General features: G+C 60.0%; 65 protein-coding genes and 2 pseudogenes (2 of these 67 running past the window's edge). 47 read left to right on the forward strand and 20 right to left on the reverse strand.

The features are described from left to right. The 21 genes and pseudogenes from V6M90_RS09630 to V6M90_RS09730 all read left to right on the forward strand — a co-directional run. Positions 1-102 carry the 3' end of a major capsid protein gene (locus tag V6M90_RS09630; protein WP_332846378.1) on the forward strand. 894 nt of this gene lie to the left of the window's left edge, so 102 of the gene's 996 nt are visible here — the last part of the coding sequence; its start codon lies beyond the left edge, outside the window; it ends in the stop codon at positions 100-102. 2 nt (positions 103-104) lie between these two features. Continuing rightward, complete coding sequence (locus V6M90_RS09635) at positions 105-425, forward strand: head-tail joining protein (RefSeq protein WP_069552403.1); 321 nt, start codon at positions 105-107, stop codon at positions 423-425. Beyond that, on the forward strand, positions 422-1,081 hold the full coding sequence (locus tag V6M90_RS09640; RefSeq protein WP_332846379.1) for a hypothetical protein: 660 nt from the start codon (positions 422-424) through the stop codon (positions 1,079-1,081). The genes V6M90_RS09635 and V6M90_RS09640 overlap by 4 nt, the downstream gene beginning before the upstream one ends. Continuing rightward, complete coding sequence (locus V6M90_RS09645) at positions 1,081-1,596, forward strand: hypothetical protein (protein ID WP_332846380.1); 516 nt, start codon at positions 1,081-1,083, stop codon at positions 1,594-1,596. The genes V6M90_RS09640 and V6M90_RS09645 overlap by 1 nt, the downstream gene beginning before the upstream one ends. A 29-nt stretch (positions 1,597-1,625) precedes the next feature. Continuing rightward, positions 1,626-2,159 (forward strand): phage baseplate assembly protein V, encoded by a 534-nt coding sequence (locus V6M90_RS09650; protein WP_332846446.1) that lies wholly within the window; start codon positions 1,626-1,628, stop codon positions 2,157-2,159. A 56-nt stretch (positions 2,160-2,215) separates the two neighbouring features. Beyond that, a complete protein-coding gene (locus V6M90_RS09655; RefSeq protein WP_332846381.1) occupies positions 2,216-2,494 on the forward strand; it encodes a hypothetical protein in 279 nt (92 codons plus the stop codon). Positions 2,495-2,499: 5 nt separating this feature from the next. Further along, the gene (locus V6M90_RS09660; RefSeq protein WP_332846382.1) at positions 2,500-2,826 is read left to right on the forward strand and encodes a GPW/gp25 family protein; all 327 of its coding nucleotides are present in this window, start codon (positions 2,500-2,502) and stop codon (positions 2,824-2,826) included. Continuing rightward, on the forward strand, positions 2,823-3,704 hold the full coding sequence (locus V6M90_RS09665; RefSeq protein ID WP_332846383.1) for a baseplate assembly protein: 882 nt from the start codon (positions 2,823-2,825) through the stop codon (positions 3,702-3,704). The genes V6M90_RS09660 and V6M90_RS09665 overlap by 4 nt, the downstream gene beginning before the upstream one ends. Before the next feature lies 1 nt (position 3,705). Further along, on the forward strand, positions 3,706-4,314 hold the full coding sequence (locus V6M90_RS09670) for a phage tail protein I (RefSeq protein WP_332846384.1): 609 nt from the start codon (positions 3,706-3,708) through the stop codon (positions 4,312-4,314). After that, positions 4,307-5,848 (forward strand): phage tail protein, encoded by a 1,542-nt coding sequence (locus V6M90_RS09675; protein ID WP_332846385.1) that lies wholly within the window; start codon positions 4,307-4,309, stop codon positions 5,846-5,848. The genes V6M90_RS09670 and V6M90_RS09675 overlap by 8 nt, the downstream gene beginning before the upstream one ends. A gap of 22 nt (positions 5,849-5,870) precedes the next feature. Continuing rightward, entirely contained in the window at positions 5,871-6,296 is a 426-nt protein-coding gene (locus tag V6M90_RS09680) for a tail fiber assembly protein (protein ID WP_332846386.1), read from the forward strand. A 102-nt stretch (positions 6,297-6,398) separates the two neighbouring features. After that, positions 6,399-7,565, forward strand: a complete 1,167-nt coding sequence (locus V6M90_RS09685) for a phage tail sheath family protein (RefSeq protein ID WP_332846387.1) — start codon at positions 6,399-6,401, stop codon at positions 7,563-7,565. A gap of 12 nt (positions 7,566-7,577) precedes the next feature. Further along, on the forward strand, positions 7,578-8,081 hold the full coding sequence (locus V6M90_RS09690) for a phage major tail tube protein (RefSeq protein WP_332846388.1): 504 nt from the start codon (positions 7,578-7,580) through the stop codon (positions 8,079-8,081). A 14-nt stretch (positions 8,082-8,095) separates the two neighbouring features. Then, positions 8,096-8,404 (forward strand): annotated as a pseudogene (locus tag V6M90_RS09695) (phage tail assembly protein); the annotation flags it as partial. Positions 8,405-8,407: 3 nt separating this feature from the next. After that, the gene (locus V6M90_RS09700; RefSeq protein ID WP_332846447.1) at positions 8,408-8,695 is read left to right on the forward strand and encodes a phage tail assembly protein; all 288 of its coding nucleotides are present in this window, start codon (positions 8,408-8,410) and stop codon (positions 8,693-8,695) included. A 150-nt stretch (positions 8,696-8,845) separates the two neighbouring features. After that, the gene (locus tag V6M90_RS09705) at positions 8,846-11,728 is read left to right on the forward strand and encodes a phage tail tape measure protein (RefSeq protein ID WP_332846389.1); all 2,883 of its coding nucleotides are present in this window, start codon (positions 8,846-8,848) and stop codon (positions 11,726-11,728) included. A gap of 10 nt (positions 11,729-11,738) precedes the next feature. Further along, positions 11,739-12,584: a phage tail protein gene (locus V6M90_RS09710; protein WP_332846390.1), complete on the forward strand. Its 846-nt coding sequence runs from the start codon at positions 11,739-11,741 to the stop codon at positions 12,582-12,584. After that, positions 12,559-12,765 (forward strand): tail protein X, encoded by a 207-nt coding sequence (locus tag V6M90_RS09715; RefSeq protein ID WP_042944260.1) that lies wholly within the window; start codon positions 12,559-12,561, stop codon positions 12,763-12,765. The genes V6M90_RS09710 and V6M90_RS09715 overlap by 26 nt, the downstream gene beginning before the upstream one ends. 93 nt (positions 12,766-12,858) lie before the next feature. Next, on the forward strand, positions 12,859-13,905 hold the full coding sequence (locus V6M90_RS09720; RefSeq protein WP_332846391.1) for a phage late control D family protein: 1,047 nt from the start codon (positions 12,859-12,861) through the stop codon (positions 13,903-13,905). Between the two features lie 48 nt (positions 13,906-13,953). Next, a complete protein-coding gene (locus tag V6M90_RS09725) occupies positions 13,954-14,517 on the forward strand; it encodes a glycoside hydrolase family 19 protein (protein ID WP_332846392.1) in 564 nt (187 codons plus the stop codon). Beyond that, positions 14,499-15,041, forward strand: coding sequence for a lysis system i-spanin subunit Rz (locus V6M90_RS09730; RefSeq protein WP_332846393.1), 543 nt, complete (start codon positions 14,499-14,501; stop codon positions 15,039-15,041). Before V6M90_RS09725 ends, V6M90_RS09730 begins: the two co-directional genes overlap by 19 nt. A 65-nt stretch (positions 15,042-15,106) precedes the next feature. On the opposite strand, the gene V6M90_RS09735 is transcribed toward V6M90_RS09730, so the two are convergent. Beyond that, positions 15,107-16,201: an acyltransferase family protein gene (locus tag V6M90_RS09735; protein ID WP_332846394.1), complete on the reverse strand. Its 1,095-nt coding sequence runs from the start codon at positions 16,199-16,201 to the stop codon at positions 15,107-15,109. 361 nt (positions 16,202-16,562) lie between these two features. Between V6M90_RS09735 and V6M90_RS09740 the strand changes: the two genes are divergently transcribed. Next, positions 16,563-17,357, forward strand: a complete 795-nt coding sequence (locus V6M90_RS09740; RefSeq protein WP_332846395.1) for a DNA adenine methylase — start codon at positions 16,563-16,565, stop codon at positions 17,355-17,357. A gap of 43 nt (positions 17,358-17,400) precedes the next feature. On the opposite strand, the gene V6M90_RS09745 is transcribed toward V6M90_RS09740, so the two are convergent. Continuing rightward, the gene (locus V6M90_RS09745) at positions 17,401-17,787 is read right to left on the reverse strand and encodes a hypothetical protein (RefSeq protein WP_332846396.1); all 387 of its coding nucleotides are present in this window, start codon (positions 17,785-17,787) and stop codon (positions 17,401-17,403) included. A gap of 427 nt (positions 17,788-18,214) precedes the next feature. Here V6M90_RS09745 and V6M90_RS09750 point away from each other — a divergent pair, with 427 nt between their 5' ends. Both V6M90_RS09750 and V6M90_RS09755 read left to right on the forward strand, forming a co-directional pair. Beyond that, a complete protein-coding gene (locus tag V6M90_RS09750) occupies positions 18,215-19,186 on the forward strand; it encodes a hypothetical protein (RefSeq protein ID WP_332846397.1) in 972 nt (323 codons plus the stop codon). Between the two features lie 2 nt (positions 19,187-19,188). Then, positions 19,189-19,476, forward strand: coding sequence for an STAS-like domain-containing protein (locus tag V6M90_RS09755; RefSeq protein ID WP_332846398.1), 288 nt, complete (start codon positions 19,189-19,191; stop codon positions 19,474-19,476). Between the two features lie 242 nt (positions 19,477-19,718). On the opposite strand, the gene V6M90_RS09760 is transcribed toward V6M90_RS09755, so the two are convergent. Then, positions 19,719-19,931: a hypothetical protein gene (locus V6M90_RS09760; RefSeq protein WP_332846399.1), complete on the reverse strand. Its 213-nt coding sequence runs from the start codon at positions 19,929-19,931 to the stop codon at positions 19,719-19,721. Positions 19,932-20,427: 496 nt separating this feature from the next. Between V6M90_RS09760 and mntA the strand changes: the two genes are divergently transcribed. Together mntA and hepT are read left to right on the forward strand one after the other, a co-directional pair. Next, complete coding sequence (gene mntA, locus V6M90_RS09765; RefSeq protein WP_042944328.1) at positions 20,428-20,823, forward strand: type VII toxin-antitoxin system MntA family adenylyltransferase antitoxin; 396 nt, start codon at positions 20,428-20,430, stop codon at positions 20,821-20,823. Then, entirely contained in the window at positions 20,813-21,241 is a 429-nt protein-coding gene (hepT, locus tag V6M90_RS09770) for a type VII toxin-antitoxin system HepT family RNase toxin (RefSeq protein WP_332846400.1), read from the forward strand. Before mntA ends, hepT begins: the two co-directional genes overlap by 11 nt. A 114-nt stretch (positions 21,242-21,355) precedes the next feature. Here the strand turns inward: hepT and V6M90_RS09775 are convergent, their stop codons facing one another. Next, positions 21,356-22,582 (reverse strand): MFS transporter, encoded by a 1,227-nt coding sequence (locus V6M90_RS09775; RefSeq protein ID WP_078823616.1) that lies wholly within the window; start codon positions 22,580-22,582, stop codon positions 21,356-21,358. A 563-nt stretch (positions 22,583-23,145) separates the two neighbouring features. Here V6M90_RS09775 and V6M90_RS30115 point away from each other — a divergent pair. The 3 genes and pseudogenes from V6M90_RS30115 to V6M90_RS09785 form a co-directional block, all read left to right on the forward strand. Next, positions 23,146-23,913, forward strand: a pseudogene (locus tag V6M90_RS30115) (MCP four helix bundle domain-containing protein); the annotation flags it as partial. A gap of 48 nt (positions 23,914-23,961) precedes the next feature. Beyond that, the gene (locus tag V6M90_RS30120; RefSeq protein WP_408637294.1) at positions 23,962-24,771 is read left to right on the forward strand and encodes a methyl-accepting chemotaxis protein; all 810 of its coding nucleotides are present in this window, start codon (positions 23,962-23,964) and stop codon (positions 24,769-24,771) included. Positions 24,772-24,853: 82 nt separating this feature from the next. Continuing rightward, positions 24,854-25,756 carry a LysR family transcriptional regulator gene (locus V6M90_RS09785; RefSeq protein WP_003172497.1) on the forward strand — a complete coding sequence of 301 codons (903 nt, stop codon included), beginning with the start codon at positions 24,854-24,856 and terminating at the stop codon, positions 25,754-25,756. Here V6M90_RS09785 and V6M90_RS09790 read toward each other — a convergent pair. Next, on the reverse strand, positions 25,748-26,506 hold the full coding sequence (locus tag V6M90_RS09790; protein ID WP_003172498.1) for a substrate-binding domain-containing protein: 759 nt from the start codon (positions 26,504-26,506) through the stop codon (positions 25,748-25,750). The genes V6M90_RS09785 and V6M90_RS09790 overlap by 9 nt on opposite strands. Then, the gene (tcuC, locus tag V6M90_RS09795; protein WP_141064506.1) at positions 26,503-27,810 is read right to left on the reverse strand and encodes an MFS transporter; all 1,308 of its coding nucleotides are present in this window, start codon (positions 27,808-27,810) and stop codon (positions 26,503-26,505) included. Before tcuC ends, V6M90_RS09790 begins: the two co-directional genes overlap by 4 nt. 199 nt (positions 27,811-28,009) lie before the next feature. On the opposite strand from tcuC, the gene V6M90_RS09800 reads away from it, so the two are divergent. From V6M90_RS09800 to V6M90_RS09810, 3 genes are all read left to right on the forward strand, one after another. After that, entirely contained in the window at positions 28,010-28,156 is a 147-nt protein-coding gene (locus V6M90_RS09800) for a hypothetical protein (protein ID WP_332846401.1), read from the forward strand. Between the two features lie 97 nt (positions 28,157-28,253). After that, positions 28,254-29,177, forward strand: coding sequence for a LysR substrate-binding domain-containing protein (locus V6M90_RS09805; protein ID WP_078823620.1), 924 nt, complete (start codon positions 28,254-28,256; stop codon positions 29,175-29,177). Positions 29,178-29,232: 55 nt separating this feature from the next. Continuing rightward, a complete protein-coding gene (locus V6M90_RS09810) occupies positions 29,233-29,598 on the forward strand; it encodes a 5-carboxymethyl-2-hydroxymuconate Delta-isomerase (RefSeq protein WP_003172502.1) in 366 nt (121 codons plus the stop codon). Positions 29,599-29,610: 12 nt separating this feature from the next. On the opposite strand, the gene V6M90_RS09815 is transcribed toward V6M90_RS09810, so the two are convergent. The 4 genes from V6M90_RS09815 to V6M90_RS09830 all read right to left on the reverse strand — a co-directional run bounded on the left by V6M90_RS09815 (position 29,611) and on the right by V6M90_RS09830 (position 33,589). Further along, positions 29,611-30,591, reverse strand: a complete 981-nt coding sequence (locus tag V6M90_RS09815) for a LysR family transcriptional regulator (protein ID WP_003172504.1) — start codon at positions 30,589-30,591, stop codon at positions 29,611-29,613. A 134-nt stretch (positions 30,592-30,725) separates the two neighbouring features. Next, complete coding sequence (locus V6M90_RS09820) at positions 30,726-31,913, reverse strand: cyanate transporter (protein WP_332846402.1); 1,188 nt, start codon at positions 31,911-31,913, stop codon at positions 30,726-30,728. A gap of 160 nt (positions 31,914-32,073) precedes the next feature. Beyond that, entirely contained in the window at positions 32,074-32,688 is a 615-nt protein-coding gene (locus V6M90_RS09825) for an NAD(P)-dependent oxidoreductase (protein ID WP_141064508.1), read from the reverse strand. A gap of 34 nt (positions 32,689-32,722) precedes the next feature. Further along, positions 32,723-33,589: an MBL fold metallo-hydrolase gene (locus V6M90_RS09830; protein WP_332846403.1), complete on the reverse strand. Its 867-nt coding sequence runs from the start codon at positions 33,587-33,589 to the stop codon at positions 32,723-32,725. A 107-nt stretch (positions 33,590-33,696) separates the two neighbouring features. On the opposite strand from V6M90_RS09830, the gene V6M90_RS09835 reads away from it, so the two are divergent. Both V6M90_RS09835 and V6M90_RS09840 read left to right on the forward strand, forming a co-directional pair. Further along, positions 33,697-34,602 (forward strand): LysR family transcriptional regulator, encoded by a 906-nt coding sequence (locus tag V6M90_RS09835; RefSeq protein WP_305428668.1) that lies wholly within the window; start codon positions 33,697-33,699, stop codon positions 34,600-34,602. A 100-nt stretch (positions 34,603-34,702) separates the two neighbouring features. Continuing rightward, positions 34,703-34,879, forward strand: coding sequence for a hypothetical protein (locus V6M90_RS09840; RefSeq protein WP_003172511.1), 177 nt, complete (start codon positions 34,703-34,705; stop codon positions 34,877-34,879). Here the strand turns inward: V6M90_RS09840 and V6M90_RS09845 are convergent. Beyond that, positions 34,872-35,750: a helix-turn-helix domain-containing protein gene (locus tag V6M90_RS09845; RefSeq protein WP_141064509.1), complete on the reverse strand. Its 879-nt coding sequence runs from the start codon at positions 35,748-35,750 to the stop codon at positions 34,872-34,874. The genes V6M90_RS09840 and V6M90_RS09845 overlap by 8 nt on opposite strands. 188 nt (positions 35,751-35,938) lie before the next feature. Here V6M90_RS09845 and pobA point away from each other — a divergent pair, with 188 nt between their 5' ends. Beyond that, complete coding sequence (gene pobA / locus V6M90_RS09850; RefSeq protein ID WP_176156610.1) at positions 35,939-37,123, forward strand: 4-hydroxybenzoate 3-monooxygenase; 1,185 nt, start codon at positions 35,939-35,941, stop codon at positions 37,121-37,123. Between the two features lie 66 nt (positions 37,124-37,189). Further along, positions 37,190-38,707 (forward strand): MDR family MFS transporter, encoded by a 1,518-nt coding sequence (locus V6M90_RS09855; protein ID WP_050784902.1) that lies wholly within the window; start codon positions 37,190-37,192, stop codon positions 38,705-38,707. Positions 38,708-38,773: 66 nt separating this feature from the next. On the opposite strand, the gene V6M90_RS09860 is transcribed toward V6M90_RS09855, so the two are convergent. Both V6M90_RS09860 and V6M90_RS09865 read right to left on the reverse strand, forming a co-directional pair. Further along, entirely contained in the window at positions 38,774-39,613 is an 840-nt protein-coding gene (locus tag V6M90_RS09860) for a cache domain-containing protein (RefSeq protein ID WP_305428670.1), read from the reverse strand. Between the two features lie 51 nt (positions 39,614-39,664). Then, positions 39,665-40,438 (reverse strand): transporter substrate-binding domain-containing protein, encoded by a 774-nt coding sequence (locus V6M90_RS09865; protein WP_332846404.1) that lies wholly within the window; start codon positions 40,436-40,438, stop codon positions 39,665-39,667. A 181-nt stretch (positions 40,439-40,619) separates the two neighbouring features. Here V6M90_RS09865 and V6M90_RS09870 point away from each other — a divergent pair, with 181 nt between their 5' ends. From V6M90_RS09870 to V6M90_RS09885, 4 genes are all read left to right on the forward strand, one after another. Further along, a complete protein-coding gene (locus V6M90_RS09870; RefSeq protein ID WP_003172519.1) occupies positions 40,620-41,219 on the forward strand; it encodes a class I SAM-dependent methyltransferase in 600 nt (199 codons plus the stop codon). A 122-nt stretch (positions 41,220-41,341) separates the two neighbouring features. Beyond that, a complete protein-coding gene (gene rnd, locus V6M90_RS09875; RefSeq protein WP_003172520.1) occupies positions 41,342-42,475 on the forward strand; it encodes a ribonuclease D in 1,134 nt (377 codons plus the stop codon). After that, complete coding sequence (locus tag V6M90_RS09880) at positions 42,472-42,765, forward strand: YcgL domain-containing protein (protein ID WP_003172521.1); 294 nt, start codon at positions 42,472-42,474, stop codon at positions 42,763-42,765. Before rnd ends, V6M90_RS09880 begins: the two co-directional genes overlap by 4 nt. 106 nt (positions 42,766-42,871) lie before the next feature. Continuing rightward, positions 42,872-43,804 (forward strand): D-2-hydroxyacid dehydrogenase, encoded by a 933-nt coding sequence (locus tag V6M90_RS09885; protein WP_332846405.1) that lies wholly within the window; start codon positions 42,872-42,874, stop codon positions 43,802-43,804. A gap of 63 nt (positions 43,805-43,867) precedes the next feature. Here the strand turns inward: V6M90_RS09885 and V6M90_RS09890 are convergent, their stop codons facing one another. Next, positions 43,868-44,461, reverse strand: a complete 594-nt coding sequence (locus tag V6M90_RS09890) for a nitroreductase family protein (RefSeq protein ID WP_003172523.1) — start codon at positions 44,459-44,461, stop codon at positions 43,868-43,870. A 153-nt stretch (positions 44,462-44,614) separates the two neighbouring features. Between V6M90_RS09890 and V6M90_RS09895 the strand changes: the two genes are divergently transcribed. Together V6M90_RS09895 and V6M90_RS09900 are read left to right on the forward strand one after the other, a co-directional pair. Continuing rightward, a complete protein-coding gene (locus V6M90_RS09895; protein WP_003172524.1) occupies positions 44,615-45,064 on the forward strand; it encodes a YcgN family cysteine cluster protein in 450 nt (149 codons plus the stop codon). A 13-nt stretch (positions 45,065-45,077) separates the two neighbouring features. Beyond that, on the forward strand, positions 45,078-46,298 hold the full coding sequence (locus tag V6M90_RS09900; RefSeq protein WP_141064515.1) for a hypothetical protein: 1,221 nt from the start codon (positions 45,078-45,080) through the stop codon (positions 46,296-46,298). 100 nt (positions 46,299-46,398) lie between these two features. On the opposite strand, the gene V6M90_RS09905 is transcribed toward V6M90_RS09900, so the two are convergent. From V6M90_RS09905 to V6M90_RS09915, 3 genes are all read right to left on the reverse strand, one after another. Beyond that, positions 46,399-46,749 (reverse strand): YgaP family membrane protein, encoded by a 351-nt coding sequence (locus V6M90_RS09905; RefSeq protein ID WP_003172526.1) that lies wholly within the window; start codon positions 46,747-46,749, stop codon positions 46,399-46,401. 67 nt (positions 46,750-46,816) lie between these two features. Then, positions 46,817-47,284 carry an RNA methyltransferase gene (locus V6M90_RS09910; RefSeq protein WP_003172527.1) on the reverse strand — a complete coding sequence of 156 codons (468 nt, stop codon included), beginning with the start codon at positions 47,282-47,284 and terminating at the stop codon, positions 46,817-46,819. Positions 47,285-47,380: 96 nt separating this feature from the next. Next, positions 47,381-47,755, reverse strand: a complete 375-nt coding sequence (locus V6M90_RS09915; RefSeq protein WP_003172528.1) for a YajD family HNH nuclease — start codon at positions 47,753-47,755, stop codon at positions 47,381-47,383. 97 nt (positions 47,756-47,852) lie between these two features. Here V6M90_RS09915 and V6M90_RS09920 point away from each other — a divergent pair, with 97 nt between their 5' ends. Further along, positions 47,853-48,773: a ParB/Srx family N-terminal domain-containing protein gene (locus tag V6M90_RS09920; protein WP_003172529.1), complete on the forward strand. Its 921-nt coding sequence runs from the start codon at positions 47,853-47,855 to the stop codon at positions 48,771-48,773. Positions 48,774-48,856: 83 nt separating this feature from the next. Here the strand turns inward: V6M90_RS09920 and V6M90_RS09925 are convergent, their stop codons facing one another. Beyond that, positions 48,857-49,543: a spermidine synthase gene (locus V6M90_RS09925; RefSeq protein ID WP_003172530.1), complete on the reverse strand. Its 687-nt coding sequence runs from the start codon at positions 49,541-49,543 to the stop codon at positions 48,857-48,859. 78 nt (positions 49,544-49,621) lie between these two features. On the opposite strand from V6M90_RS09925, the gene V6M90_RS09930 reads away from it, so the two are divergent. Further along, positions 49,622-49,900 (forward strand): hypothetical protein, encoded by a 279-nt coding sequence (locus tag V6M90_RS09930; RefSeq protein WP_042944336.1) that lies wholly within the window; start codon positions 49,622-49,624, stop codon positions 49,898-49,900. Here the strand turns inward: V6M90_RS09930 and V6M90_RS09935 are convergent. Next, entirely contained in the window at positions 49,897-50,382 is a 486-nt protein-coding gene (locus tag V6M90_RS09935) for a cyclic nucleotide-binding domain-containing protein (protein WP_003172533.1), read from the reverse strand. The genes V6M90_RS09930 and V6M90_RS09935 overlap by 4 nt on opposite strands. 68 nt (positions 50,383-50,450) lie before the next feature. Further along, on the reverse strand, positions 50,451-52,493 hold the full coding sequence (locus V6M90_RS09940; RefSeq protein ID WP_332846406.1) for a S9 family peptidase: 2,043 nt from the start codon (positions 52,491-52,493) through the stop codon (positions 50,451-50,453). Positions 52,494-52,517: 24 nt separating this feature from the next. Here V6M90_RS09940 and V6M90_RS09945 point away from each other — a divergent pair, with 24 nt between their 5' ends. The 3 genes in view from V6M90_RS09945 to V6M90_RS09955 are tightly spaced (at most 21 nt apart) and all read left to right on the forward strand, a layout consistent with a single transcriptional unit that may run on beyond the window. Continuing rightward, the gene (locus tag V6M90_RS09945) at positions 52,518-53,051 is read left to right on the forward strand and encodes a hypothetical protein (protein WP_042944342.1); all 534 of its coding nucleotides are present in this window, start codon (positions 52,518-52,520) and stop codon (positions 53,049-53,051) included. Positions 53,052-53,072: 21 nt separating this feature from the next. Continuing rightward, positions 53,073-53,849 carry a class II glutamine amidotransferase gene (locus tag V6M90_RS09950; RefSeq protein ID WP_003172536.1) on the forward strand — a complete coding sequence of 259 codons (777 nt, stop codon included), beginning with the start codon at positions 53,073-53,075 and terminating at the stop codon, positions 53,847-53,849. An 11-nt stretch (positions 53,850-53,860) separates the two neighbouring features. Next, positions 53,861-54,104, forward strand: the beginning of a protein-coding gene (locus V6M90_RS09955; protein WP_003172537.1) for a DUF2937 family protein. It continues 299 nt past the right edge of the window; 244 of the gene's 543 nt are visible here — the first part of the coding sequence; its start codon is at positions 53,861-53,863; its stop codon lies off the right edge, out of view.

Consider the following 54,104-nt stretch of genomic DNA (forward strand, 5'->3'; position numbering starts at 1 on the left):
ATCGAGCCGCTGCCGTTCAACAAGGGCGTCGCCGGTGAAGCCCAGTCCAACCCGCTGCACCTGTGCACGCGGCCTCGGGCGCAGATCCTGCTGGAGATGTGACCGTGGCCTTCCGCGAACTGATCGACGACATCGACGCGGTGGTGTTCGAAACACTGGGTGATACCGCACGAATCGAGGGGCGTGAAGAACCTGTGCTCGGCATGTTCGCGGCGCCCTGGTTGCAACCCAAGCTCGGCAAGCTGAACACCGGCTTGCGCGAGCCTCGGTTTGAGATCCGCGTCAGCGATTCGGAAGGCTTGAAACGCGGGCTATTGGTCAGCATCGATTTGCCTGCTTTGGATGGCGGCGGCGATTACGACCTGCTGCAGCTGGAGCCGAGTGGCGACGGTCTTGTCGCCTTGATCCTGAGGTTACGCCCATGAGCATCGGTAGCTACTACAAGCCCTCGGCTGGCGGCGGCATGATCTCCATCCAGTCGTCAGCCGCAGACCTGCAGGCGTTTCAGGACTTTGCAAAGCTGGTGCCCAAGGCAGCTGCGACTGCTCACCGTCGAGCCATCAACAAGACACTGGGATGGTTGCGCACGCACATCGCCCGGGCGGTTAGTCGGCAAGAGCGCATTGCTGTCGCGGCGGTGCGTCAACGGTTGCGCAGTTACCCGGTGTCCGGCGGGGCTTCGAGCGGCAAGCTGTGGTTCGGTTTGAACGCTATCGAGTCCAGTCGGATCGGCCGGGCACGGCAGACAGGCACCGGTGTGTCGGTAGCGGGGCGGCGGTATCAAGGCGCGTTCCTCAAGAAGGTTTACGGCAACAAGCCGGACATCTGGATCCGTACCGCAAGCAAGCACTTCAATGCTGACGATTACCCTGACAGCACGGTGTCGCCGGGGCGCGGGCCGAGTTCGGGATGGGTGGCGGAAAACGGCAGTCGCTTTCCGCTGGCAAAGGCGAAGGTCTCTCTGGAGCAAGCCCGGCCCCATTTTGAAAGCTGGGTACAAAAGGCTGATGAACGCTTACTGGAGATCCTGAAACAGGAACTCAACTTTGAGTTGCAGAAATACCTCAAGAGGATCGGTTAATGGCTGACGAACCTTTTAGCCTCGACCAGCTTTACCGAGCGGTCGAGCAACACCTGGTGAGTCATCTGCCAGGGGTTCAGACGGTGAGTGCTTGGCCGAACATCCAGGATCGCATTGCGTTACCGGCAGTGTTTCTGGAGCTGGCCGAGATCGAGCCCGGTACCGATATCGGCACGGGCGAAACTGCATTGGTGTGTAAGTTCGAAGCGCGAATCATCGTTGACCCCATCGATCCCTTGCATCAGCAGCAGGCGGTGCAGTTGGTTACCCAACTCGCGGTTCTACTGCGGGCACAGACCTGGGGGCTGGAGGTCGAGCCAGCTGAGTTCGTTCAGGCCTTGCAGGATTGGACCCAGCCGGCTTTGGATGGTTACACCGTGTGGCTGGTGGAATGGACGCAGCAGGTGTACCTCGGTCCTGAACAATGGCCTTGGCCTGACCAACCGCCTGGGATGCTGTTGTTTGGCTTCAACAACGACGTCAAAGAGGACTTTGTGCCGGCGGAGGACATGTGAGCGGCTATGCCAGCGCCCAGCATGACCGCATGCTCGCCGGGGTGGTGAAGGCTTGTTATGTGGTGGCCCTCGACCTGGCCGCCTCGCCGCCGGTGTGTCGGGTGTCGGATGGCGAATGGGTCAGCGCATGGGTGCGCTGGCACAGCATTGCAGCCGGCAAGGCCAGGCACTGGCGGGCGCCCTCCATGGGGGAGCAGGGGACTTTAGTCAGTGCCAGCGGTGACGTGGCGCAAGGCACCTTCATCCCGGGCTTGTATGGCAATGCCGGCCCGCCACCGGATAACCGCGATCATGTCGAAGTCTGGCGCTTTGACGATGGCGGCTCGCTGATCTACGACTGGCAGGCCAAGAGCTACAGCATCACCCTGCCGAGCGGAACGGTGACCATCAAAGTCGCCAGTACAGAGGCGGTCATCACGGACAGCGCTGTGAACGTGACCACCGGCAACATCAATCTGAAAGCGGCGGTGCTGATCGACGGTGCATTGCACGTTACAAAGGGCATCACCAGTGCCGGCGCGATCATTGATGCCGGTGGCAACAGCAATCACCACACGCACTAATTTCAATCCCCAACAGCCCGCCCAGTGCGGGTTTTTTTACACCTGGAGTTTGCCTTATGAATAGGTCTAGAACTGATGGCGATTCGGCGGGGTCCGTCGAAGCGATTGCGGTAGTGGGTTTGAAGCCCGCGGCGCTTGGTATTCCGGTGACTGCTGACCCGGTGGAGCCCATCGGCCCCGCGCGTGTCTTTCGCGACAAGGTTTTCACCTCGCGAACACTGATCCTGCCCAGCGGCGAGGCGCTTCCTGTTATTGCGGGTCGCGTCACCGCATGTGGCGATGATCAATTTGCGTTCTTGAAAGCGCATCCAGATCTGGAGCAATTGAAGGAGTAATCACAATGATCGGAATGGACCGCCACACCGGCCAGCCCATTTCCGGCATCGCGCACTTGCGCCAATCAGTTCCAGACATCTTGGGCACGCCGCTAGGCAGCCGCCGGCATCGGCCTGAGTACGGCAGCAAGCTGCGGCGGTTTGTGGATTTGCCTGTTAACGAGGGCTGGAAAAGCGCTGTACAGGCGGAAGTTGCCCGCGCCCTGGGGTGTTGGGAGCCGCGTTTGAAACTGGATCAGGTACGCGTCGTTTCCGTTATCGGCGGGCAAATCAATCTGAAGATCGTCGGGCAGTACCTGGGCGACGCCGTCACGTTGGAGGTGGCCGTATGAGCATTGTGGATCTGTCTTCGTTGCCGGCACCGACCGTGTTGGAGCCGCTGGACTTCGAAGAGGTTTATCAGGAAGGGCTGAGCGTTTTTCGCGGGTATATGGGCGGCAACTGGACCGCCGCGCTGGAAAGTGACCCGGTGGTTAAAGTGCTGGAGGTCGGCGCTTACATCAAGGTCGGCAACCGCGCCCGGGTCAATGATGCCGGCAAGGCGGTATTGCTGGCACACGCCATACGTGGTGACCTCGATCACTTGGGGGCCAACGTCAACTTAAAACGCTTGGTTATTCAAGCGGCAGATCTGCTGGCAGTGCCGCCGGTACCGGAGGTTGAGGAGGACGACGACCCGTTCCGGGAGCGTATTCAGTTGGCCTACGAGGGGCTGACCACGGCCGGACCGCGTAACAGCTACATCCTGCATGCGCGAAACGCGTCGGGGCTGGTGGCGGATGCCACGGCTGAAAGCCCTGCGCCTTGTTACGTGACGGTAACGGTGTTGGGGCTGGACGGGGAGGGCGTTGCTTCACCAGCTCTGTTGACTACGGTGGCCGCCGCGCTGAATGACGAAAACGTACGGCCAGTGGGAGATCGGGTGACGGTGCAGAGCGCCCAAGTGATCCGTTACCAAATCAACGCGATCCTGCATATGACCAGTGCTGGACCCGAAGCCGATGCCAGTTTGGCCGAAGCAAAGAACCGTTTGGCTGCCTGGATCAATCCGCGAAAGCGGCTTGGCGTCGAGGTGGCTCGCTCCGGTGTCGATGCGCAGCTACACGTTGCCGGCGTTTCGCGGGTCGAGCTGTTTGGATGGCAGGACCTGGCCCCGACCAAGGCTCAGGCGGCGTTCTGTACGGGCTACACCGTGACGCTGGCGGCCTGACATGAAAAGCCTACTGCCGATCAACAGCACGCAACTGGAACGCGCCATGGAGGCGACGTTTTTCGAGAAAACGATTGCCCCGCTGCGCGACCTCTACAACGCTGATACCTGCCCGGTTCATTTGCTGCCGCATCTGGCCTGGGCCTGGTCGGTGGATCGCTGGGACTACCGATGGACTGAGGCGACTAAGCGTGCCGCTATTAAGGCGTCTTACTACATCCATGCCCACAAAGGGACCATCGGTGCGTTGCGCCGAGTGGTCGAGCCCCTGGGCTATCTGATCGAGATTATCGAGTGGTTCAAGATGGTGCCGGAAGGCATCCCTGGCACCTTCGCGTTGAAAGTTGGCGTTCTCGACACCGGTATCACTGAGGAGATGTATCAGGAGCTGGAGCGGCTGGTTGATGACGCCAAGCCCGTCAGCCGGCACCTGACGGGGCTGGCGATCAGTCTCGAAACTCAAGGTCTTTTGAACATCAGTGTTGCCCTGTACGAAGGCGACGAAATCGACGTTTACCCGCCGGTCATGCGTGACATTGAGGTCACCGGGGCTTTTGGCGTGGTCGGACGCGAACACTCTATTGACACCCTGGACGTTTATTATGATTGATGCGAATTCGCAGTTTTTCGCCATCCTCACAAACGTGGGAATGGCTAAGCAGGCGAACGCTGACGCGCTCGGCATTCCCTGGAAGTTCACTGACATGGGCGTGGGTGATGCTAACAACACTGACCCCATCCCCAGTGCGGCGCAGACTCGCCTGATCAACGAGTGGCGCCGCCGTCCTTTGAATCAAGTGCGGGTCGATCCGGTGAACCCGGCGGTGATCATTGCCGAGCAAATTATCCCCGCTGATGAGGGGGGGCACTGGATTCGCGAAATCGGCTTGTATGACGTCGATGGCGATCTGGTCGCAGTAGCCAACTGCGCGCCGAGCTTTAAGCCGGTTCTGTCGCAGGGCTCCGGCCGAACGCAAGTGGTGCGGATGAATTTCATCGTATCCAGCACCGGCAACATCACGCTCAAGATTGACCCGGCCGTGGTGCTGGCAACGCGCGAGTACGTCGATCTGCGGATCATGGAAGAGCTGTACAAACTCGATAACAAACAATCGGTACGGGTGGCAACCACGGCCAGCATCGCCCTGGCGGGCCTGCAGACCATCGACGGCATTGTGTTGGCGGCCGGTGATCGAGTGCTGGTGAAGAACCAGAATGTCGCTAAGGACAACGGGCTGTACGTTGCGGCGGCGGGCGTATGGAAGCGCACGGAAGATGCCGATACCAATGCCGAAGTTACGTCAGCGCTGTTGGTATCGGTAGAGCAGGGCACCACGCTGGCTGATACACGCTGGCAGTTGGTCACCGATGGCGTGATCGTCCTCGGCACCACCGCGCTGACATTTCAGAACGTCACGCAAGGTTTTGCACCGATTAATTCCCCTGCACTGCTTGGGTCACCAACAGCACCGACCCCGCCCAAGTTTAATAACAGCAAATTGCTCGCAAATACCGAGTTTGTCCAAGCCGCTATCGGTAATTATGCTGGGCAAACAAATTACACGGCTGATACGGCGTTAACAGCGGCAGACGTTGGAAGGTTGAGCAACTTTGCGCAACTTTCGACAGTTACATTGCCCCCGGCATCAAGCGTGGCGGCCGGGTCCCTGATTACTATTGGCAGCTCTCTTGCAGGAGGGGTTACGGTAATGGCTGCAGTGGGTGACGTGCTGACGAATGTGAATACTGAGTCAGGGCCGTTTTTTATCCAGGTCGGTACTTTCGGTGTATTCCGCCGACAGTTAGGGGGCATCGGCTGGAGCTTTGACGGTGGGGATGCAGCACTCAAGTACTCGCCTTTGTTTTCTGCCCGTCTGACAACGAATGGCTATCAAAGATCGCCTTCCGGCCACATTGAACAATGGGGCGTCATTCCTGCCATCCCTGCGGGCGGTTCGGTGCTGATCAATTACCCTATTAAATTTCCCAGTGGCCCTTTAGCGATTGTGGCGGGGGCGGGCGCTTCGCAGGCGGGGTCGCCCGGGGTCAATTCCTACAACGAATCTTCTGGGCAGGTCAGGTTCTGGAACGCGTCACTCACTGTTGCCACGCAGGCGAGCACCTATTTTGCCAAGGGCATTTAATGCTTTTTAGAGGGTGGTTTTTATGTTTGCTTCAAAACAAACCGGCTTCTTCTACGATCCGGGATTCAACGATTCTATCCCCGATGACGCGGTGGAAATCTCCCCTGAGGCGCATGCTGAACTGCTGGCGGGGCAAGGCGAAGGCAAGGTAATAGGTTGGGGCGATGACGGCTTCCCGCGCCTCGAACCTGCGCCTGGGCCGTCGCCCGATCAACTGGCAATGGTTGAGCGCGCTTGGCGTGACTTGCAGCTCACCGGGACAGATAGCGTTGTGACGCGCCACCGCGACGAGCTGGAGGAGGGTTCTCCGACTTCCTTTACTGCTGAGCAATATGCTGAGCTACAAGCCTATCGACGACAACTGCGTGATTGGCCGGAAGCCGGCGAGTTTCCTTTGAGTGAACATCGCCCGCAAGTGCCGTCCTGGCTCCCGGAGTTAACTCAATAAACGCCCCGCGCTGACGGGGCGTTTTCTATTCCTTCACGCGTAACACGAACAACCCACGGCCTCGCTCATGCGGGGCTTTTTCGTTTCTGGAGATCGAGCCTTATGAGTTTCTTTCACGGCGTTACCACGACCGACATCAAGACGGGCGCGCGCACTATTTCGTTGCCGTCGTCTTCCATCATCGGACTGTGCGACACCTTCACCCCGGGCGGGCTGGATGGGGGCACGGCCAAGGCCGGCGAGTTGAAGTTAATCACCACTGAGCGCGAAGCCATTGCCGCGTTCGGTGCAAATTCGGCAATCACCAAGGCTTGTAAAGCGATCTACACCAAGGCAAAGGCTGTGATCGTCGCCATCGGCGTGCCGAAGCTGGAAGACGCGGCGCTGCAAACCTCGGCGATTATCGGCGGCGTTTTGGCGTCGGGCCAGCGCACCGGCTTGCAGGCGTTGCTGGACGGTAAAAGCCTGTTCAACGCTCAGCCGCGGTTGTTGATCGCACCGGGGCATACCGCCACGCAAGCAGTGGCGACCGCGCTCGATAGCCTGGCGCAGAAGCTGCGGGCTATCGGCATCCTCGATGGTCCTGGCACCACGGATGAGGCGGCGATGCTCTACGCCGATAACTTCGGCAGTCGCAACCTGTTCATGGTTGACCCGGGCGTACAGTACTGGGACACCGACCTCAGTAAGACGGTTGATGCACCGGGCTCGGCCTGGGCGGCAGGCTTGTTTGCCTGGACCGATGCCGAATATGGCTTCTGGGCCTCGCCGTCGAACAAGGAGTTCACCGGTATCACCGGCACGACCCGGGCTGTCGAGTACCTGGATGGCGACGAGACGTGCCGTGCCAACCTGCTGAACAACGCCAATATCGCGACGATCATTCGCGACGACGGCTATCGCTTGTGGGGCAACCGTACGCTGTCGAGCGATCCGAAGTGGGCGTTCGTCACGCGCGTTCGAACACTGTTCATCCTCATGGATGCAGTGCAGACCGGCCACAAGTGGGCGGTAGACCGCTCGATCACCAAGACCTACGTCAAGGATGTGACTGATGGTCTGGACGCTTTCATGCGCGACCTGAAAGCCCAGGGCGCGATTATCAATTTTGAGGTGTACCCGGACACCGAGCTGAACACGGCCAGCCAGATCGAACAGGGCAAAGTTTTTTGGCGTATCCGCTTCACCGACGTGCCGCCAGCAGAAAACCCTAATTTCCTTTTCGAAGTCACCGATCAGTGGATGACCGAAGTTCTTGAAGCAGCCTAAGGGGCCAAACCAATGATTCCTCAAACTTTGTATGACACTAATCTGTTTGTCGACGGTGTGAACTTCTCCGGCGAAGTGCCAAGTCTGACCCTGCCCAAGCTGACGGTTAAGACCGACGAGTATCGGGGTGGCGGTATGGCCGGTCCCATTGAGATGGCACAGGGCCTGGAGAAAATGGAAGCGTCTTTTGTCACCAAGGGCGTGCGTCGTGAGTCGTTGAAATACTTCGGCTTGGCCGATGGCACGGCCTTCAACGCGACGTTCCGAGGGGCGTTCAGGGGTCAAAAAGGAGCGGTGACTGCCGTCGTCGCAACACTGCGGGGTTTGCTCAAAGAGGTCGACTTGGGTGACTGGAAGGCCGGTGATTCGGCGGAGATCAAGCACGCCATTGCGGCGTCCTATTACAAGCTCGAAATCGGCGGACGTGTCATGTACGAAATCGACATGGTCGGTGGCGTTCAAGTAATCGACGGCAAAGATCAACTCGCTGACGTTCGCGCCGCACTCGGCCTCTAAGGGAATAGATCCAGATGAATCAAGCAAACGCTAAGAATGTACCAGCCTGGTTGTCGCTCAGCGCGCTCGCCGCTGTCGTGACGCTCACGCGGCCAAGCAATGCCAACGGCGTGCTGGTTGAGACGCTCACCTTGCGTGCCCCGGTGGTGCGCGAGGTCCGGGCAGCCGACAAAGCGTCGAATGGCGACGAGGAACAGCGTGAACTGATGCTGTTCGCCGGGTTGGCCGAGGTCGGTGTTAAGGATCTCGAAGGCCTCAAGCTGACGGACTATCGCCGTGTTCAAGCCGCGTATTCGCATCTGGTCCCGGAAACCGACTACACGGATGTGGTGCCGCCGTGGTTGTCGGTGACCACCGATCAGGCCGTGGTGACGCTTTCCTGTCCAAGTGAAATCAACGGGGTATCGGTTGATAAATTGCCCCTGCGCTCCCCGACAGTGGGCGATGTGCGCGCGGCAAATCGTGACGCTGCCGGTGATGCCGAGCAGCGTGAGCTGGTGTTGTTTGCCTCGCTTGCCGGTGCACCTATCGCAGATCTGGAGGGCCTGAAGCTGGTGGATTTTAACCGCTTGCAGGCCGGCTATTTTCGCATGGACCAAGACGACGGGATTTGATCCTGCCGTCATAAAATTGGCCGCGAAACGTCTGGCGGCGGAAACCGGATTTTCCGCCGCCGAGATTCTGTCGATGCCGTTTGCAGAAATGGTGTGGTGGCTCACGGACTGAGCCGCCTTCGATAAGACTATGCAAATGAGGGCCATGACATGGCGAACAAAATTGCCCTCGGGCTGGTGATCGGCGGCGCCGTCAGTTCGACCGTCGGTGCTGCGTTTAAAGATGTAACAGGGCGCATCAAGCGTCTTGAGGCGGAAGGCAACAAGGCGCGTGTTTTACAGCGCACTATCGGCGACACCATTCGCTTGCGTGATGAATGGAAGAAAGCCCATGACAGCGGCTCTGAGGGTGCATCCAAGCTGCTGGGGCGATTGAACTCCAATCTCGACAGTTTGAAAAAGCAGGGCATCGAGGTCGGCCGGCTGGAAAAAGCCTATCGTTCCATGGGTCAGACCGCCAATAAAGCCGAGCTTAAAGCCCGGGGGCATCAGCAACTGGATGCTGGTAAGAACGGCATGAAAAGCACAGTCGGCGCCGCTGTTGTTGGTGTCGGCATGCTCGCTGTACCGACCAAGGTCAGCGCGGATTTTGGGGCCATTGTTCGTGACATCGCGATCAAGGCCGGCATTGCCAACAAGCCACAAGAAAAGGAGATGTCGCGCAAGATCATCGATACCTCGCGCGACACCGGCATGGCGCGTAACGATGTTGCCGACGTCGTCAACCAGTTGGTCGGCGCCGGCATGGAGTTGAGCAAGGCCCTGGAATATGCGCCAGTCGCGGCCAAGTTTGTCGTGGGGCAGGGGTCGAGCGGTGTCGACACGGCGAAGATGATCAACGCCCTGGGGCAAAACGCCAAGATCACCGACCCTAAGCAGATGCAGCAGGCGCTGGAGGCGATTGCCTACCAAGGGCAGGCTGGCAGCTTCGAAGCGGCCGACATGGCTAAATGGTTTCCTGAGCTGTTGGCGAACATGGGCAGCCTGGGCATCACCGGCATGGATGCGGTGACGCAGTTGGGTGCCATGCTGCAAGTGCAGATGAAGTCTGCCGGCGGCGCCGATGAGGCAGCCAACAACCTCAAAAACTGGATGAGCAAAATAGGCTCAGGTGAAACCGTCAAGGCGTATGCAAAGGCCGGTATCGATTACAAGGGATCGATGCAGACCGGTTTGCAGAACGGTATGTCCACGCTGGAAACCAGCATGGCGTTGGCGCAGAAGTATATTCAGGCCACCGATCCGAAGCGCGCGGCGGCGATGGCCGAGGCCACGGCGAAAATCAGCAAGGAGTCTGACCCGGAGAAAGCCAAGGCCATGATGGCCTCGCTGGAAGAATCCTTGCGCACGGGCGACCTGTTCGCTGACATGCAGGTGAAGGCTGCGCTTTCTGCCTATATGCAGAACAAGGCGTTGTACAGCCAGCTCAAAAACGATTCGCGTGATGCCACGGGCATTCTCGACAAGAACCTCAGCGAGCGGCGTGAGGCGTCGTCGCAGAAGTGGGCCGAGATGGCTCAGTCGATGGATGACGCGATGCGCAGTGTCGGGGATGCCCTGCGTCCGGTCACGGACACCGTTGCTGAAGCGTTGACCAAAGTCACCAAGGGCATTACCTCGCTGTCCGACAGCGCCCCCGGGGTGGTTACGGGCATCGCGGCTGTGGGTGGCGGTCTTGTCGCGCTTAAGGGGCTGCTTAGTTCGTTCAAAATCGCTAAGGGGTTGCTCAACGTCGCGCGGGGCTCGCTGGGTGGTAAGTCCGGTGAAGTGCAAAAAGTCTTTGTGACCAACGCTGAGGACGGCAACGGCGGCGGAAATAATGGCCAGCCCAAAGGTAAGGCCGGCAAAGCGCTGTCGTTGGTGGAGACCGGGCTCAAGGCAGTTGCTGCTCTTAAGGGCCAGTCCGCCGATGGCGACGCAGATGCGGCGGGAGAAGGTGGCAAGAAGCCGGGCAAGCTCGATGTGATAGCTACCGGCCTCAAGGTGGTTTCTATTGCCAAGGACGCCGCCTCAGGCGCTGATGATGGTGGTAGTGGCGGTGGTACGGCTGGATTGGATGGTGACGGGATCAAGAAAGTTTTCGTGGTCAACGCCGGATCTTTTGGGGGCGATGCTGGAGGCCCAGGGGAAGGGCGTCGGCGTAAGCCCGGGTCAAAGCGAAACCCTCCGCGACGTCGGCTGACATCACCACGGGCTGGGCGACCACCGCGACCGCCAGTGCCACGGCCCCCTGTGCCTATCCCGCGTCCGCCGATCCTGCCGATTCCCCCGGTTCAGGTACCTAGCGGCGCGTTGTCCAAACTGGGCGGGGTAGTGCAGGCGGTCGGCAAGATCGGCAAAGCTGCCAAGATGATACCTGGTGGCTCGCTGATGGAGGCCGGCGCCATGGCCTTCGATACCTATGAGAACGCCAAGACCAAGGACGAAAAGGCCGAGGGGTACGGTGCCGCCGCCGGGAATCTTGCCGGCACCATGGCCGGGGCTGCTGCCGGTGCTGCTATTGGCTCGGTGGTGCCGATTATTGGCACCGCCATTGGCGGGCTTGTAGGCGCTTATCTGGGCAGCATGGGTGGTTCGGCGCTGGGCGGAGCTGCAGGTAAGTCGTGGTTTGGAGGTGAGGATGAAAAGCCCGCGCCTCCGGTTACGCCGTTGCTCATGGCGCCTCGGCCGGGGCCAGCCATTCCAAGCTTGGCGACCATGGGCAAGTCATTCAATGGCGCAAACGGTTCGGGTGCTCTGCTGATGGCTCCTGCACCGCAGGCACCGGTGCTGGGTGATGTAGCACGCTCTCTGGCGGTGGCTGCACCGACCAGGCCGGCGGCTGTGGCGATTCAGCCAAAAGAGCCGGAGAAACCTGTGCCTGCCAAAGTGGACCAGAAATTTGAGTACTCTTTGAGCATGCCGGTCACGGTTCAAGGGGATGTGAAAGACCCGCAACGCTTGGCGCAAGACCTCATGCCGCACATGCGGCTAATGATGGCGGATGCGGCGAAACAAAACGCCGCGAAGCTTTACGACGAACCGCACCTGTAAGGAGGCCCCTATGGCTTATATGGAACAGATGCAGTCGAGCTTCAAGTACCTGGTCGAAGCGGGGGAGGCTGGCAGACGTAGTGCCGACGGCATGCTTGGGCCGGTCAACGGTGCAATCAGGGAGTTAACCGGCGCCGCGTCCGAGCTGGAGAATATTCCGTTCGTGGGGCCGACTGTCGGGGCCAAGCTACAAAGGGTGATGCGCGGCGTGGATGCAGCACAGACCAAGGTCGGCCAGGTCGTGGCCGTGTACGGCCGCGCGACACGGGGAGCTACCGAAGTGCAGGAACGGATGGGCGCCCTGAAGGAACAGGCGGGCAGGGCGGCGACGGCGATCAACAACATCGCCGGCAAGGTCAGCCCGTCGTTGGCGAACATCGTGCCCACCAGTGCCTTTGCCGTGGATGCCACGCCGGCACCGGAAGCGGTAAAGCCGTTCCCGCACTTGCTGATCATCCAGCCCCGTGACCCCAAGGTTCAGCCTTATTACTTCAACCTGGACACGGCGGCTTTCGACGAGCTGAGCCGCTCGACTGAATTCCGCTGGGCTTCTCAAGAGCGACTGTCGCGGCGCCCGGCGCAGCAGGCCGTGGGCATTGGCGAGGAAAAACTCACTCTCAAAGGGACGATTTACCCAGGGTTCAAGGGCGGCCTCAAGCAGCTCGACACGCTACGCACCATCGGCGGCAAGTTGCAGCCGCTGACCCTGACCACAGGTTATGGCGAAGTGATTGGGACATGGTGCTTGAAGTCGGTCAACGAGGAACAGGGCGCTCTGCTTCACGGCGGGATCCCCCGTAAACAAGGGTTCACTCTGGAGTTTGCGCGCTATGGCGACGACATGCAGAACGTCTGACGGAGACATGCTTGATGTCATTTGTCATAACGTTTACGGCCATCTAAACGGCAGCGTTGAGGCGGTGCTTGATGCCAATCAAGGGTTGGCAGACGAGCCCCAGCCTTACCGCACGGGGGTGGTGATCGTTCTGCCGGACCTGCCAAGCCCGACCGAGGAGGGGATTAGTTTGTGGGATTGAGCCCGAACCACACCGCCAGGATCCCGTTGCGTTACGCGTAACGGCACTTTGTGTACGGCCCGCCTTGAGCGGGCATTTTTTTGGACAAAATCCATGACGCCCACTTTTCGAATCGTTGCCGATGGCGCCGATATTACCGCCAAGATCAATGATCGACTGTTGCTGCTGCGGACTTCTGACAAGCCGGGTATGGATTCAGACGAGTTTGAATTGCGTATCGATGACCGTGACGGCCAGGTGCAGTTGCCTCGGCGCGGTAGCTCAATCGAGATTTACCTGGGTTACGCCGAGACGTCCTTGATGCGTCTTGGGCGTTACGCAGTGGACACGGTCGAAGTGTCCGGCCCGCCGGACACGATTGTGATCAAGGGCAAGGCCAGCGATATGCGCGGGAGTGGCAAGACCATCCGTAGCGGAAGCTGGGAGGACGTGCCGCTGTCGAAAATCGTGGCCGACATCGCCGCGCGCAATGGTTGGCAGGCGGTGTGTCCGGTGGCAACAAAGGTCGCCCGGGTGGATCAGCTCAACGAGTCCGATTTTAATTTCATCACACGCCTGGCCAAACAATACGACTGCACGGCCAAGGTGGCCGACGGCAAGCTGTTGGTGATGCCGCGTCAAGGTGGCCAGACGGCCAGCGGCAAGACGTTCGGCGCGATCACCCTGACCAAAAGCGACCTCAGTCGATGGCAATTCAGCCTTGGGGATCGCAATTCGCACAAGGCCGTGGCGACCAAGCACCAGAACAAGAAGGACGGCAAGCTGTCGGTGGTCACCGTTGACAACGATGACGCCCCGGATGGATTGCCGGCGGTGCATACCGATCGGCATATCTACCCGAATAAAACCGCTGCCGAGGCTGCCGCCAAGGCTCGATTGGCTGCGTTCAATCGCTCAACCGCCGACGTGCGTTTTGAAATGCCTGGACGGACAGACATTTTTGCCGAACGCCTGATCAACGCCCAGGGTTTCAAGGTCGGCCTTGATGGCGAATACCTGGCAGATTCGGTAGAGCAGGTGTTCACCCAGTCTGGCTGGTCGACCACGGTGGAGTGCAATGCCGGTAAGCAAGGTAAATCCAAAGGCAAGAAAAAGAAGGAAAAGAAGCCGCTCAAAGTAGTGAGCGTCGAGAAGCAGTAGTGCATCCCATCGCCGCCTGAGTGCGGTTTTTTTATGTTTGGAGTTTTTATGTCTGTTACCGAGCAACAGCTGCAACGCATCATGCCGAACGCCCGCCGCCAAGCGGGCATTTTTGTATCTGCCCTGAACGCAGCCATGATCAACCGTAAGATCGATACGCCGAAGCGCCAGGCGGCATTCCTCGCCCAGGTGGGCCACGAGTCGGGGCAACTGCAGTACGTCCGCGAACTGGGCGGCGATCAGTACCTGAGCAAATACGACACCGGCACTCTGGCTGCCAAGCTTGGCAACACGCCGCAGGCCGACGGAGATGGTCAGCGGTATCGCGGTCGTGGGTTGATTCAGGTCACCGGCCACGACAACTATCTGCGTTGCAGCCTGGCACTGTTCGGCGATGAGAGATTGCTGCGCACGCCCGAATTGCTGGAGCTGCCGCAGTGGGCCGCAGAGTCTGCCGCATGGTTCTGGTCGGTAAACGGGTTGAATGCGCTCGCGGATCAGGACCAGTTCAACACCATCACCCGCCGGATCAATGGTGGCCTTAACGGTTTGGAAGATCGCCTGCAGCTGTGGGCTAGGGCGAGGGCGGTGTTATGTGTCTCCTCGATCTGATTCCTGCGCAGTTCCGAATTGCGGCCATGGGCCTGGTGTTGGTGGTCCTGGCGGCTGGATCTGCTGCATTGGCCTGGACCGCTCAAGGTTGGCGTTACGGCCAGCAGTTGGAGCGCCAGGCCCGACTCCATGCCGACACCCTCACCGAGATATCCCTGGCCGGTGCTGCCCTGCAGCGCAACGAGCAGGATAAGCGCCTCGCCCTGGAGCGGCGCCTGCGGGACAAAGACGAAACCCACCACCAGGAATTGACCGATGAACAAACCAAGCAGGCTCGCCTGCGTGATCGCCTGGCTACTGCTGATTTGCGGTTGTCAGTCGTACTCGCCACTACCGACGCCACCGGCAACTGTTCAATGCCAACCACCACCGCCACCGGCGGCGTGGTTCATGGCCCCACAAGAGTCGAACTTGACCCAGCGCATGCTCAACGAATTATCGGCATCACCGATGCCGGCGACCAAGGATTGATCGCTCTGCGGGCCTGTCAGGCCTACGCAAAAGAAGTTTCTGGTCTGAAATAGACGGTGTGGGCTTCAAGCATCCAGCCCTAATGTCGCTAGAGCTGGACGCATGATGAAAACCCTTGTCAGGAACGAGCTAGTTTTAGGTTGTTGCCCGAAAACTTAAACCTGGAAGTAGGCTTTTCAATAAAGCGGAACGTGAGGTAGGCGGTCGCAAGCGAAGTCAATAGAACAAACCATGCGGCGGTAAAGCTGCTCATGTTGTAGTAGAGCGCGGCAGCTAGAAAGATAGGATGGAACAGATAAATACTAAAGCTAAGTGCCCCTAGTGTTCTTAGTGGTTTAGCGGACAATGCTTTTTTAATCAGTCCGTCATGGTTTACCGATGCCAGTAGGACCAGTGACCATATCACAGCGTACAAAATAAAGTCTCTGTGAAAGTAATCGCCTTTCACGGGAGACGTAATAAGAGAATACACCGTGGGCGTCATTACTATTACAGCAGCAAGACCAATATAGCCGAGGTATTGGCAAAGAGTTGGAAACCATTCCTTGTCCTGCAGTGCCTCTTGCAGGAATGCTACGAAGATCCCTGTAATGAATATTGGCAGATAAGGAGTGAGTCTTGGGTCGTTAAGCAAGGATTCACTTTGCGGTGAAATCCATTGGGAAAGCAGGATCAGGCAGATGTAGAGTGCTGAGCACGCAATAAGTCCCTTCTTCCTGATCATCAAGAATATCCCAGCCAAAAAAGGTAGCACGAAATAAAACTTGAATTCTACTGCAATGCTCCACTCGATGCCCCGTAATTCGGTAAGTATGAGTTGGTTGAAAAAACCGTGCAGGTCAAGATTGAAGGGTTGACCATAGCCAACGCCGTAGTACTTCACCGATGCCCAAGTGGTGACCAGGGCCAGTAATAGATAAAAGGTGTACAAAGGATAAATTCTGAAGAATCGTCTTTGCCAATAGTTCGACATGAACTCGAGTGTAAATATCTTATTGCTGGTAGTAATGATTTGACGGGTCAGCAGGAAAGAGCTGAGCAAGAAAAAAAGAAAGACGCCCGATTTCCCAATGCCTCTGAAGTCGAGGGATGGAACGAAAAACATATTTAGGTTGCTGGTATGACTCAGCACCACGATTAATGCCGCCACTCCGCGCAAACCATCTAGAGCGTCGATCTGGAGAAGTTTATTTGATATTGCTCGATGTATCACGGTGGTTTACTTCCCTGTGGCGCCAATAAGCATTCGGAATGGTGCTGATTGGATTCGCTTAAAGAGGCGAAATTGTAGCGGAATACCCGGCGCCACGCATCATTTCGGCTGTCTGGGAAAATCAGATGCGGGCACCCCAAAACCGTAGGAGGTCACCGATCAACCGTCATTCGGCCCGGACGGGCCATTCGTAAGAGTTTTCTATCCCGAAAAAAAGGAGCGGCGGGGCAGGATGCGTCAACATCCAACCCGGCCACCTTCCCCGCAGAACGTCCCTGCAAGTCCAGCCAAGGCTCCTGCTTCGTGCACAAAGCGGAGCGAGCCTAGCACTGTTTATCCATACAGCAAAGGTCTTGCTTTTATGTCCACACCCATCATCCCTTGGATGGGCGGCAAACGCCGCCTGGCCGACCGCCTTATCCCTCTCTTCCCACCCCACGAATGCTACGTTGAAGTCTTTGCCGGCGGCGCCGCGCTCTACTTCATGCGTCCCCAGGCCGCGCCCGTTGAGGTCCTCAACGACATCAACGGCGACTTGGTAACGTTGTACCGCGTGGTGCAGAACCACTTGGAGGAATTTGTGCGCCAGTTCAAATGGGCGCTCAGTTCCCGCCAGGTGTTCGAGTGGCAGAAGATGACCCGCCCTGAAACCCTCACCGACATCCAGCGCGCCGCCCGTTTTTTCTACCTGCAGCACCATGCCTTTGCCGGCAAGGTAACGGGACAGACGTTTGGCACCGCAACAACCGGTCCTGCGATCAACCTGCTGCGGATTGAGGAAAACCTGTCTGCAGCGTGGCAGCGTCTGTCCGGCACCTATGTTGAAAACCTGGGCTGGCTTGAATGTGCTGAGCGCTACGACCGCGCCCACACCTTCCATTACATGGATCCGCCTTACTGGCAGACGGCCGGTTATGGTGTGGTCTTCCCCTTCGAAAACTATGAACGGATGGCCGAATTCATGCGGCGCTGCAAAGGTAAGGTGATGGTGAGCATCAACGATCACCCTGACATCCGGCGGGTGTTCGAGGGCTTTCACTTTGAGAGGGTAGATATTCGGTATAGCACGGCAAATCAGCGTCAGGGGAAAACCGAGGTTAGTGGCGAATTGGTGATTATGAACTGGGAGCCAGCAGCGTTAGGTGAATTATTCTAAGTTGATACCGCGCCCTGTGCCCTCAGGGCGCACAGGGTGCTTGTCAGTTTGCCTGTACAGAAAGCGCTTGGATTATCTGCTGAACTTGCGGATTGCTCGCCACGGTCGTGATGTTGCTCATCAATGTTGAGCTGTCCAAGGCAAAAGCTTTGATCTTGTTGAACAAACCACTTTCAGCGACCTTCGCCCGCCGTGCTTCATTCGGCAGTGGCAGCAAAATTTTTAAAAGTTCAGCCAGTTCTTTCGGATCAGTTTCAGCAGGAAGTCCCAGCTTTTCCACGAGCGAATGTTCGCGTTGGATAAGGCCAGGACCCAGATTGTTTGAGATGTCTCCCCCATGTGATTCGAACTTCAGATTGCTTCCTATCTGGACGATACCTGGTCCACCGTTACCTCTGACGTTGGTACCGTACATCTTTATGCTACTCATTCTCTGTCTCCCGCTAGATTTCGTTGCTCATATCACCGGTAGGCCTTTTTACCGCCAGCGGTAAAAAAGTCGTTTCTCAACAAATCTATTAAGCTATAGCAGTGTGCCATCGATTGGTCCAACTCTAATTATTCGGTTATTTGTCCCTATCAGAGAGCCCCAAATATTCGGCTCGTTGCGTTCTCGAAGGGGATGAGCTGTCAAACGCTGAAGCGTGATCACCTGCACAGTGCGCAGCCATTTCTAAGCAGGAGCTGATTTTTGCACTGATCGACTGCAACAGTTTCTATGCCTGTTGTGAGCGAAGTAGTCTGGCCTGACCAGGCAAGGGGCCTGAGTACAACGATGGCTGTGTGCCCGACGTGCGGCCTATGCGGTGTACGGTGGAGATGGCAAAATGCTTTCTTTTGCCTGAAAGGGATTTAGGTTGCCTACTTTAATTGAAGCGTTGCAACAGCTGCCGCGTCAGTTCGGGGCGCTTTCTGCCACCGATCTGCATACCCTGCCCAAAGGGTATTACTCCCCAGGATTTATCGCCGCGTTCGCCGCGTATCTTTGTAATAAGGGCGTTGGACAAGATTATTTGGCTTATGCGTGTGAGCAAAATAAGGGATATCTCGCAGCGGTTGGGTTGTCTAGAGCGCTGTGGGGAGTGGATGACTACCAGTACGAGCGCAGAAACGCTGGCGTCAACTACGCACCGATCACGCCCCTCGCATCACAAAACGCTGTAGACATTGCGACGACCCAAATTAACGGTTGCCTGAGGTCATTGGCTGCACAAGGCGAGGTTGATTACAGTAAAAGCCCCGCGTTCAAGGACTTAACTCATGTCGTAGGTGAGCTTCATGACAACGTCTGGTCGCACGGATTGAACACTGGCTTCTCCACTGCCCAGCGCCAACAGCTACACAAAGGTGATCACGTCATTGAGTTTTCTCTGGCTGATTGTGGCCTGGGATTCCTGGCTGAGCTGAGACAATCGGGGATCCGTGGAATTGATACCCACCAGCAGGCTATCGAGTGGTGTATTCAGGAGGGAAATTCCAGCAAGCTTGCGGCTCAGGCGGATGAATGGGCTCAGTCGATGCCTGACGATTACCTTGGCGGTGATGAGTTCAATGGAATTGCGGTTCAGCGCACCCGGAACGGTAACCATCATCAAGGTTTGGGTTTGGCAAAGCTGGTTGAGCTTGCGAAAAGGTACAAGGGGATCTTATATTTGGCCTCAGGTAACTGCGTTATGCGCATGCATAATGGAGCGATCAGATACCGTCCTTTACAGGAGCCATGGAAAGGTGTAGCAATATCGCTCTCGATCAAAGAATCCAGCTTCATCACCGCTAAGGCGGTTGAGGCTGATGACGTAGACGACATAATGAATTTACTGAGGGGGTGACCATGGACGCGTATACCTTTCAGCATACGGACTTGGCTTCTCGATCTCTTGCCTCACGTGAGCGCTCAAGTTTGTATCAACAGCTTGCAGTGCGAGATCAGGTCGTGATTGATCTCGATGAGGTGGAATCGATTTCTGAGTCGTTCGCTGATGAGCTGTTCGGAGTGCTGGTACTAGAGCGTGGTTTTGACTTTGTGGTCAAGCACGTAAAGATAATCAATGCGGCGGACGACGTTTTGCGTTCAATCGCTATAGCAATGAAGAGACGTAGGTCCCTGACAGCAGCATGATCTTGACTTGAAAATAACCCTGCCTATGAGCAGGGTTTTTTTTGGGCTCGGATGAGGTGCGGATACCTATCTGGTGCTGATCTGATACGTGGGGCGAAAATGGGGCAATCAATACGCTCATCTATGCCATTCAATGCCCATTATGCATTTATGCAACCTGCTGTGGACTAGCGTCACAGCCAGTAAATACGGGCCTATCTCCCAAAATACACCAAATACTCCTACACAATCGGGGTGTGCTGTCAGAGATTTTTAGTTCGTAGCTTCGCCAGGCCCTGCTTGATGTGACCCGCGTTTTCGCCGATCACGAACAGAGCGCCACGTACGTTATCACCGACCTCACTCAAGCCTTGCCTCTCGGTTTGGAGGGCCAACTCCATCAAAGCCGCTTCCAGCGCGAGCTGATTTTCGTACATTCTTTCTAGCAAATCCGGTAATGAGTATTCTCCTGACATGTGCGCTGCTCCGTCGAAAATAGCGAAGCATAGCAGTGGTCCATCAGATTGCAGATTGCTTGGGAATCGCTTGAAGATCGGCCGCTCCACGTTTCGCGATCAGCGATAGCGGTAAGGCTGCGTCCGATTGATCATCGGACGACATGTGAGCTCGCACTGTCTACGATTTTTGTGCATCGTAGTGGATGACACACGTGCACTGAGTCTCGCAATGTGGCTTCCATATGCGCGTTCAGTCTTAGGGCAAATTTAGGGCAAAACCCAGGCCGCTGTAGACCGTTTCTGCCCTTGCAGTCTACCCAAAACACAATACAATTGCGGCCTGTAGCGGGGTGTGGAGTGTGCGGGTCGGGTTCGAATCCCTATCTCTCCGCCATTATTGAAAAACGAAAAACCCCAATAACTTAAGTGTTATTGGGGTTTTTTGTTTTTGTAGCAGAAATTGCCAGGTTAATTCTGCTACGGTCTTCTATTCAGATGACGATGCGGGCCAATCATGAATCTTGAAAAAGTGCTCACGCATTTACGCGTTAACCTCCCGGACCTATTGGCTGTGTATGTGTTTGGCAGTCAAGCGACAGGCGAGGCGCATGCCAACAGTGATTTGGATTTGGCTGCGCTGGTTGAAGGACGAGTTGACGCGCTTCAATTGTGGCGCCTGTCCGGAGAATTGGCTGATATTGTCAACGTGCCTGTCGATCTACTGGACTTGCGCGCGGCATCGACTGTCATGCAATACCAAGTCATAACCACTGGGCGCCGGCTTTGGAACAAGGACAGTCAGGCGGGTGTTTTCGAGAGCTATATTCTCAGCGAAAAAACCGCGCTGGATTCAGCCAGAGCTGAGTTACTAGCCGATATTCATAAGGACGGGACGGTATATGGTCGATGACGTACTCATCAACAAGGCGGCCAGCATCGAGCGTTGCGTTGCTCGTGCTCGAGAGGAGTACGAAAAGGATCCTGCCAGTTTTGCTACGGATTTCACCCGTCAGGATGCGGCCATTCTCAATATTCAGCGTGCCTGCGAGGCGGCCCTGGATATGGGGCAGCATTTGATTCGGCGTGAGCGTCTTGGCATTCCACAGAGCGCGCGTGATGTATTCGAGCTGCTGGCCCAGAACGGGTGGGTAAGTGCGTCCTTGCTGACCAACCTGAAAAACATGGTCGGATTTCGCAATATCGCAGTGCATGAGTATCAAACGCTTCAGCTGCCGATCACCGTTGCAATCATCACTCAACATCTGGGCGATTTTCTGGCATTCAGTTCGCACATTTTAACCAAAGACTCGGGCCGGTCGGCCGGTTAACAAGCCCCTCGACACCATTTTTGCGCCCGACTCAGGCAATGGAAGATTGCGCCTGAACCTGAAAAAGCCTGCTGAACGCAATGCTCAGCAGGCTTTTCAGCGCATCCTGTCTCGTCAGGCCGGTTGCGCCACCAGGCGGTTGCTGATGTTACGTCCCAGCACCAACACTGTGACAAAACCTACGCCTACCAACGCCGTCGCCAGGCTCAACAGCACCGAGCTGCCCAATTGGTCGACGATCCGCCCGCCGAAGAACGAGCCCAGGGCGATAATCACTTGGAACAATGCGACGAACAACGGCATGCCACGTTCGACATCCTTGGGCGCCACCACGAACATCCAGATACTGGCGCAGGCCGGGAAGGCGCCGAAGGCAAAGCCCCACAGGCCGATCAGCATCGCGGCGCCGGTCATGCCGGTAGCGAAGTAAGGGAACAGGGCGGTGCTGGTGCCGATCATCAGCGCGACCAGCATCAGGGTGTGACGTACGCTGCGGTTAGCGGCGAAACCGGCAAAAATATTGCCGAACACCCCAGCCACGCCAAACAACAGCAACAGCGAACCAATCGTCGGCCCATCGAAGCCGGAACTGTATTTGAAGAACGGCGCGACATAGGTGTAGGCGGCAAAGTGCGCAAGACCGATCAACAATACTGCGATCAATCCGACCCGAGCGCGTGGGTTGATAAACAACGCCGGCAGGTCGCTGACGAGAATGGCTTTTTCCGGGTTGAGTCGCGGTAGCAGGAAGACCTGTGCCAGCAGTACGGGGATGCCCACCAGCGCGGTCACCAGGAAGGTCATGCGCCAGCCCATCAGGCCGCTGAGCCAGGTGCCGACGGGCACGCCCAGTACGGTGGCGAGGGTGACGCCCATCATGATAATCGAGGTGGCTTTCGCGACGTCCACTCCCTTGGGGGCCAGGCGGCCGCTGAGGGCGATAGCCGTTGCCCAGAAGCCGCCGATGCTGATGCCCAGCAACACGCGGCCCAACAGCAGCAGGCTGAAATCACTGGCGAACGCCACCACTGAGTTGGCAATGATCATGATCAGCGTCAGGCCGATCAGCAGGTAACGACGGTCCATGGCGCCAATGATCACTGACAGCAACGGGGCGGCGAGGGCGGCCATGATGCCCGGCAGGGTCACCATCAGGCCGGCATGGCCAGCCGTGATACCGAGGTCGCTGGCGACATCGTTGAGCACGCCCACCGGCAGAAACTCACTGGTCACCAGGGCGAAGGCGCCCACGGCGACGGAGAGAATCGCCAGCCACTGCTGTTTGACGCTCTGTTGATTATGTTCGGGAAGGCCGCTATGGGCCTGGCTGGCACTTGGCATGGATTTGAGTTCCAGAGGGGATGTCGCCTGGTGTCAGGCGCGGTGAAGAGAATAAGAGGGGATTATATGAATCAGGCTTTGCATTCACGCAGGCGGTCGTTTCGATAGTAATCATCAGTGCTATCGATGTGTGCGTTTTGCCAGGGTCCGAATACCAGGTATGAGGAGGTGGGGCTTAACAAATCGAATCGATAAATCTTGTAGTGAGTGATATCTTTATGCCATCACGCGTCGTGACAGGCATGGAGATGGGTATGAAGAAGCTATCAATGGTGGTTTTGCTCATGGTGTTGGCGGCTAGCCCGATGTTTGCGATGGGCTGCCCGAAGGGCACCCATCCGGTTGGAGGGACGGGGTCGCATCATAAGGGTGGAACCTGCCAGTAGCCAAAGAAACCTGCCGAACTCAGTTTTGCGCGCTGTGTGATCGAACGAACGCACAGCCCAACATCATCAATATTCACGACTTCTTATTTCCTATCCCACACCGCCCTCAAGTCCTCACCCGCGCGGCCGAAACGCTGTCATACGATGTCTTACCCCTAATAAGAGCGCGCCCCCAAAATGTCCCTTCGCAGCCTGTCCATCGCCCGCCGTGCGGGTCTGGGTTTTGCCTTGATCGCCCTGCTTGTGGCCCTGTTGGGTTTTTTTGCGCTCTCCAACATGGCGAGTATTCGCGCCAGTGCGGTGCAGGTGGAAAGAGGGCTGGTGCCCAAGATGCGACTGGTGGCGGATATTCGCGAAATCATGCTGCGCATCCGTACGATTTCTTTGCGCATGGCGTTGGACCCCAACCCCGCGAGCCTCCCGCAATACCGCAGCCAGATGGACACACGCAGTCAGGATCTGACGAAGAGGCTGACCGACCTGGACGCGGTGATCGACACACCGCAAGTCCGTGCGCTCTATGACCAGTTCCAGGTCTCGCTGCGCCAGTACCAGCAGGGCCTGGCGCAGTCGTTCGTGCTGGCCGACAAGCAGCAGGGCGCTGAACTCAACAAGCTGCTGCTGGTGGACATGAAAACCGTGGTCGACGGCTCCGGCGCGCAACTCAACGCACTCGCCGACTACTACAACGCCCAGATCAACGAGCAGGGCCAGGCGGCCGAGTCGCAGTACAGCCGCTCACGCACCATGGTCTTCGGTTTCGTGATTCTGGCGGGCCTGAGTACGATAGCCCTGGCCTGGCTGCTCACGCGCAGTATCGTGCGTCCGTTGGGGCAGGCTATGCGCGCGGCGGAAAACGTCGCACGGGGCGACTTGACCCAGACCGTGGAGGTCAGCGGAAACGACGAGGTGACTCGTTTGCTGGTGGCGCTGCACTCCATGCAGGGCAGCCTGCGCAGTACCCTGCAATTGATTCGCCAATCGGCGGCACAAATGGCCGCTTCCGCCACCGACCTCAATGGCATTACCGACCAGAGCAGCCGCAGCCTGCAACAGCAGACGGCCGAAATCGAACAGGCGGCCACGGCGGTCAACGAGATGACCTCGGCTGCCGAAGAGGTGGCGCGCAATGCGGTGTCCACCTCCGAGTCCACCCGCCTTTCCAATGAAACCGCGCGCGAGGGCCAGCACCGCGTCGGTGAAACGGTCAGCGCGATTCAAGCCCTGAGCAGCAACATCGGCGAGACCTCGACCCTGGTGCAGAGCCTGGCCGAGCAGTCGCGGGATATCGGCAAGGTGCTTGATGTGATTCGCTCCATCGCCGAACAGACCAACCTGCTGGCCCTCAACGCCGCCATCGAAGCTGCGCGTGCCGGGGAGTCCGGCCGTGGTTTCGCGGTGGTGGCCGATGAAGTGCGTGCGCTGGCCCATCGCACCCAGCAATCGACCCTGGAAATCGACCAGATGGTGACGGCGATGCGCACCGGCTCCAACGATGCCCTGACGTCGATGCAGTCGAGCACCCAGCGTGCCGGCGACACCCTGACCCTGGCCGAAGGGGCAGGGGGTGCCTTGAGCCAGATCACCGACTCCATCGACCAGATCCACCAGCGCAACCTGGTGATCGCCAGCGCCGCCGAGGAGCAGGCGCAGGTGGCCAAGGAGGTCGACCGCAACATCGTGAATATTCGCGACTTGTCGGCACAGTCTTCGTCCGGTGCCGGGCGGATCAACGGTTCAAGCCAGGAGCTGGCGCGGTTGGCGGTTGCGCTCAATGACGCGGTGGCGCGGTTTCAGGTGTAGGGCGCAAATGGGCAGCGGTGTCGATGGCGTCTCAACAGCGCTCATACGATAATCGCTGCACCTCGACCACCTGGCCCCTCCCGTGATCATCAACTTCGACCTCAACGACCTCCAAGCCTTCCGCGCCGTGGTAGACAAGGGCAGTTTTCGCGGCGCCGCCGAAGCCATCCGGATCTCGCAACCGGCGCTGAGCCGACGCATCGAAAAACTCGAAGCCGCGCTGGATGTGAAGCTGTTCGAGCGCACCACCCGCAGGGTCAGCCTGACCATGGTCGGACGCGCGTTTCTGCCCCAGGTCGAGCGCATGCTCGACGATCTCGACATCGCCCTGATGGGCATCAGCAACGTCGCGTCCACGCGCATGGGCAATGTCACCATCGCCTGTGTGCCGTCGACCGCGTATTACTTCATGCCCCATGTGATCTCCGAATTTCACAAGCTGTATCCGAAAATTCGCCTGCGGGTGCTGGATGCCAGTGCCGGCGAGGTGTGCAAAGCGGTGGAAACCGGCGAGGCGGACTTCGGCGTGAGTTTCAGCGGCAGCCTGGCTGACGAAGTGGAGTTCGAATTGCTGCTGCAGGAGCGTTATGTGCTGGCCTGCCGGCGTGATCACCCGCTGGCCGAGCGCGACAGCGTCACCTGGACCGAGGCGTACGAACACGACTACATCACGGTGGATAAAACCTCGGGCAACCGCTTCCTGCTGGACCAGGCCCTGCGTGGCATACGCGTGAAAAAACCGAGTATCTGCGAGACGCACCACGTGACCACCATGATCGGGCTGGTGGAGGCCGGGCTGGGCGTGGCGATGGTGCCGTCGATTGCGATGCCGGCGTGCGAGCACCCGATTCTGGTGAGTGTGCCGCTGGTAGAGCCGCAGGTGATGCGTAACGTGGGCTTGATCAAGCGCCGCGGGCGGACGTTGCCGCCCGCGGCGCTGGAGTTGGAGCGGTTGGTGCGGGAGATGCCGTTTCGGTCAGCGTGACACCGAGTCCAGACCGGTGGATTGCACCGCCGGTTGGGCCTCGGGCGAGGCCAGGAACTGCAGCAGTTCCCGGGCCTGGGCCGGGTGTTCGGCGTTCACCGGAATACCCGCCGCAAAGCGCGTCACGGACTGCACGTCTTCGGGGATTTTGCCCACATAAGTCACGCCCGCTACCGGTAATAATTCCGCCACCTGTTGCAGGCCCACTTCGTAGTCACCCTTGGCGACCTGCTCGGCCACCGGCAGACGTTCGATCATGGTGCCTTTGGCTGGCATGCCGAGTTTCTTGAACAACTCTTTCTCGACATACACACCGCTGGCGCTGTCCGAGTACGCCACGGACTTGGCGTTGCTCAGCACCGCCTTCAACTCGGCATCGGTGCCGATCGCCGGTTTGGCTGCGCCTTCCTTCACCACCAGGCCGATGCGCGAGTCGGCCAGTTCCACACGGGACGCCGGGTCGACCTTGCCTTGTTTGATCAATTCATCCAGGGCATAACCGACCATGATCACCACGTCGGCGTGTTCGCCACGGGCCAGGCGGTTGGGAATCGCTTCCGGCGCCTTGCCCATTGACGGGCCAAGGACGGTCTGGAGGGTGTCGCCGCTGTGCTTGGCGTATTGCGGGCCGAGCAGTTTATAGGCCGCGGTGAAGCCGCCGGAAGTCATCACTTTGAGCTCTTCGGCCTGGGCCGTCAGCGCCAGGGCGCCAAAGGCCAGGGCGGTCAGCGTCTTGAACAGCGCCTTCATCGCAGTGCCTCCTGCATCACTTGGCCACGGCTGTTGGCGCGGCGATACAGGGCCAGGGTCGAACACAGCGCGCACAGCGCGGCGAACATCATCCAGTAGGCCGGCGAGGCTTTGTCTTCGGTGATATGGATAAACCAGGTGGAGATCGCCGGGGTAAAACCACCGAACACGGCGGTCGCCAGGCTGTAGGCCAGGGAGAAGCCCGCCACGCGCACTTCCACCGGCATGATTTCGGTCAGGGCCGGGATCATGGCGCCGTTGTACATGCCATAGAGGAAGGAGAACCACAGCAGGGTTTCCAGCATGTGGGCGAAGCTCGGTGCGTTGACCACGTAGGACAGCGCTGGATAAGCCGTGAGAACGGTCAGCACAGTCATGGCGACCAGTACCGGCTTACGGCCGAAGCGGTCGCTCAAGGTGCCGCCGATCGGCAGCCATACGAAGTTCGACACCGCCACCAGCAGAGTCACCAGAAGGGCGTCGGACGTGCTCAGTTGCAGCACGGTCTTGCCGAAGGTCGGTGCGTACACGGTGATCAGGTAAAACGCGGTGGTGGTCATCGCCACCATGAGCATGCCGCCGATGACCATGGTCCAGTTTTTCACCAGGGTCGCCATGACTTCACGCATGGTGGGGCGATGCTGACGCTTGGCGAATTCTTCGGTTTCCTGCAGGTTGCGTCGCAGCACGAAGATGAACGGGATAATCACGCAACCGATGGCGAACGGAATGCGCCAGCCCCAATCGGCCACCACGGCGGGTTCCATCCAGACGTTCAGGCCATAGCCCAGTGCGGCGGCGACCACGATGGAAATCTGCTGGCTGCCCGACTGCCAGCTGGTGTAGAAGCCTTTGCGGCCCGGAGTGGCCATTTCGGCGAGGTACACCGACACACCGCCCAGTTCCGCGCCGGCCGAAAAGCCCTGCAACAGACGGCCCAGCAGCACCAGCAGCGGGGCCCACAGGCCAATGGTGTGATAACCCGGCACCAGCACGATCAGCAGCGTGCCGCTGGCCATGATCGACAGGGTCACGATCAGCCCTTTGCGGCGACCGACGTCATCAATGTAGGCACCCAGAATCACCGCACCCAATGGACGCATCAGGAAGCCCGCGCCGAACACGGCGAAGGTCATCATTAATGACGCAAACTCATTAGCGGCGGGGAAGAACGCGGCAGCAATATAGGTGGCGTAGAAGCCGAACAGAAAGAAATCGAACTGTTCGAGGAAGTTGCCCGAAGTGACGCGGAAAACCGCACCCACTTTAGAGCGGGCAGAATCGGGCCGAGCAGGGCTAGTCATGTTTTTGTGTCTCCAGCGTTCTTTTTAAAGTGCTTGTTTCGCTTAAGACTGAGGATAGTGGCTGACACATTTAGAAATGATAAGTGAAAGATTTGGATTTATTGATGCATGCAGGTTATCAATTGTTGAAGCCGATCAAAATCCTCCTCCCTGTTCTATGCTTGAGAGCGTGACCAATTCTTACGGATGGGAGGTGGCTATGGGTAACGAACACCAACATCAGGATGAGCCGGCGCGTGAGCAGCCCCGGCGGCAGCGCGAGGACGAAAAACCGCAAACCTGGAAACACCCGGATGACGGCACGGAGCTGTCCGAGCGAGATCAGGAGCACCCGCTCAAGCCGTGACACGTGTCCACCCCGACCAATTGATCGGGGTGGCACATAGACGCAGCCCGTCGGCCTTTCTACACTGCCGCTTGTCGTGGGTAAGGGGCAGGCGCCGATGAATCGCAATGAATTACGCAAGGCCGACATCAACCTGATGGTGGTTTTCGAAGCGCTGATGCTTGAGCGCAACGTGACCCGGGTGGCCGAGAAGCTGTTTCTGGGCCAGCCGACCATCAGCTCGGCGCTCAACCGTTTGCGTACGCTGTTCAACGACCCGCTGTTTATTCGTGTCGGCCACCGCATGGAACCCACCGCGCGCGCCGAAGAGATCATCCAGCACCTGTCGCCGGCGCTGGACTCGCTGTCGTCGGCGCTGAGCCTGACCCACGATTTCGACCCGTCCATCAGCACCATGACCTTTCGCATCGGCCTGTCCGACGATGTCGAGTTCGGCCTGCTGCCGCCGCTGTTGCGCGCGTTGCGCCAGGAGGCGCCGCAAGTGGTGTTCGTGGTGCAGCATGTCGACTACTGGCGCATCCCCGACCTGTTGGCCTCCGGCGATATCACCGTCGGCATCACCCAGACCCGTGGTCTGCCGGCGAATGCCAAGCGCAAGTTGCTGCGCCATATCCGCCCGCGTCTGTTGCGTGCCGATGCTTCGGATACGCCGCTGACCCTCGATGAATACTGCTCACGCCCCCACGTGCTGGTGTCGCATACGGCCAACGTGTCGGGGTTCGCCGATGAGTGGCTGGCCGAGATCGGCCGCAAGCGCCACGTGGTGTTGTCGGTGCCGCAATACAGCGCGTTGCCCGCCTTGCTGGCCGGCACCGATCTGATCGCCAGCCTGCCGGACTACACCGCCGAAGCCATGGCGGTGTCGGGCAACCTGTTCTGTGAGCCGTTCCCGTTCGAGACGCCGACCCTGGATTTATCCATGGTCTGGCTCAGCCATGTGGACACCGACCCGGCCGAGCGTTGGGTACGCTCGCGGCTGGAAGCGTTTATGAGTGATCGAAACCTGGTGGCCAAGGCTTGAGCTATTTATCCGTGGTATATGTAGGAACCGTCCTATAAAAACCTCGGAGTTCGCCATGCCACACCTGCACCTGGAATACACCGCCAACCTGACGCAACTGGACACCGACAAGGCCCTGTTGCGCCTGAACCATGCGCTGGTGGCCTCCGGTCAGTTCGGCGCCGAGTTCGATATCAAGAGCCGGGCCGTCAAGGTCGACAGCTTTCGCGTCGGCACCGGCCTCAACGAGCGTGGGTTTGTGGCGGCGCGCCTGGCCTTGCTCAGCGGGCGTTCGCCGCAGGTCAAACAGCAACTGTCGCAAAGCTTGCTCGCGGTGTTGCAGGACCTCGGCCCATGGCCCGAGGGCGTGCAGGTGCAACTGAGTGTCGAATTACGCGACATGGATCGCGATACCTATAGCAAGGAGGCAGTTGCGAGCTAGTAGCTGCAAGCTTCAAGTTAAGAGCGATGGGGGGCTGTGGCTTGCAGCTTGCAACTTGCAGCTTGCATCTACGGTCCCACACACCTTCACCACCTGTTCGCGAAACCAGGTATTGGCGCTGTCCTGCTCACTGGTTTCGTTCCACTGCATCTCCAGCGTGAACCCCGGTAGCCCGTTGGGCGCTTCGCAGTGGCCGAACACCGTCGTCGGCGCCAACAGCTTTTGCACGCGGCGGGGCAGGGTGACGATAAAGTCGGTGCCGGTGATCATCTTCAACGCCGCGCTGTAACTGTTGGCCCTGGCGATCACCTGGCGCTTGTGGGCATGGCGCGCCAGCCAGCCATCGATCATGTTGGTGTCCGAGGTCCACGGCGTGGGGAAGACGTGACGCCGTTCGACGAAGGATTGCAGGCTGAACGCCGGCTCCCGGGGCGCCGAGCGTTTGTCGAAGACGCACACCAGGTCGTCCTCCAGCAGCATCTGGGTCTTGAGGTCTTTGTGAGCGCGATGAAAGTGCGGGCCGAAACAGATCACCAGGTCCAGGCGACCTTCGCGCAGATCGTCGACGGGGATGTCGGTTTCCAGCTTGTGCACATTGACGATCACCGGCAGGTCGGCGCGGTCGAAGTGCTTCAACAGGCGCGGCAGGACCAGCTGTTCGAAGTATTCCGGGGCGCACACATTGAAGGTCACCGCCTTCTGGGTCGGGTCGAACGCCTGGCTGCCGGCGTGGCACAGGTTGATGCTTTCGAGGATCTTCTGCACGTGGCCATACATGCTGGTGGCCTTGTACGTCGGGCGCATGCCGGCTCGCGTGTTGATGAACAGCTCGTCTTCAAAGCTGGTACGCAGCTTCTTCAGGCTGTAGCTCACGGTGGACTGGCTGACGAACAGCGTCTCTGACACCTCGGTCACGCTGCTCTGGTCATAGACGGCGATGAACACCATCAAGTCCTGCATATCGAGCTTTCTGAGCGAGTTACTGTTTAGCATCCATTCCATCCGTCAATCCGATGTACCGAACGCGGTACAAGCGCAAAAAGCTTAACGGAACGGACGTGCCAATAGAAAGCTCTGTAGGTCGTTTCTATGTTTGGTGTGGGACAAATACTGTTCGCAACACGACGTCAGTGGATGTGTTGCGCATAGTGCTTGGGATTGAAGCGCGTGACGATCAGCAACATCAGCACCACCACCGCCGTCAGCGACCACCAGGCCCACTCGAAGCTGCCCAACTGGTCGCGGATCATCCCGGCGATCAACGGCGACACGCCGGCGATCAGGTAGCCGATGCCTTGCACGAACGCGGTGAGGCCACCGGCGCGGCGCGGGTTGTCCAGGTGGTCGAGGGACAGGATCAGGCTCATCGGAAACAGCCCGCCGATGCCCAGGCCGAGCAGGCACGGCCACACCAGGCTCAGGTGTTGCGGGCTGAGGATCAGGCCGCAGAAACCGGCGATGATCAGCACCAGCAACACCGCGACTACACCGCGTTTATCCTGGCGTCGGTTGGCGATAGCTGGGGTGACCAGGCCGGACACGACTTCCATGGCCGTCAGGAAACCGAGCAGTAAACCGGCGCTTTGTTCGCTCCAGCCCTGCTCGACGTAGTACGGCGCCAGCCACGCCAGCACGCAGGTGTAGGACGCGGTCCCAAGGCCGAAAAAGATCGCCAGCAACCAGGCGCGGCGGTTGCCGAAAAAAGATTCCTGTGGGCCTGCGCTGGCTTGGGGCAATGGTGGCAATGTCGACCGCTGGGCGTACCAGAACACCAGCGCCAACAGCGCCAGCACGGCCCAGACCGCCAGGCCGATGCGCCAACTGCCGGTCTGCACCTGCACGAAGGGCGCGAATGAAGCGGCCAACGCCGCCCCGCCCATGATCGCGGTGACGTACAGGCCCATGAACAGCGACACGTTGGCGCTGAAGCGTGACTTGATCAGTGCCGGCATCAACGCCTGGATCAGCGCAATGCCGATACCCGCCGCGATGGCGCTGACGATCAACTCCAGCACCGAGTCGAGGAACAGCCGCGACAACGTCGCCAGGCCAATCACCCCCAGCGACAGCACAATGCTGCGGTGCTCGCCAAAGCGCTTGGCCAGGCCCATGCCAAAAAACATCGCCAGCCCCATGGCCATCACCGGCAGCATGGTCAGCAACGCCGCGCTGCTGAAACTCAACGGCACATCAGCGCGAATCGACGACAACAACGGCCCCACGGCCGCCATCGACGGGCGCAGGTTAAGGGCGACCAGCACCACGCTGATCATCAGCCACATAGCGGTGGTGGGTTTTGCGTGAACGGTTTCCATGGGCGGGCCTTGAGTGAACAAGAGCGAATCAGGCCATGGGCAGGGCAGCTGGGCAAATGAGAAAGTCGTTGGGGCTATTGAAAAATTGCAGACACTGACACACCACAGATCAAAATGTGGGAGGGGGCTTGCCCCTCCCACATTTCTGGACCGCGTTGAGTCAGTAACCGACGGTAAAGCGCTGGCGCGAGTGCTTCGGCGTTTCCACTTCGTCGAGCATGGCGATAGCGTAGTCGGCAAAGCTGATCGAGCTGTTACCGTCACTGCTTACCAGCAAATCATCCTGGCCCAGGCGGAATTGACCGGTGCGCTGGGTGCCATCGAACAGGGCCGATGGCGACAGGAACGTCCAATTCAATTCTGTTTCCTGACGCAGGGTCTCCAGGAATGCCGCGCCTGCACTGGCCTCGGCCTTGTACTCGGCAGGGAACCCCTCGCTGTCGATCACCCGACCGCCGCCCGGCAGCAACAGCGAACCCGCACCGCCCACCACCAGCAAGCGGGGTACGCCGGCCTTTTTCACCGGACCGATCACCGCACTGGCAGGGAGGGTCGCGAAGTGCGCGGCACTGATCACCACGTCGCTGCCGCTGATCGCCTGTTGCAGGGCTTCGGCATCCAGCGCGTCCACCTGTTTGATGGTGACGCCCGGGCGCGCGGCCAGTGTGTCGGTATTGCGCGCGATGGCCACAACGCTGTGCCCGCGACGCAGTGCTTCTTCCAGCAATTGGCTACCGGCGCGGCCAGTGGCTCCAATGATTGCAATCTTGCTCATGACGTTCTCCAGTAGGGTTAAGGATGGAACGGATTCACCACTTCATTTCGCCCTTGGCGACTTTGGCGCTCAGCTCCAGCGAGCTTTCGTCAGCCAGGGTGGGGTAACGCTTTTTCATGGCCGCGATCAGGGCCGCGGAGTCCTTGGCCTTGGCGGTCTCGATGTCGAAGGCCTTGATGTAGTCGGCGGTGAATGTCACCGAAGCCAGCGACGCTGTGCCCAGGTAGTGACCGGGGATCACTGTGCGCGGCTTCAGGTCTTCAATGCGTTGCAAGGTGGCCAGCCAGTCTTTGTGGGACTGCGCGCTCTGAGTGTCGGCCATCCACACGTGAATGTTCTGGGCGACCACTACGCCACCGATCACAGCCTTGATCGACGGGATCCACACAAAGCTGCGATCCGGCTGCGGGCCGTCCAGGCCGATTACGTCCAGTTGCTGGCCTTCGAGGGTCAGGCTATGGCCTTGCAACACCTGCGGCACGATGGTTTTGGCCGGTTTGTCGGCGCCCATTTTCGGGCCCCAGAATGCAAGCTTGCCGGCCACGGTCGCGTTGATATGCTCGACCACCGGTTGCGGCGCCAGCACCTTGGCTTGCGGGAACGCGGCAGTGAGGGTGTCGAGGCCGAAGTAGTAATCCGGGTCGCCGTGGCTGATGTAGATGGTGGTCAGGTTCTTACCGCTGGCGCGGATCTTTTGCACCAACTGCTCGGCCTGGCCCTTGCCGAATTGCGCGTCTACCAGGATCGCGTCCTTGGCGCCGCTGACCAGCACCGAGCTGACCGGGAAGATTGCCGCCTCGCCTGGGTTGTACACATCGAGAGTCAGGTCGGCAGCGGCCGCATGGGCGGCGAAGGCCAGGGCGGCGGTGGCCAGGGTCAGGCGCTTGAAGGTTGAGAACATCGGGCAGCTCCAGCAGTCGATTCAAAGGATGCACAGAGCTTAGTTGCACTAAACAAGACTAAAAATGCGATGCTGTAACATAGTTTGTTTCTAAAATCGGTCAAATCATGGATCGTCTTCAAGCAATGCGCGTGTTTGTCACCGTGGTGGACCTGGGCAGCCAGTCGGCGGCGGCCGATCATTTGGACCTGTCGCGCCCGGTGGTGTCGCGCTATTTGGCCGAGTTGGAAGACTGGGTCGGCGCGCGCCTGTTGCACCGTACCACGCGCAAGCTCAGCCTCACGGCCGCCGGCAGCGAAACCCTGCCACGCTGCCGGCAACTGTTGGAATTGTGCGGCGATATGCAAGCCGCCGTCAGCGAACCGGATGACGCGCCCCGTGGCCTGTTGCGCTTGAGCGTCAGCACCTCGTTCGGCCAGGCGCAATTGGCCGAGGCCATTGCCGAATACGTCAAGCGCTACCCCTTGGTCACGGTCGACCTGCAAATGCTCGACCGCACCGTGAACCTGGTGGATGAGCGCATCGACCTGGCCATCCGCACCAGCAATGACCTCGACCCCAACCTGATCGCCCGGCGCCTGACCGTATGTCGCTCGGTGGTGTGCGCCACCCCGGCGTATTTGCGGGAGCATCCGGCGCCGCAAAAAGTCGAAGACCTGGCCCGACACAACTGCCTGACCCACTCGTACTTCGGCAAAAGCCTGTGGCATTTCGAAGAGAACGGCGAGCACGTGTCGGTGCCGGTGCACGGCAATATCACCGCCAACGAGGCCAGCACCTTGCTCCGTGTGACGCTGGCCGGGGTGGGGGTGGCGATGCTGCCCAGTTACCAGGCCGGCGATCATATTCGGCGGGGCGAACTGGTGAGGCTGCTGCCCCAGGTCGAACCTCGGCAGATGAACATCTACGCGGTGTATGCCTCGCGCAAACACATGCCGTCGGCGCTGCGCAGCCTGCTGGATTACCTGGTGCAGCGGTTTCCGGAGGAACCGGCGTGGGACCTCGGTCTCTAGGGCGACATCACCTTGTTGAATGTCGCCCGATAATGGCAACTTGCCGTGGCTGGCCTATGCTTTAAACAGCACCGTGTGGATCCGTCCAGAGGTCTGTGCCATGAGTATAAAAACCAGAAAATACCTGAAGATTTTCACCCTCTGCGCCTTGGCCAGCGCGTTGTACGCAACGGCCGCCTACCGCGTTGAGCAGACCCGTATGCAGCCGACCTTCGCGATCAGCTGCCATCAGGACCAATGCGTTCCGCACAGCGGCAGTTTCAGCGCACTCAGGTAGGCGGTTGTTCAGCCTTGAGTTGTTCGCGAAACGCCTTGGGTGAGAACCCGACCCGTCGGCGAAACAGCCGAGAGAAGTTGGTCGGGTCGGAAAAACCCAACACCTGCGACATTTCATTGATGGTCATGCTGGTGTAGGTCAGCAAGCGCTTGGCTTCCAGCAATTGGCGGTCATGCATGATCTGCAACGCAGGCTGCCCGCCCAGTTCGCGACACGTCCCGTTCAGATGCGACACCGAGATGCCCAGCTTGTGAGCCAGGTCTTCGATCTTCGGGTGTTCGCGGTAATGTTGCTCGACCAATTGGGTGAACCGCCGGAAATACTCGCGTCCACGCGGCGCGCGTGGATGACGGTGCTTGATGGCCTGGCGGCTGACCCACACCACCAGCACGCTGACCAGGGCATGCATCATCATGTCCCGCGCCGGTTGTGTGTCGGCATATTCATCCTGCAAACGGGTAAACAGGCTGTTCAGGTAATCGCTGTCGTTGCCCGCAGGGTAAGTGCCCAGGGCCTGCAGACCGTCCACCGTTGCCCCCAATTGCGCCTGCAAATGGCTCACCAATGGCGCGGCCAGTGTCACCACAAAACCTTGCACATTTTCGGGGAAGCGAAACCCATGCACGCACAGCGGCGGCAATACCTGCAGGGTCGCCTCACTGAGCGTGGTGCGCTGGCCGTCGATTTCCAACTGCGCCTCGCCCTTGTGCACATACAGCAACTGGCACAGGTCCGCATGCCGGTGGGGCTGGATTTCCCACTGGTATTCCCGACTGCGCCGGGAAATGGTTTCGCAGTGCAACAAATCGGGGGTCGGCCATTCTTGGCTTTCCCCGTAAAGCTTGAAGACCGGAATCGCGGTTTTGGTCATGGTTTCAATCCGATACTCAGGATAGTTGTGCGGTAATCGCCCCAATTGGCAAAAAGCGCAGGCTTTGACGCAGTTTTCACCTTCTTATAGCGCTCACTCAAGTGAAAAATGTCAGCAACAAGATCAATGACAACTCTTTCACTCGATACGTTCGGTGGAACCTGCGGGCGATAAAAATAATGAAAACGCTGAAAACTCAAGTCGCCATCATTGGCGCCGGTCCCTCCGGACTGTTGCTCGGCCAGTTGCTGCACAATGCCGGCATCGAAACCCTCATCCTGGAGCGTCAGAGCGCCGATTACGTGCAGAGCCGTATCCGCGCCGGCGTGCTGGAACAAGGCATGGTCGATCTGCTGCGCGAGGCCGGCGTGAGCCAGCGCATGGACGCCGAAGGCCTGGTGCATGACGGTTTCGAGTTGGCGCTGAACGGCCGGCTGACCCATATCGATCTCAAGGCGCTGACCGGCGGCCAATCGGTGATGGTCTACGGCCAGACCGAAGTCACCCGCGACCTGATGGCCGCCCGCGCCGCCGCGGGTGCTGTCACGCTCTATGAAGCCAGCGATGTGCAGCCGCATGAACTCAAAAGTGATCGACCCTGGCTGACCTTCGAGCACCAGGGCCAGGCGTATCGCCTGGACTGCGACTACATCGCCGGTTGCGACGGTTTCCACGGCGTGGCGCGCCAGTCGATCCCGGCTGAATCATTGAAGGTCTTTGAGCGCGTCTACCCTTTCGGCTGGCTGGGCATTCTCGCCGACACGCCGCCGGTCCATGACGAACTGGTGTACGCCAAGCACCCGCGTGGCTTTGCACTGTGCAGCATGCGGTCGCCGACCCGCAGCCGCTATTACCTGCAGGTGCCGGCCGAAGAGCCGCTGGACGAATGGTCGGACGCGCGCTTTTGGGCCGAACTGAAAACCCGTCTGCCGGGCGACCTGGCCGAGCAACTGGTCACCGGCCCATCGATCGAAAAAAGCATCGCGCCGCTGCGCAGTTTTGTGGTCGAGCCCATGCAGTACGGGCGCCTGTTCCTGCTCGGTGATGCCGCGCATATCGTGCCGCCCACTGGCGCCAAGGGCCTGAACCTGGCCGCCAGCGACGTGAGTACGTTGTTTCGGATTTTGCTCAAGGTGTACGGCGAAGGCCGGGTGGATTTGCTCGAGCGCTATTCCGCGATCTGCCTGCGCCGGGTGTGGAAGGCCGAGCGGTTTTCCTGGTGGATGACCTCGATGCTGCATCAATTTCCCGAGGCGGACGGCTTCAGCCAGCGCATCGCCGAGAGCGAGCTGGAGTACTTTATCCAGTCCGAGGCCGGGCGCAAAACCATCGCGGAAAATTACGTCGGACTTCCTTACGAAGCTATCGAATAGCCTGCTATCGTATCGAGCATTCCCGCAGGGCGCCTTTTCCCGCGGGCCTTGCTCGAAGGTTCTGCCGTGACTCAGCTCAATCAGCCCGCGCCACCGCTCCCCGCGGTGCGCAGTATCCTCGCCTCGTTGATGATGGCGATCTTTCTCGGCGCCCTGGACCAGACCATCGTCGCAGTGTCCATGCCTGCCATTTCCGCGCGTTTCCACGACGTCAACCTGCTGGCCTGGGTGATTTCCGGCTACATGGTGGCGATGACCGTGGCGGTGCCGATCTACGGCAAGCTCGGCGACCTGTACGGGCGCCGGCCGATGATGCTGATCGGCATGGGCCTGTTCACCGTGGCGTCGCTGTTGTGCGGCATGGCCCAAAGCATGGAGCAACTGGTATTGGCGCGGGTGCTGCAGGGCATCGGTGCCGGCGGGATGATCTCGGTCAGTCAGGCGATCATCGGCGACATCATCCCGCCCCGTGAACGTGGGCGTTACCAGGGGTATTTCAGCAGCATGTACGCGGTGGCCAGCGTGGCCGGGCCGGTGCTGGGCGGTTACATGACCGAGTACTTGTCGTGGCGCTGGGTATTCCTGATCAACCTGCCATTGGGCGCCGGCGCCTGGTACGTGGCCCATCGCACCCTGGTGGGGCTGCCGATGCCGCAGCGCAAGCCAGTCATCGATTACCTGGGCACGGTGCTGATGATCATCGGCCTGACCGCCTTGCTGCTGGGCATCACCGAAATCGGCCAGGGCCACCATTGGCGTGATCGCGAAGTGCTTTGGCTATTGGCCGGCGCGCTGGTGGCACTGACCCTGTTCGTGTGGCACGAGCGGCGTGCGCGCGAGCCCCTGTTGCCGATGCATTTGTTTGGCAACCGCAGCGCGGTGCTGTGCTGGTGCACGATTTTTTTCACCAGTTTCCAGGCGATTTCCCTGACCGTGTTAATGCCGTTGCGCTTTCAGACGGTAACCGGCGGCGGTGCCGACAGCGCGGCCTTGCACTTGATGCCCTTGGCGATGGGCCTGCCAATGGGCGCGTATACCGCCGGGCGCATGACCTCGGTGACCGGACGCTACAAGCCGATGATCCTCAGCGGCGCGCTGTTGAGCCCGCTGGCGATTGCGGGCATGGCCTTCAGCGCGCCCCAGGACATGCTGCTCACCGGCCTGTTCATGTTGCTGTGCGGGATCGCCGCCGGCATGCAGTTCCCCACTTCTCTGGTGGGGGCGCAAAACTCGGTGGAACAACGCGACATCGGCGTCGCCACCAGCACCACCAATTTGTTCCGCTCCCTGGGTGGCGCGGTGGGGGTGGCGTGCATGTCGGCGTTGCTGCTGGCGCTGTTGCAGGGTTCCAGCTTCGCCCACCTGGCCAGCGGTGCGCTGGTGGCCGAGGGCAGTTCCGGCAACGTGCTGCTCGATGGTTTGAACGCCGCCCCAGGCGCGGCGCAGGATGCCCTGCGCGGGGAGCTGGCGGTGACGTTCGAGCATTTATTGTGGGTGAGCGTGGCGGTGTCTTTATTAGGGCTGGCAGCAGCCATCGCCATGCCGAATCGGGTACTGCGCGGTCGCGAAGACAAGGCCAAATAACCGACACGATGAAGATCAGAATGTGGGAGCAAGCCCCCTCCCACATTTTTTTACCGCATTTCAGCTTCAGGGGCTGTAGTAACCCACCGCCACCATGAAATGCCCGCTCTTGCGGATATACGCATGTTTGTTCTCGACCTTGTCGGTCACCGGGTTTTTCCAGCGATACTTGTATTCCCCCTGGTCCTGATCGGTCATCATCTTGAGGATCGGTTCACCCACCGGTTTGCCGTCCGGGTCCTTGATCTTGGCGAAGTCGGTGTTGATCAGCCGCAGGTTGGTGCCGTGGGCCACGTAGCGTCCGGTGTTCAGGTCCACCACAAACACATACAGGTCGTCCTGCAGGAAGCCGCCCTGCAAGGAGTTGATGGCCTTGAGCGTGCCGGCTTCATCCTTGACCAGCGCGTTCACCGCCTTGTTACGCAGGGCCCGCGCCTGTTCCGGGGTGGCCCGTGGCAGGTAGTAGCCCACCGCCAGGATGCGCTCGCCGACGCGCTGATAAAACACATGCTTGTGTTCGATCTTGCCATCGTTCCAGTTCTGCCAACGGTAGTCGGCCTGCTGGATGCCCTGGCCTTCCGGCACCTTGAGCGCGTCCTTGAAGGACTGGCGCAAGTCCGGCCCGAGTACTTCAGACACATCGCGACCGATCAACGCCGAAGAGGGCCCGCCGCTGGCCAGCAATACGCCTTGGGTATCGACCACGAACACATAGCGATCCTGGTCGATGAACTCGCCCTGGCGGCTGAACGCGGCAAACGCTTTGTCGCCATTGCTCTGGTAATAGGCCAGGGCTTTTTCCAGCAGGGCTTTGGCCGCCTGGGCGTCCTGATCCTGCGCAGGATTGGCGTGCACCTGGCTGAAACACAACAGCAGCAGCCAGGTCAGTTGACGCAGTCCCTTCATGTTCCGTCCCTCGTTCTTATTGGATGTGACCACAGCGTAGACGGCGTTGGCTCAAGGCGCCGCCAGCCACTGGCTGACGATTGCGTCATACGCGCCGGTGGCGACGCTCAGGTGCAGCCACTGGTCGACATAGCTCTTCCACGCCACATCGTCGCGGGGCAGCAAAAAGGCTTTTTCGCTGTACTGCATCTGCCGCTCCGGGTTGACCGCGCACAGGCCAGGCTTGAGCTTCTGCTGGTAACGCGCTTCGCTGGCGTCGGTGATCATCACATCCGCCTTGCCGGCGAGCAGTTCGTCGAAGATGGTCACGTTGTCGTGCAGGCGGATCTGCGCCTGGCCCAGGTGGGTGCGGGCAAACACTTCATTGGTGCCGCCCGCCGGTTCGATCACCCGCACCTGCGGCTGGTTGATCTGCTCGACGGTCTGGTAGCGCTGCACATCGGCGCAGCGCACCAACGGGATTTTGCCGTCCTCTCCGAGAGACTGGCTGAAGAACGCCTTTTTCTGACGTTCCAGCGACACCGAAATACCGCCCACGGCAATATCGCAGCGTTGGGCGAGAAAGTCCGGCATCAGGGTTTTCCAGGTGGTGGGTACCCAGGTGATTTTGGCGTTGAGGCTCTTGGCCAGGGACTCGGCCATGGCAATGTCGATGCCTTCGTAACTGCCGTCGGCGCGCAGCGAGGTGTAGGGCTTGTAGTCGCCGGTGGTGCATACGCTGAGGGTGCCGCGTTGCAACACCTTATCCAGGCGCGACGGGGCGGGGTCGGCCAGGGCGCTGGTGGCCAGGGTTGCCAATACACACAGGGCTAGCGGAGCTTTCATGCGGTCGAGTCCTTGGGGCCGGGGCGGGGTGGCAGCCATTATTTCGAGGGCGGTGCGGGGTGGCAAGGCGCACAGGAGGGTTAGTCGTTTTGCGCTGGTGTTTTCGACCTTTTTTTCACGTTGCACTGGTTAAGCTGCGAAACAAGGTCGTATACCACCGTTTAACCCCTATGAGCGCATGATGTCGTCACAACCTCCCTCATCCATAGAGATCGAATACGCCGAGCGCTGTGACCGTGAACACGCCCGGGTTTGCAGCGACACGCGCCCACCCGGGTTGCGGCGACGTTTGGCGTCGTGGCGCGACGAATGGCTGGTGCGTCAGGCGTTGAAGGTTGCCGGCGAGCCGGGGCTGATCCTCGACCTGGCCTGTGGCTCGGGCCGGTTCTGGCCGGTGTTGGCTGAACACATCAACCGGGTGATCCTGGCGTCGGACAATTCCCAGGACATGCTCGATCACGCCGTTACCCACCATCCGGCGACGTTGCTCAAGCGCGTCAAGACGTTTCAAGGGTCGGCGTTTTCCATCGGCTTGTCGGCCAATGCCGTGGACTGCATTTTCTGCCTGGAGTTGTTTCGTCACGTGCCCAGCAGCGATGGGCGGTTGGCGTTGCTGCGTGAGTTTCACCGGGTCAGCCGTGACACGGTGATTATCTCCGTCAACTCGCGCACGGCGGTGGAAGACGAGTTTCGCCAGGCAGGCTTCAAGGTCCTGAATCATCAGGAGTTCCTGCCGGGCTCGGGCCTGTGGCGGGTTTACGTTTTACGTAAGAGAGGATAACTCCCGCCTGTCGGACTATTCTTCAGCTCTTGCCTGACTTTTCATGGTTGCCTGTGCACTGCGGATGCTCGTTAGCCCCTTTCGCGATATATACTGCGCGCCATTCTTCAAGGGAGAGCCGTGTGGCCATCGATATTCACTGGATCTGCGACAACGATAGCCTCGGCCAGCACTGCGCCGAATGGCAGCAGTTGCCATTCGTCGCCCTCGACACCGAATTCATGCGGGTCGACACCTTTTACCCCATTGCCGGGTTGATCCAGATCGGCGATGGCGTACGCGCTTACCTGATCGACCCCCTGACCATCGACAACTGGCAACCCCTGGCCGCCTTGCTGGAAAACCCAAGCGTCATCAAGGTGGTGCACGCCTGCAGCGAAGACCTCGAAGTCTTGCTGCGCCTGACCGGCAGCCTGCCGGTGCCGTTGTTCGACACCCAATTGGCGGCGGCTTACCTGAACCTCGGGTTCTCCATGGGCTACTCGCGCCTGGTGCAGGCCGTGCTCGATATCGATTTACCCAAGGGCGAGACGCGTTCGGACTGGCTGCAGCGGCCACTCTCGGAGACACAGATCAGCTACGCCGCCGAAGACGCGGTGCACCTGGCCGAGGTCTATACCCGCCTGCGACCGAAGCTGTCCGATGACAAGTACGCCTGGGTGCTGGAGGACGGCGCCGAGCTGGTGGCCAACCTGCGCCGCGAAGTCGACCCGTACGAGGTGTACCGCGACGCCAAGCTGGCGTGGAAACTGTCCCGTGCCCAGCTCGCCGTGCTGCGTGAACTGTGCGCCTGGCGCGAGCAGCAGGCCCGCGCCCGTGACCTGCCGCGCAATCGCATCGTTCGCGAGCACTCGTTGTGGCCCCTGGCCAAAACCCAGCCGGATAACCTCGCCGCGCTGGGCAAGATCGAAGACATGCACCCGCGCACCGTGCGTCAGGATGGCCAGTTCCTGTTGGACCTGATCAAACGTGCCGGCAGCGTGTCCATGGATCAGTGGCCGCCCGCCGTGGCCGAACCGCTGCCGGTGGACGCCGCCGCGCTGATCAAGCAACTGCGCACCCTGGGCCAGACGTTCGCCGAGCGCCTGGACATGGCGCCGGAACTGATGCTGCGCAAGAAAACCCTCGAAGCCCTGGTTAAAAGTGGCTACCCCGATGGGCCTTACCAATTGCCAGACTCGCTGCGTGGCTGGCGCCGCGAGTTGATGGGCCAGGCGCTGCTCGACAGCCTGGCCACTGCCGGAGAACAGCCTTGAAGCGTATTTGCTCCATTTATCGCAGCTTGAAAAAAGACGGCATGTACCTCTACGTGCTCAAAAGCGATGCCCTGGAGCGCGTGCCGGAGCCCCTGATGGCCGCCTTCGGCAAGCCGCACCACGCGTTCGACATGGTGCTGACACCGGAGCGCAAGCTGTCGCGCGAGGACATCCTGGTGGTGCTGGAAAACCTCGACAAGCAGGGCTACCACCTGCAAATGCCGCCGGCCGAGGACGAGTACATCGAACACTTGCCCGAAGAGCTGCTGCGCCGCAACGACCCGATGTGATCAATCAGTGCCCGCGTCAGGGCACAGGCTTCATGGAATCGTATTAGCGGGCGGTGGCCGTAAGGATGTGTGTGGCCGTCTGCACTGTTTTTGAAAGGTTTGAACCATGCGTGTTCTGATTGCTGAGCAGGATCACCCGCTCTACGCCCAATTGCTTAACGAAGTGGCGCCGGACCTGGAGGTGCTCACCAGCGGCGACTCGGCCGAGTTGTCGCGCCTGGCCGCCGATTGCCCGGTGTGGCTCGGCCAGCCGGACCTGTTGGCGACGCTGTTGCGCCAGGGCCATCGCCCGCAATGGCTGCAATCGACCTGGGCGGGCATTACGCCGCTGCTGGCCGAAGGCTTGCCGCGCGACTATCGCCTGACCCGCGCGGTCGGCATCTATGGCCAGGTCATGGCCGAATTTGTCCTCACCTACATGCTGGGCCACGAACGTGAAGTGCTGGCGCGGCTGGTCAGCCAGGTCGAGCGCAAATGGGACAACCGCACCGGCCAGAGCCTGGCGGGGCGCAAGGTGTTGATCGTCGGCACGGGTGATATCGGCCAGAGCGTCGCCGAGTTCCTGGTGCCGTTTGGCGTCAAGCTGTATGGCATCGCCAGCATTGCCCGCGAGCAGGCGCCGTTTATCGAAGTGTCCGGTCTCGATCAATTGGGCCGCCTGGTGGGGGAGGTGGACTACGTGATCAACCTGCTGCCCAACACACCGAACACCCACGACCTGTATGACGCCGCGCTGTTCAGGCAATTCAAGCCGACGGGCTTGTTCATCAACGTTGGACGTGGGGTGGCGGTGGTCGACGCCGATTTGGTCGAGGCCTTGAAAGAAGGGCACCTGGCCGGCGCGGTGATCGATGTGTGCCGCCAGGAACCACTGCCGCAGCGTCATCCATTCTGGACCGCCTGGGGCCTGCTGTTGACCGGGCACAGTTCGGCGCCGACGTCGCCGCCGATGATGGTGGCGTTGTTTCTGGACAACATGCGTGCGTACAAGGCCAAGGAAGCGCTGCGCGGGGAAGTGGATTTCGCGCGTGGTTACTGACACGACGCGAAGGAAAAATGTGGGAGGGGGCAAGACCCCTCCCACATTGGTACTGTGCGAGTCTTAAAGACTGAAGTCACCCTCGGACACCAGCTCGCTCAACGGCTTGCGCGGGCTCGGCACTTCACGGCCTTGCAGGTACTCCGGCAGGGTCGACTTGTCGCCCAGTTTGCCAATCGCCACGGCCGCGTGCAGGGCATAACCGTCTGGAATCTTCAGTTCCTTGCGTGTCAGTTCCTGATCGAAGCCGGCCATGCCGTGGGTGTGCCAGCCACTGAGGCTGGCCTGCAGCGCCAGGTGGCCCCAGGCCGAGCCGGTGTCGAAGGTGTGCCACAGCGCGGGGGTTTCTTCGGTGGCGCCGGGTGCGATGAAGTCGGTTTTCGAGGCGATGATCACCAGGGCCGACGCGTGCTGCGCCCAGCCGCGGTTGAATTCATTGAGCAGGCCCAGGAAACGCGCCCAGTCCGGCGTGTCGCGGCGCGCGTAGAGAAAACGCCACGGCTGCGAGTTGTACGCCGACGGCGCCCAGCGGGCGGCTTCGAAGAAACTCAGCAGGGTGTCCTTCGGGATACTCTCGCCGGTGAACGCGCGGGGCGACCAGCGGTCGGTAAATTGGCTGTGGATCGGGTGGTCGGCGACGCGTGGGTTAGTGCTCATGAACGGTTCCTGATGGTCAATTCTGCGCTCAAAGCTACTGCGCGCCCGCTAGACTGACAAGTCTCGTAACGCCGCCAGTCGCAAGCACTTGGTTCCAAGGGCCTGGGGCACTAGACTGGCGGCCTTTTCACCGACCGATACTGATGTAGAGCCATGGCCGCCAAAGTCGAACCTTTCTGGATACGCAAAACCCTTGAGCACCTCGATCAGGAGGAGTGGGAGTCGTTGTGCGACGGTTGTGGCCTGTGCTGCCTGCAAAAGCTTGAGGATGAAGACGACAACAGCGTCTATTACACGCGGATCGCCTGCAAACTCCTCGACCTCAAAACCTGTCAGTGCACCGATTACCCCAACCGCCGCGCCTCGGTGCCCGACTGCATCCAGCTCACCCCAGGCCAGGCCGACCAGTTCAAGTGGCTGCCGCCCACCTGCGGCTACCGCCTGGTCAGCGAGCGCAAGGACTTGCCGTTGTGGCACCACCTGGTCTGCGGCGACCGCGACGCTGTGCACCATGAACGCATTTCCCAGTCCGGACGCATGCTCAGCGAAGGCAGCGTTCCCGAGGACGACTGGGAGGATTACCTGATCTTCCGCGCAGGCTGAACAAGGAGTGTGTATGAAGGGGGCAATCCAGCTGGCGGCAAGCCTGATGCTGCTGGCGCTGAGCGGCTCGGCGTGGTGCGCGAAGAAAGTCGACCTGGACTATCACGTCAAGTTGTTGCCCCAGAGTGACCAGGCCGAGGTACGGGTCAGCCTGTCCCAGGGTTCGGCGGTGCGCAGCCTGGACTTCGACCTCGGCAACAGCGGCGACTACAGCGACTTCAAGGCCGACGGACAGTGGAAGGTCGCCGGCAGCCGCGGGCGGTGGCAGCCCGGCGCCGAGAAGTCCAGCCTGACCTACCGAGTGCGCCTGACCCGTGCGCGCAAACCGGGTATTTATGACGCACGGATGACCCCGAGCTGGGCGTTGTTTCGTGGCGAAGACCTGGTGCCGCCCGCACGTCTGGACCAGCAGGACGGCGTCGAGCTGGTATCGCGCCTGATGTTCGAACTGCCGGCCGGCTGGAAAAGCATTGAAACCGCCTGGCCGCGCATCGGCAAAAACAAATTCCGCATCGATAACGTTTCCCGCCTGTTCGACCGCCCCACTGGTTGGATGCTCGCCGGTACCCTGGGCAGCCGCCGTGTGCGCCTGGGCGAAACCGACGTCACCGTGGCCTCGCCCAAGGGCCAGGCCATGCGCCGCATGGATGTGCTGACCTTGCTGACGTTCGTCTGGCCCCAGGTGGAAGCGGCGTTCCCGCGTCATCCGGCCAAGCTGTTGGTGGTGGGGGCCAGTGACCCGATGCGCCGTGGCGCGTTCGCGGCACATGACTCGATCTACCTCAACAGCCGCACGCCGCTGGTCAGCGAAAACGGCAGCAGCCCGTTGATGCGTGAAGTGGTGCAGGCCATCGGCCGTTTCAGCGACCACGACCGCAGCGATTGGATCAGCGAGGGCTTGGCGGAGTATTACGCCATCGACCTGGTGCGGCGTGCCGGGGGGATCACCGATGAGCGGTATCAAGCGATACAGGCGCGTTTGACCAGGGAAGGCAAGGACGTCACCACGCTACGCGGTGAACACGTCAACGGCGCGACGGTGTCCCGGGCGGTGCTGGTGATGCAGGAGCTGGACCGCGAGATTCGGGTTAAAACCCATAACAAGCGTTCGCTGGATGATTTGACGCAGGCGGTGATGCGCGTCGAGACCGTCAATACCCAAGACTTCGTTAAATTGGCCGAGAGCATCCTTGGCGAATCGTCTGTGGTGCTGGATTCCAAACTCCTACGCTGATTCCTAGCCCTGCACAAAACGAAATGTGGGAGGGAGCAAGTCGAATCGTCGCCGCACTGCCCCTCCCACATTTTGATCTCCAATAGTTTGGAGACTGAGGTCAGTTGGGGCTCTTCACCGCTTTCTCAGCCGCCACTTCCGCCTTGGTCTTCAAGTTCCTCAGCTCTTCACCCGCGCGTTCAATTTTCGTGCGCACGCTGTTCATTTCCTGGCGACCCTGCTCCAGCTTGGCCTTGAGCGAGCTGTGCCCGGTAAAGCCGCGGGCCAGTGCCACGCCGCCAATCGCTACTTGGATCAAGCCGAAAATCCCGCCACGGCGCAGGCCTTTGCCCACCATCATCACGCCACCGGCGACCGAGCCGATGCGCTCCCAGCCGTGCACGTTTTGCGTGGGTTGGGTCTGGAAGGGCGTGTGTTCGATGACGGGGCGCAAGGTTGTGCTGTCGCTCATGATCGTTCTCCAACAGGGCTAGTGATAGGTAGATGACTGCTCGCAGGTGTCGGATGTTCCAAGAAAATCAGTATTTGGGGCCTGAACGGGTGTTGTTGCCTTTGGCCATCCGGTCATAGAGCACCACGTTGACGGTGGCGGCGAGGTTCATGCAACCGGTGGTCGGGATGTAGACCACGTCTTCACACCAGTCGCGAATCTCTTTGTCCAGCGAGCCGTCTTCGGGGCCGAAGATGTACAGCGCACGGTCGGGGTGGGTGTATTCGGGCAGCGGGCGGGCGCCTTCCACCAGTTCCACCGCGACCGGAATGCAGCCCAGGGGCAGGATTTTTTTCAGGTCGTCGATGCCGATCAGCGGGATGTCGTGGTGGACTTTCTTGGTGTCGGTGACGAAGTCCCGGGCGCGCTCGTAACGCACGCCGGTGTAGAACACCGAGGCCACGCCATAGCAACCGGCGGCGCGCATCACCGAACCGACGTTTTCGGGGGATTTGGGGTTATACAGGCCGATGCAGCTGTAGCGTTTATTGCCCACGGGTGTGCCTTTAAAAAGGCGGCATTATAGCGGCAAGCTACAAGCTGCAAGTTAAAAGCAGAGTGGCTTTTTCTTGCAGCTTTCAACTTGCAGCTCTCAGCTGTCTTTTTTCATCAACCCCGCCAACGCCGCAAACGGGTTGTGCGTGGCCTTGGCAATCGTCGGACTGCTGGTGGAACCCTCGCCAAAATACTGTTGGTCGGTGTAGCGCGAGTGTTCATTGTCGTGGCAATACAGGCACAGCAACTCCCAGTTGGAGCCGTCCTGGGGATTGTCATCATGATTGTGGTTGCGGTGGTGTACGGTGAGTTCGCTCAAGCGCTTGCCGGCGAATTCACGGGCGCAACGGCCGCACACGTGGGGGTACATCTTCAGGGCTTTGTCGCGGTAGCCCATTTCCCGGTCGCGCTGGGCATCGGCGAGGATGCGGTCCAGCTTGGCGGTGTGGGAGGGCGGGTTGGTCGAGCTCATCATGGCTCCTGTCTGGTGGGTCACGGATAACCTTGATTCTAGCCGTCGGCGCCCATTTGTAGTATCGGTTCATGCAATTCACCAGGATGAGAGACCTATGCGTTGGCACATATGGACAGTAGCACTGCTATTGGGCGCCCTGTCGGCCCAGGTCCAGGCGTTCTCGACGCCCAGGCCCGGCCAGGTGATCGAGGTCACCCTTGAGCAACTGCACCCGACCCAGGCCGTGGTCGGCTTCGACCAGATCGACTACAGCCTGGGGCTGTTCGCCGATAAACCCGCCAAGGCGTTTGATGAGTACTGCGAAACCAACGGCCAGGGCGAAGCCGACAAGGTGCCCAAGCACGCTGACTTGCATAAACCCGAAAGCTTCACCTGCAAAGACCCGGTGGGCACTCATCCCGAGGACATGAAAACCGTGGTGGTCGGCCCCGGCGGCCAGTTGTACCTGACCGACGGTCATCACAGCTTCACCACCCTGTGGGAAACGCCCGGCGCCGGCCCTCGCTTAAAGATGTGGGTCAAGGTGACGGACGACTTCAGCAACAGCCCGGACCTCGCCACCTTCTGGCGGCGCATGGAGGCGGCCCGCAAGGTCTGGCTCAAGGACAACCAGGGCCACCCCCTGTCGCCCGCGCAACTGCCGGCCCATCTTGGGTTCAAGAGCCTGCAGGACGATACCTTTCGCAGCCTGGTGTATTTCACGCGCAAGGCCGCCTATGGCAAGCCGGAGGCGGGGGAGGTCGCCCCGGAATTCCTGGAGTTCTACTGGGGCAATTGGCTGCGCACGCAAGTTGATCTGGGCCGGTACGACCTGAACAAAAAAGGCGGCTACAAGGATGCGATCGAAGCGGTTGCCAAGCGCATGGTCAGCCTGGCACCCGGCGCGCAGGTCGGCGACAGCGGTTTCACCGCGCAGCAACTGGGCGGCATGAGCAAGCTGGACCGCGAAGAGCTGGAAAAGACCTTCGATAAAAAAGTGCCGTATGTGATCGACTACCGCAAATCCCACAACTGACGGGGCCAAAAATGTGGGAGGGGCGGTGCGACGATTCGACTTGCTTCCTCTCACATTGATCTTCAGTGCTTGGTTAAAAGTGCTCAGGCCTTGAGCTTCTCCGCAATCCAGATGGTGTGCCGGGTGCCCTTGTTGCCATGGGCAAACACCTGCACTTCCTCGGCCTTGAAACCGGCCTTGCGCAGTTTGTCGCTGAACAGTTTGTCGGCGCTGGCCGACCACACGGCCAGCACGCCCTTGGGCCGCAAGGCCTTGGCGCAGGCGGCCAGGCCACCGGCGGAATAGAGCCAACTGTTGGCTTTTTGCGTGAGACCTTCGGGGCCGTTGTCGACGTCGAGCATGATCGCGTCAAAGCCCTGGGGCTCGGCTTGCAGCACCTTGGCCACGTCTTCCAGGCGGATCACCGTGCGCGGGTCGAGCAACGGGCGCCCGGACTTTTCGCCCAGCGGCCCACGGTTCCATTCCACGACGCCGGGCACCAGTTCCGCCACCACCACTTCGGCGGTCTTGCCCAGATGCTTGAGCGCCGACGCCAGGGTAAAGCCCATGCCCAGGCCGCCGATCAGTACCCGTGAACCCGGGCGGCCAGCGACCTTGCGGCAGGGAATTTCGGCCAGCGCATCTTCGGAGCCGTGCATGCGCGTATTCATCAGCTGGCCGCCGTCACCGCCCTGGATCTTGATGACAAAATCTTCACCGTATTCGAACAGGCACAAGGCACCGCCGTTATCGGGGATCGGGGTGGTGTCGAGCAGAACGAAACGTTTCATGGAAATCTCATTGGGAAGGGCATTCTTGCGCGGTTGGGAGTAGCCTTACGACATTCCGGTCAGGCCATGGAGCCATCGATGAAGTGCAGCATTCTAACGGTCATTGTGTTGAGCGCGCTCGCCTGCGGTGCAGCGCAGGCTCAGGAGTTGCAAACCGTACCGGTCGCCCCCGCGCCAACCTCCGGCGCGCCGGGCACGCCAACGCCGACGCTGTACCCGCAAGTCACGCCGCCGGCATTGCCCAAGACCAACGGCTCGCCGCCCCTGGCGCCGATCGTGTTGCCGACGCCGCCAAAGGACCAGACGGTGCCCGGTCTGCAGCAGAACGACAGCAAGCCGAAGACCCCCGGCGGTTAAAACTGTTGATTGATTAATTGCCCATCCGCCATGCGCAAGCGTTTGGACAAGGCAATCGCAATGGCGCGGATGATCTTGGCGGCAATCCTCGGGGCTTCGTTGAGCATCTTTTCCAGGGAGTCCTTGCCCAGGTTCAACAGCACGCAGTCACTGGCCGCCACGCAACTGGCGGAGCGTCGCTCGCCGTCGAGTACCGCCATTTCACCGAAGGCCCGGCCACTGCGCAGGGTCGCGATGGTCAGGCGTTGGCCTTCGTGGTTGGTTTTCTGCACCGCCACCTGGCCGCTGTGGATGATGCACATGAAGGTGCCGGCGTCGCCCTCGAGGAAGATGGCTTCATCACGGGCAATGGTGCTGATGTTGAAGTAGCCGGCGGCGATGTGAAAATCTTCCGGCAACAGCGGGTCGAACAGGCCGCAATCCATGAGCATGTCGCGGATTTCTGTTTGTAGAGAAGCGCTCATTAAAGTCGATAGTGCCATGGCTGCAATCTTGATCCATCAATCAGTCGGCGGTCCTGTGTTCAGACAGGACCGCTGGCCTAAGTTCCTTAAATCAACCCCAGCGCCTTGAACACAAATGCATATTCGAGCGCTACGTCACGTAATCCCTGGTAACGCCCGCTCATGCCGCCGTGGCCGGCACCGAGTTCGGTCTTGAGCAACAGCAGGTTGTCATCCGTCTTGGTGTCACGCAGCTTGGCCACCCATTTGGCCGCTTCCCAGTACTGCACGCGGCTGTCGTTGTAGCCGGCGATCACCAGCAGGTGCGGGTAGGCCTGGGCGCGGACGTTCTCGTACGGCGCGTAGGCCTTGATGCGCGCATACACTTCAGGCTCTTCGGGGTTGCCCCATTCGTCGTACTCGGTGATGGTCAGCGGCAGTTCCGGGTCGAGCATGGTGTTGAGCACATCGACAAACGGCACTTCGGCAATCGCCGCCTGGAACAATTCGGGGCGCTGGTTGAGCACCGCTCCGATCAACAGGCCGCCGGCGCTGCCGCCGCTGATCGCCAGTCGACTGGACGTGGTCAGGCCCTGGGCGATCAGGTGTTCGGCGCAGGCGATAAAGTCGCTGAAGGTGTTCTGCTTGTGCTCTTGCTTGCCGTTGCGGTACCAGGCTTCACCCAGCTCGCCGCCGCCGCGCACGTGGGCGATGGCAAACGCCACGCCACGTTCGAGCAGGCTCAGGCGCGCATGGGAAAACCATGGGTCGAGGCTCGAACCGTAGGCGCCATAGCCGTACAGGTACAACGGCGTGGCTTTGCCGAGTTGGTCGCGCTTGACCACCAGGCTGATCGGCACCTGGGTCCCGTCGGCGGAGGTGGCCCACAGGCGTTGGCTCACGTAGTCGTCGGCGTTGAACACGCCCAATACCGGAGTTTCCTTGAGCACTTGCTGCGCGCCGCTGGCCAGTTCCAGCTGACGCACCTGGGCCGGGCGATTGAGAGCCTCATACCGCAGGCGAATTTTGTCGCTGACGAATTCCAGGCTGTTCTGTACGTAGAGGCTGTAGGCGGCGTCGGGCAATTCCACGCGATACGCAGGCACGCCCTGCGGGTGCACTTCGATCACCGGCAGGCCACCGATGCGCAGGCTCAGGGTCATGGCGCCGGTATTGAGGCTCACGCCGTCGAGCATCACGTCATCGCTATGGGGGATCAGGTTTTGCCACTCATCCTCGGTAGGCACATCGCCAATGTCGGTTGCAACGAACAGCGCATAGTTGATGCCATCCCGGTTGCTGCGGATAAACCAGGTCCACGCGCCATTCAGTTGGCCGTGGTCAACGTCGTATTCATGGTCCTCGACCCGAGGCGCCAGGCAGGTGAAGGCCAGGTGCGGCTGGTCGGCGTCCAGCGCCCAGACTTCGCTGGTGGTCTTGCTGCCCAGGGCCAGCAGCAACTGGCGCTCGGAACTGGAACGGTAGCAGTGCAGGAAGAAACGTCCGTCAGGCTCGTGAAACACTTCCTGCGCCGCCGTGCCGTCCAGGCGATAGCGATACAGCTTGTGCGGGCGGTGGGTGTCATCCAGCTCGCCGAAAAACAGGGTCAGGCTGTCATTGGCCCAGGTCATGCTGCCGTCGCAGTCCTGGAACTCCAGTTCGCTGACCTTGCCATTGGTCAATTCCTTTACGAACAGGGTGTAGATCTCATCGCCGCTGGTGTCGAGGCTGTAGGCCAGGCGCTGGTGGTCGGGGCTGATGCTGAACGCGCCGAGGGAGAAGAAGCCACCGTTGGCCAGTTCGTTCGGATCCAGCAGCAGCTCTTCGCTGCTCTCGTCCACCTGGTTACTGTCATCGGCGGGACGGCGGCAGCGGTAGTGGCGGGCGTACTCGTCGCCGGCGGTGGTGCGTGTGTAATACAGGTACGGGCCCCAGGGCGAGGGCAGCGACAAGTCGGTTTCGAGGATACGGCCCTTGATCTCTTCAAACAGGCTTTCACGCAATGCGCCCTGATCGGCGAGTTGGGCTTCCTGCCAGGCGTTTTCGGCCTTGAGGTAATCGAGTACTTCGCCGTTGTCACGCTCTTGCAGCCAGGCGTACGGGTCTTGGCCTGGGGCCTTGCGGGCGATTGGGGCGGTTGAGGTAGGCATGGAACACTCTCTGTCTGGCGGACGGTGGCAGGCATTGCAGCCGCGACACGCAAAAGCCGTTATCATAGCCGCCTCTTTGCCAGCCTTGCCATGGACACCATGACCGAGAACGACTATCTGACCGCTTGGGGCCTTTACGCCTTCGCCGCTTTGGGCTGCCTGTTGGTGTGGTGGCGCATGACCCGCTGGATCTGGCGCTGGCTGCGCGAGCCGTTGCAACTGCTGATGGCGGTGCTGCTGTTCAGCCCGACCATCGTCGACCCGGTCAAGACCCAGTTCGCGCCGGCCGTGGCCATCACCGCCCTGGACCTGGTGCTCAAGGTCGGTAACAACGCCTGGCGGGCGATTTCCGACCTGTTCATGTACACGATGATCGCCTTTGGCGTGTACCTGGTAGTTGTGTTGATCCGCTGGCCCATCGAGCGCGCGGCCAATGCGCGCCGTGAGCGCAAGGCCGCCACGGATGCCGCGTTGGCCGCCGAGCCGCACGAGGATGACGACGAGCCATTCCGTCGTCCGGCGCCGGTGAGCGGTATGCGGGTCGAACCGCGCCTTTAACGTTGCAGCGAGAGCCCTGGCATGTGTGAATTATTGGGCATGAGTGCCAACGTCCCTACCGACATCGTGTTCAGCTTTACCGGGCTGATGCAGCGCGGTGGGCGCACCGGCCCGCACCGCGACGGGTGGGGTATTGCCTTCTATGAGGGCCGTGGCCTGCGTCTGTTCCAGGACCCGGCCGCCAGCAGTGAATCGGAAGTCGCCCTGCTGGTGCAGCGTTATCCGATCAAGAGTGAAGTGGTCATCGGCCATATCCGCCAGGCCAACGTGGGCAAGGTGAGCCTGGCCAACACCCATCCGTTCGTGCGTGAGCTGTGGGGGCGCAACTGGTGTTTTGCGCACAACGGCCAACTGGCGGACTTCAGCCCTCGCGCCACCTTCTATCGACCGGTGGGCGATACCGACAGCGAAGCGGCCTTCTGCGACTTGCTCAACCGTGTGCGCGAAGCCTTCCCCGAACCGGTGGACATCGAGCAAATGCTGCCGGACCTGATTGCTGCCTGCGCCGAATACCGCAGCAAAGGCGTGTTCAATTGCCTGCTCAGCGATGGCGACTGGCTGTTCTGCTACTGCTCGACCAAGTTGGCGCAGATCACGCGCCGTGCCCCGTTTGGCCCGGCGCGCTTGAAAGATGTCGACGTGATCGTCGATTTTCAAGCCGAAACCACCCCCAATGACGTCGTGACAGTGATCGCCACCGAGCCGTTGACCGACAACGAAAACTGGACCCGCTATGAACCGGGCCAATGGAGCCTGTGGCGACGCGGTGAATGCGTCAGCCAGGGCATTACCGAGTAAGGATATCGACCATGCTGCTCAGCTATCTGCGGTTGGTGCTGTTTGCCATTGGCCTGTTGGTCGGCGTGCAAGTGCCGGGGTTTATCAATGACTACGCCAAGCGCGTCGAAGCCCACCTGATCGAGGCCCAGACCGGCCTGCGCGGGTTTGAATCCACCGCGCAGCAGTTTTTCAAGGGTGACTTGCAGGCCCTGGTGGCGCACTACCGCGCCAGCGATGATCCGGTGTTCCAGAGCGACGCCAACAGCCTGGGCG

It is taken from the genome of Pseudomonas lactucae (assembly GCF_036688725.1).
GTDB lineage: Bacteria > Pseudomonadota > Gammaproteobacteria > Pseudomonadales > Pseudomonadaceae > Aquipseudomonas > Aquipseudomonas lactucae.

Bases quoted from the DNA above. Each gene is read 5' to 3' on its own strand.
- V6M90_RS09830 (WP_332846403.1), bottom strand. From the start codon at position 33,589: ATGTTCTCAACCTTCAAGCGCCTGACCCTGGCCACCGCCGCCCTGGCC.
- V6M90_RS09815 (WP_003172504.1), bottom strand. From the start codon at position 30,591: ATGCTAAACAGTAACTCGCTCAGAAAGCTCGATATGCAGGACTTGATG.
- V6M90_RS09760 (WP_332846399.1), bottom strand. From the start codon at position 19,931: ATGTCAGGAGAATACTCATTACCGGATTTGCTAGAAAGAATGTACGAA.
- V6M90_RS09655 (WP_332846381.1), top strand. From the start codon at position 2,216: ATGAATAGGTCTAGAACTGATGGCGATTCGGCGGGGTCCGTCGAAGCG.
- V6M90_RS09745 (WP_332846396.1), bottom strand. From the start codon at position 17,787: ATGAGTAGCATAAAGATGTACGGTACCAACGTCAGAGGTAACGGTGGA.
- V6M90_RS09720 (WP_332846391.1), top strand. From the start codon at position 12,859: ATGACGCCCACTTTTCGAATCGTTGCCGATGGCGCCGATATTACCGCC.
- V6M90_RS09800 (WP_332846401.1), top strand. From the start codon at position 28,010: ATGGGTAACGAACACCAACATCAGGATGAGCCGGCGCGTGAGCAGCCC.
- V6M90_RS09725 (WP_332846392.1), top strand. From the start codon at position 13,954: ATGTCTGTTACCGAGCAACAGCTGCAACGCATCATGCCGAACGCCCGC.
- V6M90_RS09705 (WP_332846389.1), top strand. From the start codon at position 8,846: ATGGCGAACAAAATTGCCCTCGGGCTGGTGATCGGCGGCGCCGTCAGT.
- V6M90_RS09835 (WP_305428668.1), top strand. From the start codon at position 33,697: ATGGATCGTCTTCAAGCAATGCGCGTGTTTGTCACCGTGGTGGACCTG.
- V6M90_RS09930 (WP_042944336.1), top strand. From the start codon at position 49,622: ATGAAGTGCAGCATTCTAACGGTCATTGTGTTGAGCGCGCTCGCCTGC.
- V6M90_RS09890 (WP_003172523.1), bottom strand. From the start codon at position 44,461: ATGAGCACTAACCCACGCGTCGCCGACCACCCGATCCACAGCCAATTT.
- tcuC (WP_141064506.1), bottom strand. From the start codon at position 27,810: ATGACTAGCCCTGCTCGGCCCGATTCTGCCCGCTCTAAAGTGGGTGCG.
- V6M90_RS09870 (WP_003172519.1), top strand. From the start codon at position 40,620: ATGTCGTCACAACCTCCCTCATCCATAGAGATCGAATACGCCGAGCGC.
- V6M90_RS09905 (WP_003172526.1), bottom strand. From the start codon at position 46,749: ATGAGCGACAGCACAACCTTGCGCCCCGTCATCGAACACACGCCCTTC.
- V6M90_RS09650 (WP_332846446.1), top strand. From the start codon at position 1,626: ATGCTCGCCGGGGTGGTGAAGGCTTGTTATGTGGTGGCCCTCGACCTG.
- mntA (WP_042944328.1), top strand. From the start codon at position 20,428: ATGAATCTTGAAAAAGTGCTCACGCATTTACGCGTTAACCTCCCGGAC.
- V6M90_RS09740 (WP_332846395.1), top strand. From the start codon at position 16,563: ATGTCCACACCCATCATCCCTTGGATGGGCGGCAAACGCCGCCTGGCC.
- V6M90_RS09730 (WP_332846393.1), top strand. From the start codon at position 14,499: ATGTGTCTCCTCGATCTGATTCCTGCGCAGTTCCGAATTGCGGCCATG.
- V6M90_RS09680 (WP_332846386.1), top strand. From the start codon at position 5,871: ATGTTTGCTTCAAAACAAACCGGCTTCTTCTACGATCCGGGATTCAAC.
- V6M90_RS09710 (WP_332846390.1), top strand. From the start codon at position 11,739: ATGGCTTATATGGAACAGATGCAGTCGAGCTTCAAGTACCTGGTCGAA.
- V6M90_RS09640 (WP_332846379.1), top strand. From the start codon at position 422: ATGAGCATCGGTAGCTACTACAAGCCCTCGGCTGGCGGCGGCATGATC.
- V6M90_RS09810 (WP_003172502.1), top strand. From the start codon at position 29,233: ATGCCACACCTGCACCTGGAATACACCGCCAACCTGACGCAACTGGAC.
- V6M90_RS09670 (WP_332846384.1), top strand. From the start codon at position 3,706: ATGAAAAGCCTACTGCCGATCAACAGCACGCAACTGGAACGCGCCATG.
- V6M90_RS09660 (WP_332846382.1), top strand. From the start codon at position 2,500: ATGATCGGAATGGACCGCCACACCGGCCAGCCCATTTCCGGCATCGCG.
- V6M90_RS09860 (WP_305428670.1), bottom strand. From the start codon at position 39,613: ATGAAGGGACTGCGTCAACTGACCTGGCTGCTGCTGTTGTGTTTCAGC.
- V6M90_RS30120 (WP_408637294.1), top strand. From the start codon at position 23,962: ATGGCCGCTTCCGCCACCGACCTCAATGGCATTACCGACCAGAGCAGC.
- V6M90_RS09685 (WP_332846387.1), top strand. From the start codon at position 6,399: ATGAGTTTCTTTCACGGCGTTACCACGACCGACATCAAGACGGGCGCG.
- V6M90_RS09840 (WP_003172511.1), top strand. From the start codon at position 34,703: ATGAGTATAAAAACCAGAAAATACCTGAAGATTTTCACCCTCTGCGCC.
- V6M90_RS09790 (WP_003172498.1), bottom strand. From the start codon at position 26,506: ATGAAGGCGCTGTTCAAGACGCTGACCGCCCTGGCCTTTGGCGCCCTG.
- V6M90_RS09825 (WP_141064508.1), bottom strand. From the start codon at position 32,688: ATGAGCAAGATTGCAATCATTGGAGCCACTGGCCGCGCCGGTAGCCAA.
- V6M90_RS09940 (WP_332846406.1), bottom strand. From the start codon at position 52,493: ATGCCTACCTCAACCGCCCCAATCGCCCGCAAGGCCCCAGGCCAAGAC.
- V6M90_RS09915 (WP_003172528.1), bottom strand. From the start codon at position 47,755: ATGAGCTCGACCAACCCGCCCTCCCACACCGCCAAGCTGGACCGCATC.
- V6M90_RS09690 (WP_332846388.1), top strand. From the start codon at position 7,578: ATGATTCCTCAAACTTTGTATGACACTAATCTGTTTGTCGACGGTGTG.
- V6M90_RS09895 (WP_003172524.1), top strand. From the start codon at position 44,615: ATGGCCGCCAAAGTCGAACCTTTCTGGATACGCAAAACCCTTGAGCAC.
- V6M90_RS09715 (WP_042944260.1), top strand. From the start codon at position 12,559: ATGGCGACGACATGCAGAACGTCTGACGGAGACATGCTTGATGTCATT.
- V6M90_RS09920 (WP_003172529.1), top strand. From the start codon at position 47,853: ATGCGTTGGCACATATGGACAGTAGCACTGCTATTGGGCGCCCTGTCG.
- V6M90_RS09820 (WP_332846402.1), bottom strand. From the start codon at position 31,913: ATGGAAACCGTTCACGCAAAACCCACCACCGCTATGTGGCTGATGATC.
- V6M90_RS09805 (WP_078823620.1), top strand. From the start codon at position 28,254: ATGAATCGCAATGAATTACGCAAGGCCGACATCAACCTGATGGTGGTT.
- V6M90_RS09645 (WP_332846380.1), top strand. From the start codon at position 1,081: ATGGCTGACGAACCTTTTAGCCTCGACCAGCTTTACCGAGCGGTCGAG.
- V6M90_RS09675 (WP_332846385.1), top strand. From the start codon at position 4,307: ATGATTGATGCGAATTCGCAGTTTTTCGCCATCCTCACAAACGTGGGA.
- V6M90_RS09925 (WP_003172530.1), bottom strand. From the start codon at position 49,543: ATGAAACGTTTCGTTCTGCTCGACACCACCCCGATCCCCGATAACGGC.
- V6M90_RS09865 (WP_332846404.1), bottom strand. From the start codon at position 40,438: ATGAAAGCTCCGCTAGCCCTGTGTGTATTGGCAACCCTGGCCACCAGC.
- hepT (WP_332846400.1), top strand. From the start codon at position 20,813: ATGGTCGATGACGTACTCATCAACAAGGCGGCCAGCATCGAGCGTTGC.
- V6M90_RS09900 (WP_141064515.1), top strand. From the start codon at position 45,078: ATGAAGGGGGCAATCCAGCTGGCGGCAAGCCTGATGCTGCTGGCGCTG.
- V6M90_RS09935 (WP_003172533.1), bottom strand. From the start codon at position 50,382: ATGGCACTATCGACTTTAATGAGCGCTTCTCTACAAACAGAAATCCGC.
- V6M90_RS09950 (WP_003172536.1), top strand. From the start codon at position 53,073: ATGTGTGAATTATTGGGCATGAGTGCCAACGTCCCTACCGACATCGTG.
- V6M90_RS09775 (WP_078823616.1), bottom strand. From the start codon at position 22,582: ATGCCAAGTGCCAGCCAGGCCCATAGCGGCCTTCCCGAACATAATCAA.
- V6M90_RS09755 (WP_332846398.1), top strand. From the start codon at position 19,189: ATGGACGCGTATACCTTTCAGCATACGGACTTGGCTTCTCGATCTCTT.
- V6M90_RS09665 (WP_332846383.1), top strand. From the start codon at position 2,823: ATGAGCATTGTGGATCTGTCTTCGTTGCCGGCACCGACCGTGTTGGAG.
- V6M90_RS09845 (WP_141064509.1), bottom strand. From the start codon at position 35,750: ATGACCAAAACCGCGATTCCGGTCTTCAAGCTTTACGGGGAAAGCCAA.
- V6M90_RS09885 (WP_332846405.1), top strand. From the start codon at position 42,872: ATGCGTGTTCTGATTGCTGAGCAGGATCACCCGCTCTACGCCCAATTG.